This is a genomic window from Actinomyces stomatis, assembly GCF_031292835.1.
Taxonomy (GTDB): domain Bacteria; phylum Actinomycetota; class Actinomycetes; order Actinomycetales; family Actinomycetaceae; genus Actinomyces; species Actinomyces stomatis.
Map to the genome: position 1 here is coordinate 1 of NZ_JASPEP010000020.1, position 54,080 is coordinate 54,080.

Below are 54,080 nucleotides of genomic sequence, written 5' to 3' on the forward strand. Positions count from 1 at the left end.
GCGCGCCGGAACCGGCGTGAGCGGTGTCAACAGCGCCGACGCCGCCGCGGGGGCCTGCCCCTATCGTGACGCCCACGCCGAGCCCGGCTTCGAGGCCGCCGACGAGATCGACGGCGAACCGATGGTGCCTCTGGCGCAGGCCGAGCGCGCCCTCCACCACCTGGCGGCCCGACTCCTCCACCAGCCCACCGTCATGGCCCGCCGCGCCGGCCAGGAGGGCCGCGAGGACGCCTACCGTCAGGCCCTTGAGCTCGTCTGGGGCCTGGAGAGTGCAGGAGAGGACCATGACTGATACCGCTGCGCCCGTGCCCGGCCCCACCGAGGCGTTGCCCGCCCGCCCGGCCGCCGACCCGCTGGCCCCCTACGACGCCGTCCTCCTGCTGTCCTACGGCGGGCCCCGCCGCCCCGAGGACGTCCTGCCCTTCATGCGCAACGCCACTGCCGGCCGCGGCGTGCCCGACTCGCGCCTCCTGGAGGTCTCGGGCCACTACCAGGGCTTCGGCGGCGCCTCCCCGATCAACGCGTGCAACGCCGAGCTGCGCGACGCCCTCCAGGCCCGCCTGGCCCGGCGCGGCTCGTCGTTGCCGATCATCGTCGGCAACCGCAACTGGCACCCCTTCGTCAGCCAGGCCCTGCGTGAGTTGGCCGACGCCGGGGCCCGCCGCGTCCTGGCCCTGCCCACCGCGGCCTTCGGCTCCTACTCCGGGTGCCGCCAGTACCGCGAGGACCTGGCCGGCGCCGTCGTCCTGCTCGCCGCCGGCGCGGACGGCTCCACCGGTGACGGGTTCGAGGCCGACGCCGCCGCCCGGGTCGGTGGGGACGGGGGCGGCCCCGTCGACCTCACCGTGGACAAGGCGCGCCCCTACTACAACACCCCAGGCCTGCTGCAGGCCAACGTCGACGCCATCGTCGAGGCCTACGGCGCTCTCGCCGAGCAGGGGGTGGCGGCCGCAGACGCCCGCCTCGTGCTCGTCACCCACTCCATCCCCCTGGGCATGGAGGCCGGCTCCGCCCCGGGGACGGGCCCCGAGAACGCTCCCGGCACCTCCGGGACACATGACGCCTCCGGCGTCGACTGCCCGACCGGAAACGGGCGGCGAGAGCCGGGCGTGGCCGCCGACCTGTCCACGGAGGTCTCCTACGTCGCCCAGCACGAGGCGCTGGCCGCCATCCTCGTGCCCGAGGTCGCCCGTCGGCTCGGCCTGGAGACGGTGGAGGCCGACCTCGTCTACTGCTCGCGCTCGGGCCCGCCGCAGGCCCGCTGGCTTGAACCGGATGTCAACGACCACCTCGAGGCCCTGGCCGCCGGACACCTGACCGACGGCAGCCCCGCGGACAGGCCCGGGGGCGTCGTCGTGGCCCCCTTCGGCTTCATCTCCGACCACATGGAGGTCGTCTTCGACCTCGACACCGAGGCCGCCCAGACCGCCCGCGACCTGGGGATGCCGTATGCGCGCGCCGCCACCGTCGGTACTCACCCGGCCTTCGTCGACTCCCTCGTCGACATCCTCTTCGAGCGGGCCGCCGCCGCCCGCGGGGAGGACGTCCGGCCCGGCTCGACCACCGGCGTCGGCCCCTTCCACACGGTGTGCCCGGACTCGTGCTGCCGCCCCGGGACCCGCCACCCCGGCCCGCCCAGCCAGCGCAGTCACCAGGGGACCGACGGCGACGGACCCCGATAGCCCCAGCCCAGCGGCTCCGAAAGAACCAGGAGAAGAAATGAGCACCGACACCCACGGTCAGCACGGCCACCCCGGCGGCCACCCCGGTGAGGGCGGCCTGCACCGCTTCGAGGACGAGGAGCGCCGCCCCCACCGCGACCCGCGCGACGCCACCGACGTCGACCTCGAGGCCATCAACAACCAGTACCACTACACCCTGTACGGCGTCTTCCGCCTGACCCGCCCGCTGCCCGCCTCCCAGCCCGAGCGCGAGCAGCTCCTGGGGGAGAGCGCCAACTTCATCGAGGCCGGCGGTGTGACGACGCGCGGCTGGTACGACGTCGGGGGCCTGCGCGCCGATGCCGACCTGCTCGTGTGGTGGCTCGACGACGACCCCGAGGTCCTTCAGGACGCCTACCACCGCCTGCGCGGCAGCGCGCTGGGCCGCTACCTGGAGCCGGTGTGGTCCTGCATGGGGCTGCACACGCCCGCCGAGTTCAACCCCCGTCATGTGCCGGCCTGCCTGGCCGGGGTGGCGCCGCGCGACTGGGTCATGGTCTACCCGTTCGTGCGCTCCTACGAGTGGTACCTGCTCGATCCCGAGGAGCGCTCGCGCATGATGGCCCAGCACGGGCGCCACGGCTTCTCCAAGTACCCCGACGTCAAGGGGTCGACGCTGTCGACCTTCGGCCTGAGCGACTACGAGTGGATCCTCGGCTTCGAGGCCGACAGCCTCGACCGGCTCGAGGGGGTCCTGCACCACCAGCGCTACACGGAGGCACGCATGCACGTGCGCGTGGACACGCCCTTCTACACCGGGCGGCGCGTCAGCCCGCAGGAGTGGGCCCAGCGTCAGCCCTGGGCCTGACCGGGCCGGGGACATTTCTCTGCAAGCGGGGACTGTTGACGCGTTGGGGGACAGGAATCCTGCCCCCCAACGCGTCAACAGTCCCCGTCGGCGGCCGGCCGGGCGCGGTGCGTGCGTTTCTCTCTCAGCGACAGGCCGGCTCCGGAAGAAACGGCGTAGGATGGGGTGCATGAGTGCAGAGACTGCAGCAACACCGTCCGTATCATTCGCCTTCACTGCCTCCGCCGCCCTGAGCGACAGCCTCCAGCGCGTCCTGGTCGACCTCATCGCCCTGGGGGTGGCCACCAAGCAGGCCCACTGGAACATCGTGGGTGAGAACTTCCGCGACCTTCACCTGAACTTCGACGACGTCGTCGACATCGCCCGCGAGGGCTCCGACGAGGTCGCCGAGCGCATGCGCGCCATCAACGCCGTCCCCGACGGCCGCCCGGCCACCGTCGCCGCCGACGCCACCGTCCCGACCCTGCCCAAGGATGAGATCACCGTCTCCGAGGGCGTCGCCTACGTCGTCTCCGCCATCGAGGCCGTCGTGTCCACGCTTCGGGGCGTGCACGACGCCGTCGACGACGAGGACCCGACGTCGGTCGGCATCCTGGAGGACCTGACCGGCAAGCTCGAGCAGCAGGCCTGGTTCATCTCCTCTGAGGACCGCAAGCCCGTGCGCTGAGTACAGCTGTCCATGTCCGACGCCGGCGGGCGGCTCCGGGGTTGCCGGGGTCGCCCGCCGTCGTCGGGTCGACAGGTGGAGCGCGGTCGACGAAGGTCGAGACACGTTCGTGACCTTCGCGGTAGTGTCGATGGGTTGGTTTCCGCCGGGTTGAATCCGGCCGACAGTGAGGAGCCCCCGTGGCACGTGCCGAGAACCGCCCCGCGAGTCGAGCCGGGGCCCGCCGCCGAGCCGCCGCACTGGGCTGCTTGCTGCTTACCGGCTCGCTGGCCCTGACCGGCTGCTCCTCCAACGACTCCAAACCCGGTGGCAAGGCGCCCGCAACGAACAGGGCCGGCTCCGCGGCGCCCTCAGCGTCGGCCCCCTCCGCTGCCGCCACGGCGTCGGGCACTGCCGGCACCGTCACGGCCGCCTCCCTGTCCGACACCCAGCTCGGGTACACCATCACCGCGATCCCCGCCGGTCTCGACACCAAGCGGGTCGCGATCCTCGAGGACTTCGTGGCCTACGACCACATGTCCTGGAAGCTGTGGGTCGGCGGCGGGCAGGACACCAGCAAGGTCCCCACCGTCACCACCGGCAACCTCCAGCAGCAGCTCATCAGCGACGCCGACAACCTGAAGAACAAGGGCCAGAAGGTCAAGACTCCCGTCAAGGTGGCGATCTCCGAGGTCGCCATGAGCGCCGACGGCCAGAGCGCCACCGTCTCCTACTGCGTGGACCTGACACAGGTGACCTACGTCGACGCGCAGGGCAAGGACGTCACTGACCCCTCCAACAAGGCGCGGATCCCGGCGAAGAACACCATGGTGCCCGGCAGTGACGGGCACTGGCTCGCCTCTGAGGAGGAGGAGACCGGTGAGCCGAACACCTGCAAGGTCGGCTGACAAGGAAACGGTCTGGAGGGTGAGCGAACTGTTAGCCGCATCGTCCCATCGACGGGCGGGGCTGGTTGTCCACCGTCGCCGTCCCACCAGTGAAGCCTATCCTGGCAGGTGAGCCTTGGTTTCAGATGAGGTATGGCTTGCCTGTGAATCATAAGTAACACCCACAGAGGTTCGCGATGTAGTAAAGTGATGGCCATGAACGCAGACACCATGACCACGCCGTCCATCAACCTCGCCTTCACCGCCTCCGCAGCCCTGAGCGACAACCTCCAGCGCGTCCTGACCGACCTCATCGCCCTCGAGCTCGTCGGCAAGCAGATCCACTGGAACATCGTCGGCCCGAACTTCCGCGACGTCCACCTCAACCTGGACGACGTCGTCGACATCGCCCGCGAGGGCTCCGACGAGGTCGCCGAGCGCATGCGCGCCATCAACGCCGTCCCCGACGGTCGCCCGGCCACCGTCTCCGCCGCCACCACCGTCCCGGCCGCCCCCGAGGGCGAGATCCTCACCGGTGAGGGCGTCGCCTACATCGTCTCCGCCATCGAGGCCGTTGTCGCCACCCTGCGCGGTGTGGACGAGGACGTCGACTCCGAGGACCCCACCTCCTCCGGCATCGTCGAGGACCTCATCGGCAAGCTCGAGCAGCAGGCCTGGTTCCTCTCCGCCGAGGTCCGCAAGCCCGTGCGCTGAGACGGATCAAGGAGCGGCGCAGCCGCAGCTGACGACGGTGGGCGACCCCGAGCACTTCGGGGTCGCCCACCGTCGTTTATTCAGGCGTCGGCCCGACTCGTGCCGGCCCCGGTCGCGACGATGAAAACAGCCGAATAGGCATGGGGGTCAATCCCCATGGGGCGATAGTGACGGGGCGATATACGGGCGGGTATGGTCAATTTGCTCACGAATATGTGGGGGTTGATCGTTCTGGCTTGTGGAGGTAGCTCATGTTCCGCCGTCGTCGCTTATGCCTGTGGGGCGGGCTGGTCCTGGTCTCCTCATGCGCGCTGGCGGGATGCTCGCCAAGCAGCGCCAAGCCGGGGGGTGTTGTTCCGCCTTTGAGGACTGCCGGCGCGGACGCCTCCGCCGCGGCCAGTGCCTCAGGCGGCGACGCTCCCGTGACGGAGAGGTCGCTGTCGGATCCGACGACGTCGTACACCGTGGCGTCGATCCCGAAAGACCTGGATGCGGAGCAGTCCCAGGTGATCAAGGCCTATGTCGACTACGACCGGGCGACCTGGGATGCCTACCGGGACATGAACGGAACGACCGCGGTCGAGTCCGTCACCACCGGGGATCAGTACCAGGCCTTCAAAAAGGTCTACGACGAGCGGGCCGCCGCCGGGCAGCACGTTGAGGGCGAGGCCAGCACCGCCATCACCTCGGTTCAGATCAATCCCGATCGCTATTCATCAACGGTGACGGTGTGTGCCGATGAGACAAAGGTCCGTCTGGTTTCTCAAGACGGGGCACAGGTCCCCTCAGACGACCTCGGCCACAAGATCTCCCTCGCGGTGAGCCTGATCAAAAATGATCAAGGCTGGGTTGTCAACTACTCCTCAGTGGAAAGCGTGGATCAATGCTGAAGACAATGGTGAGGCGCGTCGGCTTGGCGACGGCGACGTGCGCGGTGATCGCTCCTCTCGGTATGCTTCCGTCGACCCAGGCTTTTGCGGAGGGGGGAGGCGTCTCGGGGCACTCCTCCCAGGGCTCCGATGGCGGCGTCAATATCTCCGTGTCAGTGTCCTACAACTCCGCCACCTCCGGATCGAAGGGGGGCGGTGGAACAACGACGTCCAGTCGTCAGGTTTCGACACAGGTGCAGCCTGTGTGCCGTTATCAGAAGGGGCAAAGTGGTGCTGAAGCGGCCGCTTTCTTCAAAGATTCCAAGAGGACTAGGTTTATAGATTCTTATAATTCCACTCATCCAAACTGGCGAGATCACGAGAATGATCAAGAGGGACACTGGTATTACCCGTTGTGTGTCCCTTCGGCTGGAATGAGCACCGAGGAGTACGGTAGATTATCTGAGGAATTTCACGCGAAGAACGGCCTCGTGTATGTTCCTGCCGGCGGCCAGCCGCCTGCGCCAGTCATTGACGGGGGGACATTGGCTAAGGCGGCTTGGAAGGCGGTGGAGATTCCGCCTCCGTCAGTGGAGATGAATCCACAGATGGGTGATGACGTGCAGACCTTGGTCGGTGTGGAGAACTGGGTGTGGGCGAGTGCGGATACGCCTCAGTCGGTGACGGCGACGGCGACTGCTGGGCCGGTGACGGCGACCGTCACGGCAACGTCATCTGGTTTGACGCTGTCGGCTCCGGATAGCAAGGTCTCATGCCAGGGATTCGGCACTCCGTGGCGGCCGGGGATGCCGGAGGGGGGCAGCTCGTGCACGATGACCTTCACGCGCAGCTCGGAGCATCTGGGCGGGATCACGTCGGTGAAGACGGGGGTTTCCTACAGCGCCTCGTACACGGCCACCGATGGTGCTCAGGGGAGTCTGCCGTCGGTGTCGACCTCTGGGAGCCTGTCGCTGAGGGTGGGGGAGGCGCAGAGCCTCAACACCGGCCCCCAGAACTGACCGACCCCACCGCACCGCCAACCAGCGGAGGAATCCGGCTGCGGGAGGAAGATCATTCCTCCCGCAGTCCTTTATTATTTCTCGCCTCTTGTCTCCTCCTACTGGATAGTGTGCGGCATCCGGGAAGCAAAAAGGTGGTCTGGGAACAGTCGTGTTCCCAGACCACCTTTTTGCTGTAGGTGCAGTATCCGCCGAGACTCAGGCGATGGGGGAGACGGGGGAAAGGTGCTCCACGCTCTCCCCGCCGGAGATGGCGAGGTTGTTGTGGTTCTGCGCCACGTCGGTGCCGGCCTTGGCGAGCGCGTCCTCCAAAGCCTTCAGTGCCGGCTTGAACTTCGTCGTCCACTGCTCGCGGAACTCGGTGGCGTTCGTGCTCTCCCACACCGCGCTGTTCACCGATCCGTCAACCTGTGTCTGAATGGTGTTGGTGGTCTCCACGTTGGTCTTCAGGGTCCTGTACAGCTCCGAGAGCGTGTCGAGGTCTGCCTTAATTGCGGCCACGGTGATCTCCTTCTTCTGAATGGGTTTTGTCTCCGCATGGGTTGTGCGGATTCAGGTCGCCCGTGGTGGTGCGCCTGCCCACTACTTTCTGCGACGAGGGAGGGTGAGTCAAGAGGAAAACCCTCCTTTTTGTTGATGTGGGGATGGATCCCCATGGGCCTTTATTCAGGCATGGGGATGGATCCCCATCTTTATAGCATGTGGGGGTAGATCCCCATGGGCGGGGTGTTGGGGATTGCCTACGATGTGTCTATTCAATTCCGCAGATGTGCTCATGGCGTGTTCTATTGAATTCCCTATGCACATTCTTGATTCGCGTGAGGTTTTCCCTGATGGCATCCCGTTTATCTGGACGCGTGTCCGAGCGTCACGATCGTCATTCCGGCAAGGAGAAGCATGTCCGCCCTCGTGAGGGTGTGGACAGTGCTCGCTTGCCATCGGCTCCGCGTGAGAGGCGTCCCCTGCTGGCCGCGCTTGCCGTGCTCCTGATCGTCGGGGGCGCCCTGCTTGCGGGCCTGCTGGCGATGCAGATGGACAAGCGGGTCCAGATGCTCGCTGCGGCGGACACGATCCAGGCCGGAGAGACCATCGCGAAGGAGGACCTGGTCTCCGCCTCGGTCTCCTCGGACCTGAGGACGTTGATCCCCGCGGACCAGATCGATCAGGTGATCGGGCGCACGGCACGGGTCGAGGTCGCCAAGGGCCAGCTCCTGGACGCCTCCCAGATCGCCACGGCCCCCGTGCCCGGAGGGGATCAGCAGGTTGTTGGCGTCTCAGTCGCCTCCGGCCGCTTCCCCGCGGGGGGCCTGGGTGCCGGGGACATGGTCGACGTCGTGGACGTCGGTAACCAGTCGGTCTCCATCGAAGGCGCACAGGTTCTCAAGGCCACTCCTTCCTCCGGCACGGACAACGACTGGACCTCCGGTGCCGTCATCTCCCTCGTTGTGAACCGGAATGACGCCGCCAAGCTGGCCAGCGCCTCAGCCAACGGAACCATCGCCGTCGTCCAGACCGCGACCAACCAGCCGATCAAGGACAGCTGATGCTCATCTCCATCGCCTCCGCCAAAGGTGCCCCTGGGGCCTCGACGAGCGCACACGTGCTCGCCGCCGTCTGGCCACGACCCGTTGTCCTGGCCGAGCTCGACCCGGTCGGCTCCGACCTGGTCTACCGCACTCGCAGTCGTGAGGGGACGCCCCTGGACAGCGACCGGGGCGTTGTCTCCCTGGCCGCCGCGACCCGCCGCGACCCGGCCGCACCGCTGCAGGACCATCTCACCGTCATCGAGGGGGACCTGTCGGTCCTCGTGGGCCTGTCCCGCCCCGACCAGGCCACGGCCATCGGATCGGGCTGGGCGGGACTGGCCGCCAGTCTCCGTCAGCGCAGGGACGTCGTCGCCGACGTCGGCCGTCTGTCTCCCGGCGCCCCGAGCCTGGGCGTGGCTCTGGCCTCCGATATCACGCTGGTCGCCGTGCGCCCCGGCGTTGAGAACTACGGCCACCTGCGTGAGCGCCTGTCCTGGATCACCGCGGAGATCTCCCGCCGTTCCGAGCAGGTCCGCCTCGGTGTTCTGCTCATCGCTCCCTGGAAGGCCCGCCACGAGGCCGGTGACCTCACCCGCCTGCTGCGCGGCAGCGGCCTGGAGATCCCCGTCGTCGGCGTCCTGGCCTTCGACCAGAGCGCCGCCGACTCCCTCGCGGGCCGCCGTGCCCGCCCACTGGGGCAGACCCTCCTCGTACGCTCTGCCCGAAGCGTGGCCACCGCCCTCGCCGGCGTCGGCGTCACCGGAGGTGTCGCATGAGCGTCGACCAGGGACTCGTCCGCGACATGCGCGAGGAGGTCGCCGACCTCCTGGCCCAGCAGCGCCGTGACGACGCCACCTCCGGCATCCCGCCGATGTCCGCCGAGGACGAGCGTCAGTTCGCCCGCGCCCTCATCGGGCGTGTGCTCGAGCGGCACGCCCGCGCTGAGATCGCCGCCGGCCGCAACCCGCTCAACGCCCAGGAGGAGGAAGAGATCTCCCAGGGCATCCATGCGGCGCTCTTCGGCGTCGGACGCCTCCAGCCCCTGCTGGACAACAAGGATGTCGAGAACGTCGACATCAACGGCTGCGACAACGTCTTCATCCAGTACGCCGACGGACGCGAGGAGCGCGGCGAACCCGTGGCCGAGACCGACGAGGAGCTCATCGAGCTCGTTCAGGTCCTCGGCTCATACTCCGGCCTGGCCTCGCGCCCCTTCGACTCGGCCAACCCCCAGCTGGACCTGCGCCTGCCGGACGGCTCGCGCCTGTCCGCCGTCATGGAGGTCTGCTCGCGTCCCTCGATCTCGGTGCGTCGCGCCCGCCTGGACCGGGTGGGCCTGGACGACCTGGTCAGGCTCGGATCCCTCACCCCGCGGCTGGCCGCCTTCTGCTCGGCGGCCGTGCGCGCCCGCAAGAACATCATGATCGCCGGCGCCACGAACGCCGGGAAGACCACCTTCCTGCGCGCCCTGGCCAACGAAATCCCGTCCGACGAGCGCCTCATCACGGTGGAGCGCGCCCTGGAGCTGGGGCTGGGCGAGTTCGCCGATCTGCACCCCAACGTCGTCGCCTTCGAGGAGCGCCTGCCCAACTCCGAGGGCTCCGGCGCGATCTCCATGGCGGACCTGGTGCGGCGCTCGCTGCGCATGAACCCCTCGCGCGTCATCGTCGGCGAGGTCCTGGGCGACGAGATCGTCACCATGCTCAACGCCATGAGCCAGGGCAACGACGGCTCGCTGTCCACCATCCACGCGAACTCCTCCTCCGAGGTGTTCAACCGCATCGCCACCTACGCCATCCAGTCCGCCGAGCACCTGCCCCAGGAGGCCACCAACCTCCTCATCGCCGGAGCCGTCGACTTCGTCATCTTCCTGACCCGGGAGAACCGCTTCTCCCAGGGCGGGGGGCTGCGCCGCTACGTCGCCTCCGTGCGCGAGGTCAACGGCGTCGACGGACGAGTCCTGTCCAGCGAGGTCTTCGCCGACGACGGGACCGGGACCGCCCAGCCGGCCGCGCCGATCGCCTGCGTCAACGACCTCATGTCGGCCGGTTACGACCCCGCCGCCTCCTACAGGGGAGGCGTCGCATGAACCAGGGAACCGCCACCGTTGCCATCCTCGCCGGCGCGTTCGTCGGGGGAGGAGTCTTCCTCCTGGTCGGCTTCTTCATGGGGGTCGACATGATCCCCAAGCGCTCCGGCTCCTCGAGGGCCCTGCGCGACAGCCTCAAGGGGTTCTCCGGCCGGCTCGTCGCTGGCCTCGCCGTCGGGCTGGCCCTGCTGATCCTCACACGGTGGGTCGTGATGGCCGCCGCCGGCGGCGTGCTCGTCATCGTCTGGCCGATGCTGTTCGGTGGGGCCAAGGAGGAGAAGCACTCGTCGGCCAAGGTCGAGGCCCTGGCCACCTGGGCCGAGTCCCTGCGGGACACGATCGCCGGCGCGGTGGGCCTGGAGCAGGCGATCCCCGCCACCGTCCACGCCTCCGCCCCGGTGATCCGCGAGGATCTGGCCCTCCTGGCCGACCGCATGCGCGTACGCGTCCCCCTGTCGACGGCGCTACGCCAGTTCGCCGACAGCCTGGGCGACCCCACGGCGGACCTCATCGTCTCCGCCCTCATCATGAATGCCCGCCTGCGCGGCCCCGGCCTGCGCCAGCTGCTCGGCGCCCTGGCGGACACCGCGCGCTCCGAGCTCGACATGCGTCAACGCGTCTCCGCCTCCCGCGCCGGTACCCGGCGCTCGGCCCAGATCGTCGTCGTCTTCTCGATCGTCATCATGTTGGGCCTGGCGGTCTTCAACCGCAGCTTCGTGGCCCCCTACTCCAGTGTGCAGGGCCAGCTGGTGCTGGTTGTCGTGGTCGCCCTCTTCGCGATGGGCATGCTCTGGATGCGGCGCCTGGCCGGCGTGCGCCTGCCCCGACGCTTCCTGACCGTCACCGCGCAGGCCGGGGGTGAGGAGGCATGATGGCCTTGATCCTGACCGGCGGGATGATCAGTGGAGTGGGCGTCCTGCTCCTCGGACTCATCCTCGCCCCGCCCGTCACCCAGCCCGCCGCGGCGCTGGCCGAGCTGGACACCCGCCGCAACGAGGGGCGCATGCGTGAGGACGTGCGGCGCCTCAACCCCTCAGAGGCCGTGATGCCCCCGTGGATGGACCTCTTCAGCCTCCGGATCACCTCCCTGGCCCGACGCACGGGGGCCGACCTCACCTTCCTGACCACTGACCTGTCCGTGGTGGGGCGCTCCCTCGAACGGCACCTGGTCACCTCCCTGTTCGCCGGACTGGGGGCCTTCATGGTCCCGATAGCCGTCGTCGGGCTGATGCAGGTCATGGGAGCGCCCTTGGGATGGTCGGTGCCCCTCCTGCTGAGCCTCGTTATGGGGATGGTCGGCCTGCTGCTGCCCACGGCCCGTCTGCGCCGGGAGGCCGAGGAGGCCCGCCGGGACTTCCGCCACGTCGTCGGTTCCTACCTGGACCTTGTGGCCATGTCGCTGTCGGCCGGCCGGGGTGTCCCCGAGGCCCTCGACGCCGCCTCCAGCCTCTCCGACGACCCCGCCATGGTGCGTATCCGTAACGCCCTCGACGTCGCCCGGTTGCGCGGGGACACGCCCTGGGAGGCCCTGGGCCGGCTGGGCACCCAGCTGCGTATCGACGAGCTGCGCGACCTGTCCGCCGCCCTGGCCCTCGTCGCTGAGGACGGCGCCAAGATCCGCGAGTCCCTCGGCGCCCGGGCCTCCAGCATGCGCCGCCGCGACCTGTCCGACGCCGAGGGCAAGGCCGGGGAGAACTCCGAGTCCATGCTCGTGGCCCAGCTCGTCGTCGCCATGGGATTCATCGTCTTCCTCGTCTACCCGGCCCTGACCGGAATCATGGGCTCCTTTTAGGCCCTGCAGTCATCCGTATCCCGTACAGATTTCACTCTCCCGAACAGAAAGAAGGAACACCATGCTGTCTTTCCTCATCACCCTTCAGACCATCGCCGGCGACGTGCGCGACAAGGTGGAGCGGCGCCTCCTCGCTGAGGAGAAGGGAGCCTCCACCGTTGAGTGGGTCATCATCACCGGCTTCCTCATCGTCCTGGCCGCGCTTGTCGGCCGCGCCATCTACAGCCTGGTGTCCAACGCCTCCAACGGTCTTCAGGTTCCCTCGATCGGCGGCAACTGATCAAGCAGGGTCGATGCCCCAATGAGGAATTGGAGAGAACGCGTGATGAGCCGCTTGAGTCAGGAGACGGGCGCCTCCAGCGTCGAGCTGATCATTTTCTTCCCGCTGCTTCTGCTGGTCGTTCTGATCACGGTGCAGGTGGCCCTGGTCTGGTATGGCAACGAGGTCGCCATCGCCACTGCCCGCGAGGTGGCTCGAGAGGCGCGCGTGAGCTCCGAGGCGGGCGACCGCACCTCGGTGGCCAAGGCCAACGGTGTCGCCTACGCCCGCAAGGTCGGCGGCCGCGCGCTCTCCGACATCACGATCGATGTCTCCACCACGTCAGACCAGGTCACGGTACGTGTCTCCGGGAAGGCCATGGACGTCGTCGCCGGAATGTCACCGCGGGTGAAGACCTCGGTGACCTCAGAGCGGGAAACCTTCCGGAGCGACCGATGAAACATGTCAGAAAGAAGCAGATCCGGCGTCGCACTATCGAGGCCGCCGGCTCGGAGAGGGGAACCATGTCCATCGAGGTGGTGGTCCTCGTCCCGGTGCTGCTGCTCATCACCATGGTGGCCGTCGCCGGGGGGCGCATCGTCTCCGCGCAGGGGATGGTCGAGGCAGCGTCCCGCGACGCCGCCCGAGCAGCCTCCATGGAGCGCTCCGTGGGCGCCGCCAGCGCGGCCGCCAACCGGAGCCTGGCCCAGGCGGACACGTCCCGCGCCAGCTGCTCGGCCGGCGTCGACGTCGGAGGCTTCCGCCAGGGCGGGGCCGTGAGGGTCGCAGTCAGCTGCCGCGTCAAGCTCTCCGATCTGGGACTGGTCTTCCTGCCCGGGGCCACCGTGGTCAGGGCCGAGTCGAGCGCTCCGGTGGACCAGTGGAGGGGGACACGATGAACGGGATCCGGATTGCCAAGGAGCTGCGTCAGCACCCGGAGCGGGGATCGGTGTCCGTCTACGTCGTCATCATCGCCTCAGCCCTCATGCTGATGGCCGGACTGTGCGTCGAAGGCGGGCGCGTTCTCAACGCACGCTCCACGATGGCGGACCAGGCCGAGCAGGCGGCCCGGGTCGGAGTCCAGCAGCTGAGCATGGACAAGCTGCGCGGCTCCGGAGTGGCCGCGACGGACCCCTCGGCGGCCACGTCGGTGGCTCGGAGCTACCTGGCCCGCACTGGCGACGCCCAGACCTCGACGGTCAAGGCCTCCACCGACCGGGTCTCGGTCACGGTCGAACGCGACGTCCCCACCACGATGCTGCGACTGGTCGGCATCCCCTCCATCCACGTCTCCGTGACCGGAGAGGCCCGCAACGACTTCGGCCCCAAGGAACAGCCCAAGCCCGGCCTGCCGAAGACCGGCGACGACGGCGGCCCCAAGGAGCGGCCCAAGCCACAACGTCCCAAGCCGCAACAGCCCAAGCCGCAACGGCCCAAGCCCGCCCCGCCCAAGGTCGACGACGGCGGACCCAAGGAGCAGCCCAAGCCCGAACCGCCCCAGGGGGGCGACGAGGAAAGCCCCAAGGAAAGACAGAAGCCCGGACTGCCGAAGGCGGGCAACGCCATCGGCCTGGAGTGGAGGCAGAAGCCATGACCACCGCATCGAGACGGCGCCGTGCCCAGGCCGCCGGCCCCCAGCGGTTCCGGGCGCCCGCGCGCAGTACCCGGCCGCCGGTGTGGCGCTCCGTGGTAGCCGGCCTCACGCTCGCCGCCATCATCATCGGCCTGCCCGTGGCCGTGCTGACCACCGTCGGGCCCCCGCCGCTGCCAACCAGTCTGGACATGAGCGCCCTGCTCGTTCAGACCGTGTCCCTCGACGTCGTCGTGGGCGTCCTCATCTGGGTACTCGCTCTGGCCTGGCTGCAGTTCACGGTGTGCACCCTGGTGGAGGTCGTCTCCGCTCTCAAGGGTCACGGCGTGCCCGGGCACGTCCCGCTCTCGGGCGGCGTGCAGTCGCTGGTGCGCCGACTCGTGGCCTCCGTCCTGCTCCTGGGGGCCGTCAGCGGCCCGGTTGCCGCGGCCGCCGCCCCCCTCACCGAGGACCCGGCCCCAGCGGTCTCGGTGAGCCAGGGGGTCGTCTCGCAGGAGCCCGCCGGCGACGCCTCGTCGGCCGGCGGCACCGCTGCGGCCTCGCAGAGCGACGAGCACGGCCAGCAGTACACGCGCTACGTGGTGGACGGAGTCGAGCTCGATCCGCAGATCGGTTCCCAGCTCGTGGGAAAGCGCGTCTACATCGTCCAGCCGCCCGAGGGCCGCTACCACGACAACCTGTGGGACATCGCCGAGCGCAACCTGGGCGACGGGCGCGCCTACGCCCAGATCTACGACCTCAACGCGGGCCGTGTTCAGCCCGACGGCGGCTGCCTGGAACTGGCCCGGCTCATCCAGCCCGGCTGGCTCATGGTCATGCCGGAGGAGGCCGTCTCCGTTGGCCGGGTCGAGGCCATCCCCACCGATCCGGCTCCTCCCGCCCCGGCCCCGCAGACCCCGACGCCGCAGCAGGGCGGCACCCGGCTTCCGGTCGGGCTCGGGCACGAGCTGCGGGACGTCACCCCGGTCCAGCTGCCGGCGATCGGCTCCCTGCTGGCCGCCTCCCTCGTCTCGGTACTCGTCACCAGGCGTCGGCGGCTGATGGGCGCCTTCAACGAGGACTCCGCCGAGCTCGAGCGTCTCCTGCGAGTAGGGGCCGACGAGAGCCGTTCGCGGCGGCTGAACGCGGTCCTGCGCTCCCTTGATGACCTGCCCGGGAGTCCCCGCCCCTACGCCGTCGCCATCGACGACGATGCCTGCTACCTGCGCATGGCGCGTCCCCTGACCGATGCCCCCTCCCCATGGCGGGCCCAGGACGAGGGGATGATCTGGGCGCTGCCCGCGGGCCACGAGCCGCCGCTGAGCGACCGGCCCTGCCCCCTGCCCGGACTGGTCTCGGTGGGCCGCACGCCCACAGGCGCGGACATCCTCATCGACCTGGCCTTCGCCGACGGGGACGTGACCGTCACCGGGGACCCGGCCATGGCCGCCGAGGTTGTCTCCGCCTTCGCCCTGGAGCTGTGCACCAACCCCTGGTCGCGCGACGCCGTGGTCGTCGGGAGCGGCCTGTCCGCCACCCTGCACCGGGTCGCGGGCGAGCGCATGCAGCCCCTGGACAGTCTCCGGGGACAGACTGCCCTGCCCGGCGTCGGCGGGGTCCTGACCGGCCGCCGCCCTGAGACGCAGACGACCTTCATGTTCGTCGGCGACGGGGTGACGCCCCCGTCCCTGCCGCCGGGACGCAGCTACGCCCTGGTGCGCACCGGAAGCGACCGGCCGGGGCGCTGGACGATCGAGATCGACGCCTCCGGCACCGCCCGGATCGCCCCTTTGGGCATCGTGGTCACGGCCTCGCGCGCCACCGAGGCGGAAATCGCCGCGTTGGAGGGCCTGTTCGCCCCGTCCGAGGAGACCGGCGTCGACGACGGCCGCCCGCCGGTGCCTGACCCGCCCACGCCGCCTCTGGCCACCGCCGCCCTGCGCGCCGCCTCCGTACGGATCCAGGTCCTGGGGACGACGCAGGTGGAGACGGCCGGTGCGGTGGACGAGGCGCGCCGTTCCATCCTCACCGAGGCCGCGATCTGCGTGGCCCTCCACCCCGAGGGGATCCGCCCCTCCGTCCTGGGCGCCATGCTCTGGCCCCTGGGGGCCACCGCGGACGTGGTGGGGGCGACCGTGGAGCGGCTGCGCAGCTGGCTCGGCGAGGACTCCCAGGGGGTTCCCTACCTGCGGGAGGACACCGAGGGACGGCTGCTGCTGGGGCCGGGGGTCGTCATGGACTGGGACGTGCTGCGCTCCCTGCTGGCCGCTTCCCGCCGCTGCCCGCCCCAGCAGGAGGTCGAGCTGCTGACCGAGGCCCTGCGCCTGGTGCGAGGACCGATGGCCCTCGACGCCCCCGAGGGCCACTACTCCTGGCTGGCCCGGGTCCGTGCCGCCCGGCAGTTCGAGGCCCTCGTCGTGGACGCCGCTCACCGCATGGTTGAGCTCATCGGGGATACCGATCCCGACGGCGCCGCCGCAGCGATCACCACGGGCCTGCAGGTGGTCGACCTCGACCAGGGGTTGTGGCGCGATCGCCTGCGCCTGGCCTCGCGCCGCGGCGTGGGTGAGCTGGAGCGGGAGATCCGCGTCCTGCTGAACTCCGCCGGCGCCGATGACCTTCACCAGATCGACCCCGCCACCGCGGCGCTCGTCGAGGACCTCTCCCCGGGGCTCTCGGTGGGGCGGCTGCCCGCCTGAGGAGACCACCATGCAGCTGTTCATCAGTGTCCTGCGTCCCCTGGAGGAGGCCCACGAGGCCCGCGACCTCATCGTCGTCGTCCCGGAGGACGCCACGGTCGGCGACCTCGCCGCCGCCCTGGACCGCACCGTGCCCACCACCGCGCCGGGGGAGTCCCTGCGCCTGGTGGTCAACGCCGGGGAACCGGTCAGTGCTCCGCCGTCGTCGCTGTGGCACGGTTCGCGGCGCCTCGACCCGCGGGCGTCCCTGGGGTCGGGCTCCGTCCGCAACGGCATGCTGCTGGGGCTCGGTGCGGCCGTCCTCGACGACGTCGAACCGGTCGGGGTCGTCGAGGTGCGTGTTGTCGGCGGGCGCGGGGCCGGAGCGGTCCACCGCTTGAGCCTGGGCGAGTACACCCTGGGCGGGCCCGACCAGGACATCACCCTGGAGGGCGAGGCGGGACAGGAGAAGGTCGCCGATCTGACGGTCTCCCAGGGCGGACGGGTGCTCCTGAGCCCGGCGCCGGGCGTGGCCGAGCGCACGGTGCCGCTTGCGCTGCCTCGCCGCCGCCCCCTGCCGGGGCCACTCGTCCTGGCGGCGAAGGAGGATGAGGCGCCCTCCGAGCGCCGTCGTCGCCGCAAGAAGCGGCGCGCCAAGCGCAAGCGCAAGAACAAGGGCGCGGAGCGGATCCTCAGTGGGCGCGAGGTCCTGGAACCCGACGGTGAGCGCCACTTCCTGGAGCTGGACCGACGCCCGCTCAAGGGGGCGACCCCCTGGTCGGAGAAGGCGATTCTCACGGTGGGGGAGAGCCTGCTGGTGCTCGAGTACGTGCCCGCCGCCGACGCCGTGACCTCCCCGACCCCGGGGGCGCCGACGATCAACTTCAACCGGCCCCCGCGCCTGGCCCGCCCGATCCGGGTCACCAAGTTCACGCTGCCGCGCGAGCCCTCGCAGGCGCCCAAGCCGCCCTTCCCGTTCGCCATGATGCTCTCCCCGCTGGTCATGGGGGGTGGAATGTACCTGGTCACTGGGCGCGTCTACTCCCTCATGTTCATGCTGTTCTCCCCGGTCATGATGATCGCCAACCTGATCCAGGGGCGCTCCAACAACCGGAAGCACTACCGGGAGGACCTGCGCAAGTACGAGGAGCAGCGCGACCAGACCGAGGACGCGGCCTTCAAGGCGCTGACCGAGGAGCGCGGGCTGCGGCGCACGGACGCCCCGGACCCGGCCGAGCTGCTGCTGCGCGCCACCGGGCCGCGGGCCCAGCTGTGGGAGCGGCGCCCCTCGGACCCGGACTGGCTGGACCTGCGGGTGGGGGTCGCGGACCTGCCCAGCGACGTCGAGGTCGACGACCCCGCCCGCGCCAAGCACGAGGAGCCGCTGCGCTGGACGGCCCCGGACGTTCCCGTGACCGTGCCCCTGGGTGGCATCGGCGTGGTCGGCGTGTGCGGGGAGCGGTGCCATGAGGTGGCGACCTGGCTGACGGCCCAGGCCGCGGTGCTGCACTCGCCGGCCGAGCTGCAGATGGTGCTCCTGGTGGAGCCGGTGCGCGGCGAGCGGCCCGAGGAGCGCTGGTCCTGGGCGAGGTGGCTGCCCCACCTGCGCAACGCGGAGGGCATGGGTGCCCGGGCGCGGATCGGCGTCGACGATGAGACGGTGAGCCGGCGCATCAGCGAGCTGGCGGACCTGGTGCAGCGGCGCCTGGAGGCCTCCGACAGCCGCGGCCGCGGGAGCACCGACGGCGAGCAGATCCTGGTGGTGCTCGACGGCGGGCACGCCCTGCGGCTGCGCCCGGGCCTCATCTCGGTGCTGCGCCGCGGCCCCGAGGTGGGGGTGCGGCTGATCTGCATCGACAGGGAGCGCACGGCCCTGCCCGAGGAGTGCCGGGCCGTGGTGTCCACCGGGCCGGGTGCGCCGTCGGTCTCCCAGACGGACAAGGATGAGGTTGAGCGGGTCACCCTGGACCTGGTGCTGGACGGTTGGTGCGAGCGGGTGTCCCGGGCGCTGGCGCCGGTCCACGACGTCTCCGCCGCCGGGGCGGACTCCACGATCCCCACGGCCTCGCGGCTGCTGGACGTGCTGCCCCTGCCCGAGCCCGGTGCCGACGCCGTCCTGGAGGCCTGGCAGCGGTGCAGCCGCACGACGAGGGCGGTCATCGGGGAGGACGCCGAGGGGCAGTTCTGGCTGGATGTGCGCGCCGACGGGCCGCATGCCCTGGTGGCCGGGACGACTGGTTCGGGTAAGTCCGAGCTGCTGCAGACCCTCATCGCCTCCCTGTGCATGGGCAACACGCCCGAGGCCATGACCTTCGTGCTCGTGGACTACAAGGGCGGGGCGGCCTTCAAGGACTGCGCGCGCCTGCCGCACACGGTGGGGATGGTCACCGACCTCGACGGGCACCTGACCTCCCGGGCCCTGGAGTCCCTGGGCGCCGAGCTGCGCCGGCGCGAGCACCAGCTGGCCGGGGCCGACGCCAAGGACATCGAGGACTACGTGGCCGCCATGGCCCCGGGGGACGAGCCGATGCCGCGGCTGATGATCATCATCGACGAGTTCGCGGCGCTGGTCTCCGAGCTGCCGGACTTCGTGACCGGCCTGGTGGACATCGCCCGGCGCGGGCGCTCGCTGGGGGTGCACCTGGTGCTGGCCACGCAGCGGCCCGCCGGCGTGGTCTCCGCGGAGATCAAGTCGAACACGAACCTGCGCATCGCCCTGCGGGTCACCGACGAGAACGACTCCCAGGACGTCATTGAGGCCGCCGCCTCCGCCTTCATCCCGCCGTCGATCCCGGGGCGCGCCTACGCCCGGCTGGGGCACGCGAGCCTGCGTCAGTTCCAGTCCTCCCGGGTAGGGGGACGGCCGCGGGGCGCCCTGCCCCGGGCGGCGCTGCGCTCGGCGACCCTGAGCCTGGACGAGCTCTCCCGGCCGGAGGAGGCGCCCCCGGAGGTGGAGGAGGACGCCACGATCCCCACGGACCTGGCCACGCTCGTGGACGCCATGGGGGACGCCTACCGGGCGATGGGCAAGGAGAAGCCGCACAGCCCGTGGCTGCCGCCGCTGCCCGAGCTGCTGACCCTGGACGCCGTGGAGCAGCGGATGGGGGAGCCCGAAGGAGGGGAGACCGGAGGAGGGGAGCGCGCCGAGGGCTTCCTGCCGGCTCTGCCCCTGGGACTGGAGGACCTGCCGGCTCAGCAGGAGCAGCGGCCCATGACCTGGGACTTCACGCGCGCCGGGCACCTGGGGATTGCCGGGGCCCCCCGGACGGGGCGCTCCAGCGTCCTGCGGGGGATCGCGGTGGCGGTGGCCCGCTCGGCGTCGGCCGCGGAGGTCCACATGTACGGGATCGACGCCGGTAACGGGGCTCTGCTGCCGTGCCTGGCGCTGCCGCACGTGGGGGCGGTGGTGACCCGCGACCAGCCGGACCGGGTGCGGCGCGTTCTGACCCTGCTGGGCCGGGAGGTGGCGCGACGTCAGCAGCTGCTGGCCACGGAGGGCTTCGCCTCACTGTCCGAGCAGCGGGCCAAGACGCCCGAGCCGGGGCGGCTGCCCTACCTGGTGCTGCTGATTGACAGGTGGGACAACTTCGTGGCCACCTTCGAGAACGTCGACGGCGGGGCCATCATCGAGAGCATCGAGAGCCTCATGCGTGAGGGGGCCGCGGTGGGCCTGCGCGTGGTGGTCGCCGGGGACCGGACGGTGTTCCGCAGCCGGTTCGGGATGCTGCTGGAGGACCGCCTGCTGCTGCGGATGCCGTCCCCGGACGACTTCGACCTGGTGGGCATGCGGGCGCGCGAGGTGCCGTTGACCATGCCGCAGGGACGGGCCTTCCGCAGCGGGCCCAAGCCGCGTGAGGTGCAGCTGGCGTTGCTCACGGCCGACGTTGACGGCACCGCCCAAGTGGAGGCGATCCACGAGGCGGGCCGGCTCAGCCGCGAGAAGTGGGGGGAGATTCCTCGGGAGCTGTCCGCCGGCCACGTGGACGAGCTGCCGGTGGCGATCTCTGCGGAGAAGGCCCTTGAGATGGGGCCGCCTCTGGCGCCGGGGAGCATCTCCCTGGCCGTGGGCGGCGACGACCTGGGGCTCATCCCGGTGTCCATGGACGAGATCGGCAACGGGGTGCTGGTGGCCGGGCCTCGGCGCTCCGGGCGCTCGACGGCGCTCATGTTCGGGGCCCAGCGGGCGCTGGACGGTGGGACTCGCGTGGTGCTGGTGCTGCCGCGGCGCTCGCCGCTGATCGCCCTGGAGGGGCGCGACGGCGTTCTGGGACGGCTGGGCCTGGAGTCCAAGCCCGATGACCTCAAGGAGCTTTTGCGGCAGGAGCCTGAGAACACACTCATTGTTATTGACGATTTCGAGATTATGGGAGGCGATCATGCGCTCGGGCCCGTGATTGAAGAGCACTTGAGGACGTGCCGGGACGCGAATGGCGGTGTCCTGGTGGGGTGCGGGATCGATGAGATCTCCGGAATGTACCGGGGTGTGGTGGCGCAGGTGCGCAAGACCCGCACGGGTCTGGTCCTGGCGCCCAGGTCCTCCGAGGACGGGACTCATCTTTCGGCGAGGCTACCGCGCTCCATCGGCGGCCCGGTCCCCAAGGGCCGGGGCGTCATGGTGACGACCGCCGGCTGGTCCTGGGTACAGGTCCCAAAGGCCGACTGAAGGAAAAAAAGACGGGAGAAGATGCGACGAGTCGATGACGTGAAATAGTCAATGGAAATCAAAGGAAAACGTGTAGTGAGGAGATGAGATGCCTGGCGGAGGACTGCCTCAGGATGAGCAGGACAAAAAGCTGCCTGAAGACGGGCAGGATAAAAAGGAGTTTCCGAACCTTAGATTGGAGGCGCTGAAAGACATTCGATCATACGCGGAGCAAAAACTCACTTTCATAAGGGGCTATGATAATATGTTGAAAGATATCATGTCACATAACAGCGGGGTGGATGCTCCGGATACATGGGTATGTAGGGCGGCGAATGACGAGGGGTCTGAGCTGAGAAACGCCGCGGGAAAAGTTGCGTCTGCTTGCAATCAGGTGTTTGAAGTTATCGATTCGGAGATCGGTAACATTCACGCAAGTGGCCTGGATAAGGTTCCTGAAGGCCACCCTGATGCCACGTGGAAGCTGTGAAGAAAGGAATTACATAATGACGAAAGTGTACTTAAATCCTAGTAAGTTGGATGAGAAGCTCTCCACCGTCGATCTGTTTCGCAGCTCAGTGGAGAGTGCATGTAGTCTCATTCGTAACCACTACACTCAAGATCCAATACGAGAAGAGCTCAGTTCATGTCTGGATAATTTCTCTAAAGCGGGTCAGGGTTTACTTCTACGGACGGACGAAATTAGAAGGATCAAAAAAAACGTTGAACAACTCAACAGCACTGGAGTAGCTACTTTTGATAGTGCTACTGGACAAATTACTTTTGAGGTCCCTGATGGCGTGGACGTGGACACCCCTAAGAATCTTGAAATGTGGTCTCAAGGTACCTTGGACGCCAACGACCTAAGGAGCGGAGAGAGTAAACTTCCTAGTGGCCGAAGCTTCGACGAGGTCATGGAGTCGATGAAGGCGAATAAGGGTGACACCACCTATGCGAATAGTTTCATCGATCGTGTAGGCCCCGAAAATCTTACCAAGCTAGGCGCCGACCCGGATGTGCTCAAGAATAGGGAGGCGCCTGTTGTCGGTGAGATACTTGCTACTGCGTCACAGACCTGGGATAAAGAAAAGTCTAAAAGAAATGCGGACCTTATTATTGGTTCCGTTGACGACGAAAGTGAGTGGGATAGGATCCCCGTTCTCAATGAAATGATAGGAGGTCACGATGCAGATAATGATGGCATCAGTGACCTGAAATTCGGTGCGAACTTTCTTGCATTTATGGGGGCTGCTGCCGAACAACTTCCCTATAAGGATATTAGAAATGAGAAGAATCCGAACGTCGGCCCTCCTGGTAAACATAAAAAGGGCTCTCCTTCTTCTTCCTACCTTGATAGATTTGACCCTCTTTTAGGTATCGTTGACGCCATGACCAACAACGGCGAAGCAGCAGCCATGTTCTTCGGGACAAAGGGAGTAGACGCCAGCGAGAATGACATTGAAAGAACTCGCAGGCTTGCGCAACGATACTCGTTTGGCGATAATAAGTGGACCAACAATCTTGCCATCATATCGGACAAAATGTCCGAGTTCGGGTTAATTAATACCACAGAGGCTAGCCCTGAGCGAATTAAGCTCGCGGACCAGGCTGCTCTGGGAACAAGTGTGATTCTCAATACCATAGGAGAGAGTAACATCGATCTAAGCGGCACGTCTATAAGTCATATAGGTAACGCGCTGAAGAATTATGCTGCAGGCGTTGATCATTCAATCAACAATGCAGGAAATGTTAATGGAGACACGGCGGTGACCTATCTTTCAGGGAAAATACCCAATGGTAGCGACGGTTTTACCACCAGTTACACTGAAAACTACTGGGGTAACGGTTTGGCTACACAACCGAATTTTTCAGATGCAACATTGTCGAATCTTACCGGTCAGCTCGGATTGACTGAGCACGGGCTTGACGGCCTTCAGGCACGACTAGGTTATATTGCCGATAGACGTATTAGTTATGCCGCTAATCCCGATGAATCTGAGGGGAACAAAAAATCCGCGTTAACGACAGCGATTAGTAATTACCGGAGAACTCAAGGTTTTATCGCTGGTGCTATTTCGAATGAGGGAGTGGAACGTGGAATCCAAGCCGATGATAAGGTAAACAAATGGATCAACGGAATTTCGGGGGTGACTGGATTTATTCCGGTTCCAGGTATCCCTGGGGTTAGTAAATCCCTTGAACATGTATTCAAGACTGGAGTGAGTTATGTAGCAGGGGTGGCGGAAAAGGAAGCAATGAATGAGCTAGAAGAGCGGTATGCTAAAAATGAGCGCGAGGCAGAGGTCAAGGCTACCGACCTAATTGGGGACAATAAACACGTGGTCACGAATGATATTATGAAGAAAATGATGCAAGGTGGAATTATCGAAAAGGACAGGATTGCAGGGTGGTCGGGTAGAGACGAAACTGTTGTAGCCCCTGACGGAAGTCTAAATTACGAGAACTTGCGTAAGGCAGAAGAAGGAGGAGATGGAAAACAGATTAGAGAAGCTACTCGAAACGCCTTTAACAATATGGGTTCACGCATTTCTGAGTATACGGATAGTTGGGTTGCGGAGTCTTATAATACTGGTGAAACGGCATATGAAGGTGGTGTGGACCGCGCTCGAGACCATGAAGACCGTCATGGCAATCGTATTCCTCCAAAGAAATTTAAAGAGTAAAAAGGTTTATTTATAGAATTATTTAAGGGTTTTAAGGGGGTGTGTCGCTAGTCGATAACGTAGCGGTTTGCTCTTGAGAGAGTTTTGGTGCGGATGTAGGGCCTGTTCCTGCGTCTTTCCCTCACTTTGACCTACCTGACACACAGTACGTCCCAGGTGTCAAGTCCCGAGTTTTGTGGGGCTGGTTTGTCCGGTGCCGGTGGTGGTTGGTTGTGGTTGTTCCTGGTGGTGGGTGTCGGGTGCTCAGGCGGCTTCGAGCTCGGTGGGGGTGCCAGGGGGCCGGCAAAGTCGGTGGGTGGGCTGGTTTGACCGGGGTGGTGTGTCGCTGAGACGGGGGCGCGAGCCCCGTAGGGACGATGAGTGGTGTCTAGTCATCCCCTCGTCCTGGGAGCCTGCGCCAATGTCACCCTTCATCACGACCGCCTTGTCGCGCCAGCCCCGGCTGCCGCCGACCACTTCGGCCAGGGCCGCCACCTCCGCCTCTCGCGCCTGCCGTCTCACCCGGGCGGCCTCGTCGCCCGGGTCGTGTCCGGCCAACGCTTGGTAAGTCACCCAGCCGGGGGAGCGTTCAGCGATGAAGTCCAGGTGGGTCAGCACCGAGGTCCGCACCCGGTCCCGGGCCGACGACCCCTCCGGCAGGGCGTCGTCGGCTCGCCGGGCGCGCTCGGTGAGTTCGTCAACCGTGCGCAGCAGCAGTCTGGCGTTAGGGCAAGGCAGCGCCGCCGAGGTCGGTTCTCGACCGTGAGGTTCGACCACCGCCGTGGCGGGGCTGGATGTTTGTGGCGGGCCGTCCTGCCTGTGCATCGCAGTCAATGCTGTGGCACTGGCGGTGCGCCAGCCATCCGTCGCCCCCCTGCGATGTGGGTGGCCGGCGTCGTTGCTGCGGGGTGAGGCGGTGGGCGCTGAGGCAGACAGTCCGATTCTGGGCTCGTCCGCTTTCATTTCCTCCAGTCGCCCAGGGCTCCTTCCAGGCAGCCCAGCGCCGCGTCAACCAGGCTGTGGCGCTGGTCGTCGGGGCAGCCTGCGCGCACCCAGCGCAGGCAGGCGTCGTCGAGGAAGCCCAGGTAGCCCCACAGGGCGAAGTCGTCGCGGTGGCCCCGGCTGCCGCCGACCACCTCGGCCAGGGCCGCCACCGCCGCCTCTCGCGCCTGCCGCCTCACCCGGGCCGCCTCCTCGCCCGGATCGTGGCCGGCCAGCGCCTGGTAGGTCACCCAGCCGGGGGAGCGTTCAGCGATGAAGTCCAGGTAGGTCAGCACCGAGGTCCGCACCCGGTCTCGGGCCGACGACCCCTCCGGCAGGGCGTCGTCGGCCCGCCGGGTGCGCTCGGCCAGCTCGTCAGCGGCACGCCGGAGCACCTCGGTGTAAAGGCCCGCCTTCCCGGCGAAGTACTTGTGCACCAGCGCCTCGGAGGCCTGAGCCTCAGCCGCGACCTCGACCAGAGAGACCTCCTCATACGGGCGGCTCGCGAAGGCCCGCCTCGCCGCGGACAGGATCAGTTCGCGGCGCTCGGCAGGATCCATGCGCAGGCGGGGACGCTTGTCAGTACGGGACGGCACCTTGACATGCTAACGGGCACGGCGCACCCTGGAAGACATGACTAGTGAGTCGTCTGGAATAAGCCGTCCCGCAACCCCCGCCTGGGTCGACCACGCCATCTGGTGGCAGGTCTATCCCCTCGGCGCTACCGGAGCCCCCATCCGCCCCGAACCGGGCACGCCCCTGACCGAACCCGGCGCCCCCGCGCGCCTGGACCGTCTGGAGCCCTGGCTCGACTACGCCGTCGAGCTCGGCGCCAACGGCCTGTCGCTCGGCCCCATCTTCGCCTCCTCCACCCACGGCTACGACACCACCGACCACCTGCGCATCGACCCCCGCCTGGGTGACGACGCCGCCTTCGACCGCCTCGCCGAGGCCTGTCGCACCCGGGGCCTGGCCCTCATGCTCGACGGCGTCCTCGGGCACGTCGGCACCGAGCACCCCCTCTTCCGGGCCGCCCGCGCCGGGGGAGAGGAACGCGGCCTCTTCCGCTTCGACACCGCCACCCGCGGGAACGATGCCGGACCGACCGGCCCCGGCTACGCCACCTTCGAGGGTCACGAGTCCCTGGCAGCCCTCAACCACGACTCCACCGAAGTGCGCGACCTGGCCGTGCGGGTGCTCACCCACTGGCTCGACCGCGGCGCGAGCGCCTGGCGCCTGGACGCCGCCTACGCCGTCGACTCCGCCTTCTGGGCGAGCGTCCTGCCCGCAGTGCGCGAGCGACACCCCGACGCCTGGTTCATGGGCGAAGTCATCCACGGCGACTACGCCGGCTTCGTGGAGGCCTCCACCGTGGACACCGTCACCCAGTACGAGCTGTGGAAGGCCACCTGGAGCTCACTGGCCGACGTCAACTTCTACGAGCTCGACTGGTGCCTCAAGCGCCACAACGACCTGCTGGACCGGTTCGTCCCGGCCACCTTCGTCGGCAACCACGACGTCACCCGCATCGCCAGCAAGGTCGGGGCCGGCGGGGCGGCGCTTGCCGTCGTCCTGCTCATGACCGTGGGTGGCGTGCCCAGCGTCTACTACGGGGACGAGCAGGCCTTCCGCGGGGTGAAGACCGAGACCCTCGGCGGCGACGACGAGGTCCGCCCCGTCCTGCCGGCCACGCCGTCCGGGCTCGCGCCGCAGGGAGCCTGGATGCTGCGGCTCCACCAGGACCTCATCGGACTGCGACGACGCCACCCCTGGCTCGTGCGCGCCCGCACCGAGGTCACCGAGCTGGACAACCCGCGACTGTCCTACGACGCCGTCGGCGAGCAGGGGCAGCGGCTGCACGTGAGCCTGGCCCTGGAACCGGCGCCCCGCGCCGAGGTGCGCGCTCCCGGTGAGGCGCCGCTCGTCGTTGAGCCGCCCGCGGAGTGACGGTCCCTCGCGCTGGCGGGGACGGCCGCGCCGGCGTCCTGGCCGGTCGAGGAGCAGGCGGCCCCTCGCACTGATGGGGGCGTTCGACGCCGTCGGGGACACTTTGCCGCCGACGGGTGCCATCGACGCGTACGGGGACAGCAATCCTGTTCCCGTACGCGCAGGATGTCCCCGGCCGAAAGAGACGGCACCCCGCCGCGCAGGATGTCCCCGTCGATGTCGCCGGCCAGGATGTGCGACGCTCGTCTAGACCGTGATGAGTGGGAGGCCGGGGTAGACGGCGCTCAGGTCTTCAGGGTCGGAGGTCACCACGGTGTGCCCCTGCTCCTCCGCCAGCAGGGCGACGTGAACGTCGACAATGTCCCGATGGCCGCTGCGTCCGCAAAGCAGTCCGACGGCTCGCGCAGTCGTGTCGTCCAGCGGCGCCACGTGCACGCTGGGATCCGCCAGCAGTCGTGCGACTCGGGCCTGCCGAGGGCCACCCTGCCAGGCCTGCGCCACGACTCCAGCCGGCACGCTCAGGGGCAGGCCCGTCTCCAGAGCCCGGCGAAGAAGCGCGCGGACCCGCGAGTCCCCGCGCTCAAGTGCGAGTAGCGCGCCGGTGTCGAGGGTCAGGCCCTTGACGTCCCTCCTGCCGGTGGCGGTCACGCCAGTCCCAGCGCCTTGTCCGCCCAAGCCAGGTCCGCGTCGTCGACGGGGCCGAGTTCGCGATCAAGGTCGTCCAACAGCTGGGCGAGGTTGTCCTCCCGTTGCGCGCGAGCGACCGCTGCGCTGATGAATCCCGATACCGACGGTGCCCTGCCCTGTGCGACCGCGCGGCGAATTGAGACGACCTGCTCGTCCGGGAGGCTTACCGCGATCTTCTGAGTCATACCCGAATCATACCAAGGGTGGCGCAGACGCCCTGAGCCGAGGTGAGTGCACCCGGTGAGGCGCCGCTCGTCGTTGAGTCGCCCGCGGAGTGACGTTTCCTCGCGCTGGCGGGGGCGGCCGCGCCGGCGTCCTGGCCGGTCGAGGAGCAGGTGGCCCCTCGTAGTGATGGGGACATTCGACGCCGTCGGGGACACTGTGCCGCCGACGGGTGCCATCGACGCGTACGGGGACAGAATTCCCGTTCCCGTACGCGCAGGATGTCCCCGGCCGAAAGAGACGGCACCCCGCCGCGCAGGATGTCCCCGTCGATGTCCCCGGCGGTGCGGCCTCAGAACGTCAGCACGGCCTCAGGCGTCGGCGGGGTCGGGAGAAACGGTGCGGAACCGGCGTCGGTAGGCCGACGGCGTCGTGCTTACTATCCGGGCGAAGGCCTGCCGCATGGTGACAGCGCTGCCGAAGCCGCAGACCGAGGCCACCTGCTCGACCGCCAGGTCCGTGCTCTCCAGGAGACGCTGAGCCTCGCGCACCCGCTGTGCGCGCACCCATGCCGCAGGCGCGGTGCCGGTCGACTCCCGGAAGGCGCGGATGAAGGAGCGGGTGCTCATCTGCGCCTTCCTCGCCAGCCGTTCCACGGGCAGCGGCTCGCTCAGGTGCTCCAGCGCCCAGGCCGCCGTGCTGCCGACCGGGTCGTCGTCGGCGTGCCGCGGCACCGGCCGCTCGATGTACTGTGCCTGCCCGCCTTCGCGATGCGGCGCGATGACGAGCTGACGTGCGACCTCGTTGGCGGCCTGTGCCCCCAGATGCGTGCGCACCAGGTGGAGACAGGCATCCAGGCCCGACGCCGCGCCCGCCGAGGTCAGAACATCGCCGTGGTCCACATACAGGACCGACTCGTCCAGCGCGATCTCTGGGTGCTCGCGCGCCAGCGGCTCGAAGGCCCGCCAGTGCGTCACCGCCCGGCGCCCGCCGATGAGGCCGGCCTCGGCCAGCGGGACCGCCCCCAGGCACAGGCCGACGACGCAGGCGCCCCGTGCATGTGCAGTCTCCAGTAGCGAGCACAGGTCCTCTCCGGCGGGGCGCCCGTCGGCGAACCACGCGGGGACCACGACGATATCGGCCTCGCCCGCGAGCTCCGGCCCGCCCAATCCGCCGAGGATGTAGCCCTCCGAGGTGCGGATGGAGGCGGTGCGCGATGACGGGGTGGAGGGCGCCGGGCCCGCGCCTTCTGCGGGATTCGTGGTGCCCTCCGAGAGTGCTGCCGACTCGGAGGCAGCGGTGAACAGTGAGACCTTCCAGTCCGCAAGCCCCAGTCGGCTCACGGTTTCGAAGACCATCTGGGGGATCGACAGATGGAACATGGTGATGCCGTTGAAGGCGTAGACGGCGATATGCATGCGACCTCCCTGAGTGCTTCCTGCCCTGCGCCGCACTCGGCGTCCCTCAACGCCTGGCGTAAAACCATCGTTACATAGCATATGTGCCACTGGTGGGCGTCGGTCCGATCGCACATCCTGAGTGTCACCACGCAACCGCCGCACCACGGCGCACACGTTTGGAGACACCGTGACTAATCGTGATGAACCGGACCGAACCGCCCCGCGCAGAGCCCTGGTCCTTATCGACGTACAGAATGAATACGCCCGCCTGCCGCTGCGCATCCGCTACCCGCGCCTGCGCGACTGCATGGAGCAGATCGAGCGGGTGCTCGACGCCGCCGAGAGCGCCGGACTCCCGGTGGTCTGCGTGCAGCACGCCGGTCCGCCCGGCGGCGCCATCTTCGCCCACGGAGGGAAGGGCTTCGAGCTCTGCCCGAGCATCGAGCGTCGGCGTACCCCGCAGTGGAAATGCGTCGTCAAGCACCACGGGTCGATCTACGCGGGAACCGACCTCGCTTCATGGCTGCACGAGCAGGGCGTTGACACCGTGACGCTGGTCGGGTTCATGGTGAACAACTGCGTCCTGGCCTCGGCGGCCTGGGGCGAGACGATCGGTCTGACGACGGAGGTGCTTTCCGACGCCGTCGGCGCCATCAACCTGCGCAACCGCGCCGGCAAGGCGGATGCGCGTACGGTTCACACCACGCTCATGGCACTTCTGCACTCCAACTGGGCGGCGGTGGCCACCGCCGACGACTGGTGTCGGGCGCTGGCTCGTGACGAGCCGCTGCCGCGCAGCAACCTCGTCGCCTCAGCGATGGCTCCGTTCTGACAGTGCTGTTGTCGGTGACAAGGGCATTCGACGCCGTCGGGGACACTGTGCCTCCGACGGGTGCCATCGACGCGTACGGGGACGGAATTCCCGTTCCCGTACGCGCAGGATGTCCCCAGCCGGAAGAGACGGCACCCCGTCGCGCGGAATGTCCCCGGCCGCGGGGCCAACAGCAACGCGGATCACCTTGACCCTCACGTAGCGTGAGGGACGAGGCTGCCCCGCATGAGCACCTTCAACGCATTCGAGATGAGCCCTGTGCCCGCGCCTGGCGAGGACGCCCAACCGCCCGAGCCCTTCCGCGGCATCTACGGCATGCCGATGTTCGTCACCGTCCCGACGTCGGATCTGGATGCCTCGGTCGACTTCTGGACTGAGGCGCTGGGCTTCTTCACTCTGTTCAGTATTCCCGGCCAGCTGGTGCACCTGCGCCGCTGGGCCTTCCAGGACGTCCTCCTGGTGCCGACGCCGCAGGAGCCCTCCTCGGCCGCCGGCCCCTCGATGAGCGTCAGCCTCTCCTGCATCCTGTCCCAGATCGATGAGATTGCCAAGGCCTGCGAACAGCACCGGCCGGGCAGTGTCACCGGCCCACGCATCACCCCGTGGAACTCCTGCGAGGTCGAGGTCATCACCCCCCGAGGGCGTGCGCGTCGTCCTCACCGCCGCCAGGCTCCTCGACCCGAACGGCGAGCAGGCCGACGGCCTTCGGCGTATCGGCATCGAGGTTCCCGAGGCCTGACCGCTCCGGTCTCGCCCCTCCACGAGTGGTGCATCCACCACCAGGCCCCACCGACTGCCTCACCCCTCCTGCGGCCGGGGACATTCGACGCCGTCGGGGACACTTTGCCGCGGGTGGGGGCAGTCCGCGCGTGCGGGGACAGAATTCCTGTTCCCGTACGCGCAGGTTGTCCCCGGCCGGAAGAGACGGCACCCCGCCGCTCAGAATGTCCCCGTCGTTGTCCCCGTCCGGATGGCGTCGGCCGGCGTCAGGACGCCGGGTGGAAGCGCGCGCCCGACGTCGGATCGGCCAGCCAGGCCAGGGCCGCCTCGATGCGCCCGGGCGTCGAGCTCAGCAGCGGCTCGGGCAGTGCGTCCGGCGCGAACCAGCCCACCTGCGTGGACTCGTCGTCGGCCGCATGGGCGCGATCCGCGCTGCCGGGCCGCGCCCGCCCCACGAAGTTGATGTCCATGAACACGCAGTTGTCCCCGTTTGGGAAGGCGAAGGGCTCACCCGCGGTTACGCTCGTGAGCGCCAGCACCTCCACGTCGACGCCGGTCTCCTCCAGGCACTCGCGCCTGATCGCCACCGCAGGCTGCTCGCCGGGCTCGGGGATGCCGGAGACCACCGCCCACCGCCCGTTGTCGGCGCGCCGCCCCAGCAGGAGCCTGCCGGCCTCGTCGACGACGACGATGCTCACCCCTGGCAGCCACAGCATGTCGTGCCCGATCTTCTGCCGCAGGGAGACGATGAACTCCGGAGTCGCCATGCCGCGAGCCTAGACGATTGCTTGCCGCGGAGGTGAAGGCGGAGGCGAAGGCAAGAGACAGAGGTACAAGCAGCCGCCAGGTGCTGGCACTCACTCAACACTTCGACCGAATCTTCATAAACGACCCGGAGCCGCGTCGTTTATGAAGATTCGGTCGAAGTGTGTGGGGGTGAGTGGTGTGGGGGCGGGGTGCGTGAGTGTGCGCCGGGGTCGGTGGGAGTGTGCGCCCCCGGCGCCCGCCTACATGAGCATGGCGACGACGACCCTCGTGAGAGCCGCCATGACCCACGCCGTGACGAACATGTAGGTGTAGGCGATGATCGGCCACTTCCAGGTGCCGGTCTCGCGTCGCATCGCCGCAGCCGTGGCCATGCACTGCAGGGCATAGACGAAGAACACGAGGATCGCCGCAATCGTGGCCGGGTTGAACAGCTGGTCGCCGGCCTTGTTGGTGAGCGTGTCCTTCTGGTACGTCATCGTGGCCAGGTGGGCGCTGGGCTCCTCAGGGTCCTCGGCGGCAGCGATCTGCCCGAGGGTCGCCACGAAGGTCTCACGCGCCGCCAGCGATGACAGGATCGCCACGTTGATGCGCCACTCGAAGCCCAGCGGCTCGAACACCGGCTGAACCGTCTTGCCGACGGCGGCCGCCCAGGAGTTGTCCATCGTGTAGGAGGTCTTCTGAGCCTCCAGCAGCTTGCCGAGCTCCTCGGGGTCGGTGATGACCTCGCCGTCATCCCCCTTGACGGTCGACGACGCCGGGTCCTCCACCGCCGCGGACACGGCCGCGCACTCGGTGCTGGCGGAGCAGTGGGCGTTGAACTGCTCATCGGAGCGCATCGGCATATTGAGCAGCACCCACAGGATGAGCGTGGTCAGGGCGATGACGGTCCCAGCCTTCTTCACGAAGCCCTTGCAGGCGTCCCACACCATGATGAGGACCGTGCGCGGCCGCGGCAGCCGGTAGGGCGGCATCTCCATGTAGAAGGGCAGCAGCACCCCGCCACGGTCAGTGAGGCGCTTGACCACCCAGGCGGCCACCATCGCGGAGACCGCCCCCAGCAGGTAGAGGGCGAACATGACGGTGCCGCGCGCGTTCAGCGGCCCGATCTTCGCGTCGGCGGGCACCATGATGGAGGTGAGCAGGACGTAGACGGGCAACCGTGCCGAGCAGGTCATGAGCGGGGCGGCCAGCATCGTGGCCACCCGGTCCTTGGCGCTGGGCAGCGTGCGAGTGGCCATGATCCCGGGGATCGCGCAGGCGAAGGACGACAGCAGTGCCACGAAGGCCCGCCCCTCCAGTCCGGCCCGACTCATGATCCGGTCCATGAGGAAGGCGGCACGCGACATGTACCCCACGCCTTCGAGGAAGGCGATGATGAGGAACATGATGATGATCTGGGGCACGAAGGTGAGCACCGAGCCCACACCCCCGATGAGCCCGTCACCCAGGAGCCCGGCCAGCAGCGGGTGGGACTCGTCGAGCCAGCCGTGCACCAGCTCCCCCAGGGCACTGAACCCGCCCTCGACGGCGTCCTGGAAAGGTGCCGCCCAGGTGAAGATCGCCTGGAAGAAGATGTACATGATGGCGAAGAACACCAGGGACCCCAGGACGGGGTTGAGCAGGACCCGGTCAACGGCGGTCGTGATGCGGTCCTGCTGGGGCGCCTGGTAGTCGGCGGCCTCCAGGATGGAGTCGGCCCAGGAGGCCACCTCGGTGGGCTCCGTCGGCGCGGGCAGCGGTGGGCGCTGCCAGGCGGAGATCTCGGTGAGGCGCTCGCGCAGCTCGGGGATCCCGATGCCGCGGTTGCCGACCACCCGCACGGCGGGGATCCCCAGGGCCTGCCCGAGGGCCGCCACGTCCAGGCGCCCGGCGCGCCGCGTGAGCTCGTCGGTCATGGTGACCACCAGGCAGGTGGGCAGCTCCAGGGCGAGGGCCTCGGCGACGAAGTTCAGCCCGCGCCGTAGCGTCGTGGCGTCGACGACGACCACGAGGGCGTCGGGCACGGTGATGCTCTGTGAGGCGTCGGTGAGGACGTCACGCACCACCTGCTCGTCGGGACTGATCGGGTTCAGGGAGTAGGCGCCCGGCAGGTCCTCGATGGTCAGGCTGGTCTCGCCGATCCGGCAGGTCCCCAGCGACCGCGCCACGGTGACGCCGGGGTAGTTGCCGGTCTTGGCGTGCAGACCGGTCAGGGCGTTGTAGATGGAGGTCTTGCCGGCGTTGGGGGCGCCGGCCAGGGCGACCCTCAGGGCGCCGGACACCAGGGTCTTGGAGCTGGAGGACCCGCAGTGGCAGTCGGGGGCGCCGGGGACCTCGGAGGCTACGCAGTGGTCACTCATGGGCGCTGCTCCTCACGGTCGGTAGTGTCGGCCCACTGCCCGGTGAGGGGCTCGACGATGTCGGCCTCGGTGAGGACCTCGACGTGAACCATGCGGGCCTCGTGGCGGCGCAGGCACAGCTCGTAGTCGGCGACGCGGTAGACCACCGGGTCACCCAGCGGGGCGCGGCGCAGGGGCGTCACGGTCCGGCCGGGCACGAAGCCCAGGTTGCTCAGTCGCTTGGAGATGGGGTCCTCGGCCGTGTCCTCCTGCAGCCCGATGACCCGGGCGCTGGTCCCCAGACGCAGATCGGACAGGGACGTGTGGGTGGAAGGCGGGGTGCCGCCGGTGCCGGCCGGCGTCGTCGTGCCGTGGTGTGAGACTGCAGTCGCCATGTTGCCCTCGGAGCTCCTCGGATCCTTAAGTCTGTGCTCGGTCGTGATGCGGGCTCGCGCACCGACCATGACAGTCTAAGGTGAGGCTTAGTTATCGTCAGGTTTTTGGGGTGTCACCGACACAGATCAGGGGTGGGATGCCCACGCCGCACAACGCGCCGAGCCGGGCACTTCTCGCGCAGCCGGGCGGAAAAAGGTGGGGCTGCGCGACAATTACCCGGCTCGGTGACGGATTGCTCGGAGAAGGACTACTCGTCGACCCGGCGGACCTCGACCAGCCAGGGGCAACGGCGCCGCAGCAGGTGCTCGAAGCGCGCGTGCATCGTGATCTCCGCGGCCGGGCAGTGGTCGCAGGCGCCCTCCATGGCGATCTCGACGACGCCGTCGCGCACCGACTGCACCACGAGTGCGCCGCCGTGGCTGTTGACGAAGGTCCCCAGTGAGCCGCCGGCGATCTGTCGGGCGGCGGCCTCCAGGGCGTCGTCGGGGCCGGAGGCATGGGCGCTGGAGGCGCCCTTCCACGACTTCGGGGCGCCCAGGGCGTCTACCAGCGCGGATCGCACCCGGGCCCCCTCCGTGCGCCAGTCGTGGCCGGCCCCCAGGAGGGTGAGCACCCCACCGCCGTCGACCCTCACGGAGCGCAGGGTGCCGTCGTCCATGAGCTTCTGGAGAAGCGTCGGGGCCTGGGCGACCTCCCCGGTGAAGGGCAGCAGGCCGTCGGGAATGACCCACCGCAGCACGTCGGGGTCCGGCGTGGTTGTCGGGTGCGTGGGGACGACGGGCACTACTGCCTCACCTCTCCTGCTGTCCTGGGCGCCCCCGCCACCGACGGGGGCGCCGTGCTGGTCATTGGTCCGTGCTGCTCTCCACCTACATGAAGGCGGCCACGAGTGCGCGGCTGATTGCCGCCATGACCCAGGCCATGACGAACATGTAGGTGAAGGCGATGATCGGCCACTTCCAGGTGCCGGTCTCGCGGCGCATCGCACCGGCCGTGGCCATGCACTGCAGGGCGTAGACGAAGAACACGAGGACCGCGATGACGGTGGCCGGGTTGAACAACTGGTCGCCTGCCTTGTTGGTCAGGGTGTCCTTCTGGTAGGTCATCGTGGCCAGGTGGGCGCCGGGGTCCTCGGGGTCCTCGGCGGCGGCGATCTGCCCGAGGGTGGCCACGAAGGTCTCGCGCGCCGCCAGCGAGGACAGGGTGGCGACGTTGATGCGCCAGTCGAAGCCCAGCGGCTCGAAGACCGGCTGGACCACCTTGCCTCCCTTGGCCGCCCAGGAGTTGTCCATCGTGTAGGAGGTCTTCTGAGCCTCCAGCAGCTTGCCGAGCTCCTCGGGGTCGGTGATGACCTCGCCGTCATCCCCCTTGACGGTGGACGACTCCGGGTTCTCCACGGCCGCCGAGATGGCGGCGCACTGGGTGTCGGAGGCGCAGAAGGCCTCGAACTGGGCGTCCGAGCGCATGGGGACGTTGAGCAGCACCCACAGGATGACGGTGGTCAGGGTGATGATCGTGCCGGCCTTCTTCAGGAAGCCCTTGCAGGCGTCCCACACCATGATGAGGACCGTGCGCACGCGGGGCATGCGGTAGGGCGGCATCTCCATGTAGAAGGGCAGCAGGACGCTGCCGCGGTCGGTGAGCTGCTTGACCACCCAGGCGGCCGCCATCGCGGAGACCGCGCCCAGCAGGTAGAGGGCGAACATGACCACGCCGCGGGTTCCGAAGGGGCCGACCTTGGCGTTGCCGTCGACCGTCAAGGAGATCATGATGACGTAGACGGGCAGGCGGGCCGAGCAGGTCATGAGTGGTGCGGCCAGCATCGTGGCCACCCGGTCCTTCGTGGACGGCAGCGTGCGGGTGGCCATGATCCCGGGGATCGCGCAGGCCAGTGAGGACAGCAGCGCCACGAAGGCCCGTCCCTCCAGCCCGGCGATACTCATGACCTTGTCCATGAGGAAGGCGGCTCGGGACATGTACCCCACGCCCTCCAGGACGGCGATGATGAGGAACATGATGATGATCTGGGGGATGAAGGTGAGCACCGAGCCCACACCCCCGATGATTCCGTCTCCCAGGAGCCCGGCGATGAGCGGGTGGGACTCGTCGAGCCAGCTGTGCACCAGCCCGCCCAGATACCCGAAGCCGCCCTCGACGGCGTCCTGGAAGGGCGCCGCCCAGGTGAAGATCGCCTGGAAGAAGAGGAACATGATCGTGAAGAACACGATGGTGCCGGGGACGGGCCGCAGCAGGACCTTGTCGACCGCGGAGGTGATCTGGTCGCTCTGGGGCGCCTGGTAGTCCGCGGCGGCCAGCACCGAGTCGGCCCAGGAGGTGATCTCGTCGGGGTCGGTGGGCGGCGGCAGCGGGGTGCGCTGCCAGTTCTCGACCTGGGCCAGCTGGGCGCGCAGGTCGGGCATGCCGACGCCGCGGTGACCGATGACTCGCACGGCGGGGATGCCCAGGGCGTGTCCGAGGGCCGCGACGTTGAGTCGGCCCGTGCGGCGGCTGAGCTCGTCGGTCATGGTGACCACCAGGCAGGTGGGCAGCTCCAGGGCGAGGGCCTCGGCGATGAAGTTCATGCCGCGCTGCAGCGTCGTGGCGTCGACGACGATGACCAGGGCATCCGGGGCACTGACCGTGGTCGAGGTCCCGGTGAGGACGTCGTGGACGATCTGCTCGTCGGGGCTGATCGGGTCCAGGGAGTAAGCGCCCGGCAGGTCCTCGATGGTCAGGGTCTTACCACCGACCTTGCAGGTACCCAGCGATCGCTGGACGGTGACGCCGGGGTAGTTGCCGGTCTTGGCGTGCAGGCCGGTCAGGGCGTTGTAGATGGAGGTCTTGCCGGCATTGGGGGCACCCGCCAGGGCGACGCGCGGGGCGCCGGTCACCAGGGTCTTGGAGCTTCCCGAGCCGCAGTGACAGTCGGCGCCGTCGTAGGGCTGCTCGCAACTCTGCGAATGCCCGGGGGCGTGCTGCGTAGTGTCGTGGGTGCTCACAGAGTCTCTCCCGTGTTCGGTGCTGCGGGGTCATCGGCCGCGTGCCGTCCGGCCGGCCTGGGTTGGAGGATGATGCGGTTCTCGGCCTCCACTGCGGTGACCTGGATGAGTCGGGCCTCCTGGCGACGCAGGCACAGCTCGTAGTCGGAGACGCGGTAGACCACTGGATCCCCCATGGGGGCGCGGCGCAGCGGCGTGGCGATCCGACCGGGGACGAAGCCCAGGTTGCGCAGGCGCTTGACGAGGACCCCGCCGACGCCGTCGTCAAGCAGGCCGGTGATGCGCCCGCTGGTGCCGGGGCTCAGGTCCGACAGTGCGAAGGTGGCGGCGCCTGGTTCGGGAAGGTAGGCGGTGCCGTCGGGGGCGCGGTGTCGTGGAACAGCAAAATCCATGGTGTCCTCGGGTCGACATTGAAGGAGGCTTCGTCGATGTGAGTCTAAGGCAATGCTTCTCTATCCCGCAGCAGGTCAGGAGGCGTTCTGCTTCAGCGTAGTGCGTCTATCCGGAGGCGTGGCGGGGAAGGGGTTCGATTCCTTGGTGAAGCCTGAGAGCGGGGGCCTGCGCGTGTTCCGGGCAAGAGATGACAACGGTGTCGATCCGTAAAAATATAGTGAGATCACTTCCTACTTCCGCAAGGTTCTTCTCGCGGAAGTAGGAAGTGGGTGGTTGGCAATATGTCGGGATGGTTGTTCGGGGATGTTTCTACCTGAGGCCGGGAACTGCTTCCCCGCATTATGCGACCCTCAAGGGCTGTGAGGGCGCTAAGGCTGTCTGGCGAGGTGGTGGTGGGTTAGCGGGCGGAGGGGGCGGGCATGTTCTGGGCGCCCAGGTAGTAGACGTAGCCGAGCGGCACGACGAAGAGGAAGAAGGCGATGCGAACCACCCAGGCGTTGACGTTCCATTTGTTGGCGAGGCCTCCGCAGACGCCGAGCCAGATCTTGTCGGCGGAACGGGCGGGCCAATCGAAACCGGAAGAATTCTGTGCTGTCATGGCAGATATTCTGCAATGCCCGACGCACTGATGTCACGCCGTGGTCTCGGCCGGAATAAATCAGTGTCCAACAGCGGGTGACCGGATGGTGAATATATCTAATATGAGACTTCAATGCCTTTTAGGGGCATGGTGTTGGTCGGTTTCCTTCCGGTTCCATGGGACGAACCTTGGAAAATACTTGGTATCCAATAAGAGTGACATGAATCTCTTCACTCTTCTCGTCTATTAGATCCGAAATGAGTTGTGAAAATAAGGGGGTGTGACGACGGACCTGTGTGATGGAAGGGCGCGCCGCCCTCTGCCGGCCCCGCCTCGGTGCCGAGGTCAGCGGGGCCGGGACATGGCCACGGCGCGGGCGCGCTCGGCCCATGCGTCGTCGAGCGGCTCGGGCTCCCAGGCGGCGCCGGCGTGCTCGGCGGCGCGGGCCAGCAGCCAGTCGGCCACGGTCGGGTTCTTGGGCAGCAGGGAACCGTGCAGGTAGGTGCCGATGACGTGGTGGACGCGGCCGCCCTCGGTGGAGTCCTTGCCGTTGTTGCCGTCGCCCATGCGCACGGTGCCGAAGGGACGCGCGCCCGGCCCCAAGGTGGTCAGGCCGGAGTGGTTCTCGTAGCCGACCACCGCGCCGAAGTCCTCGGTATCCAGGGTGATGTTGCCGATGAGGCGGGTGTCGCCGGCCACCGTGTGGGCGTCCATGAGGCTGATGCCGGGGATCTCCTGGCCCTTGGCGGTGGTGAAGCCGTGCCCGAAGAGCTGGTAGAGGCCGCAGATCGCCAGCATCGGGACGCCGTCGCCCGCCCACGCCTTGAGGGTGGGGCCGACCTTGACCAGATCCTCCTTGATGCGGTCCTGACCGGAGTCCTGGCCGCCGCCGCCCACGAGGATGTCGATGTCGCCTGGCAGCTCGTCGCCCGGGTCGTAGGAGAGGAGCTCGACGTCGTAGCCCTGCCACTGGGCGCGCCGCGCCAGCACGAGCGTATTGCCCCAGTCGCCGTAGATGTTCATGTCCCGCGGGTAGAGCTGGAGCAGGCGCAGGCTGCCACGGGCGGGGCCGTCGGTGGTGTGCTCGTAACGCGCGGTCATGACATGACCTCCTCAACGTCCGTCATCTCGCCCAGGATCGAGCGCAGGGCCAGCATCGCGGTGTAGGTGGTGAAGATTCGCATGGGGCGGTCGGTGTCGGCGGCAGCCCTGCGCATGAGGGCCACGGCCCGGCGCAGGTCGGGTTCGACGTCGGCGACATCGACGTCGTCGTAGTGCAGCCGCAGCGCCATGTCCCAGGCCCGCACCCCGGTGACGACGGTGACCCCGCCGGCGCGCAGGGCCGAGAAGTCGACGTCCCACAGCCAGGACATGTCCCGGCCGTCGGCGTACTCGTCGTTGATGGCCACGACCACGACCTCGCCGTCCTGCGCCTGGGAGGCCGCCGAGAGCAGCCCCATGCGGAAGCCGGCCGGGTTCTTGACCAGGGAGAGCTGGACGGGGCGGCCGTCCAGGGTGAGGACCTCGCCGCGGCCGAAGGCGGCCTGCACGGAGCCCAGGGTGGTGAGCAGCCCGGGCAGGTCGGCGTCCTCGCCCAGCACCTCCAGGACCACCCCGAGGGCGGCGCAGGCATTGAGCAGGTTGTGGACGCCCGGGATGGCGAAGTCGACCTCGTGGGAGGTCCCGTCGACGCTCACGGTGGCGCGCTGGCCGTTAATGGCCTCCAGGGTGACGCGTGGGCCGGGGGCCTGGCCGTCCTCCCGGGGGCTCACCAGGCCGGTGCGCAGGTCGTCGTCGGACAGGAACAGGGAGCGCAGGTCCTCGCCGGCGCCGAAGGAGACGACGCGGGCGGTGACGTCCTCGAGGAAGGCGGGGGCGGCCAGGCGCGGGTCGTCGCCGTTGAGGACGACGACGTCGCTGGTGGCCTTGGCGATGGAGTGCAGGAGGGAGGCGGTGTAGTCGATCTCGCCGAAGCGGTCGAGCTGGTCGCGCATGACGTTGAGCAGGAGGCAGGCGCGCGGGCGGACCCGGGCCACGAAGTGCACGGCGTGCGCCTCGTCGAGCTCGAGGACCGCGATGTCGGCGTCCAGGTTGCCTGCGGCGTCGACCTCGGTGAGCAGGGAGGCGAGCACGCCGCGCACGAAGTTCGAGCCGGTCCGGTTGGTGAAGACCTTGAGGCCCTGCTCGCGCAGGAGCTGGACGACCATCTTGGTGGTCGTGGTCTTGCCGTTGGTGCCCGAGACCACGATGACGCCGCGGGGCAGGCGGCTGAGGGTGCGCTCCAGGAAACCGGGGTCGGTGCGCTCCATGACCAGGCCGGGGAAGGCGGTGCCGCCGCTGCCGCCGCCGCGCATGCGGGCGGCCAGGCGCGCTGTGCGGCCGAGGGCGACCGTAAGACGAGAACGCATGGAACTCCTGCTGGCTAAAGAGAGGGTCGCACCGACGATGCGATCGGGGCGCGGGTACCCATATGGGTGACGTTGTTGCCCATTTGGGCAACAACTGGGCGTCAGTCTAGGGCAGCGGGGGCGGTCACGGATGCGTCACGATGCTCACGTGAGAGGTATGGGTCGTGGGGTGGGACAGGGGGCTCGTCGGGGGTGGTGGCTCACTGGGGGACGACGACGTGCAGGGCGCCGTCCTCGACCTCGGCGTGCAGGGTGCGGGTGGAGCCGGCCGTGTCGCCGTCGAGCTCGAAGGGGACGGGGCGGTCGGCCTCGATGAGGACCTTCCGGGCGCGGGTGAGGGTGAAGCCCTCCATCTCCTGGCCGGTGAGGATCTGCGCCCCCAGGCGGGCCCAGTCCACGACCTTGCCGGGGCTGGCCAGGAGCAGGTCGACCAGGCCGTCGGAGGGGGTGGCTCGCGGGAAGAGCGTCATACCGCCGGTGATGGTGCCGACGTTGCCCATGAGGGCCATCACCATCTGGCGACGCACCGGGGGCTCGTCGTCGAGCGTGATGGTGGCGGTGAAGGGGTCGGGGACCGCGTTCTGCACGGCGGCCACCGCGTAGGCGCCCGAGCGGATGACCTTCTTCAGGCCCGAGTCGGTGGACTCCATGATCTGGGCGTCCAGGCCCATGCCGGCCATGACGACGAAACGCTCCTGGCCGTCGTCGAAGGTGCAGGTGACCATGTCGATGGCCTTGAGGTGGCCGCGCAGAGCCAGGCGGATGGCGGCGTCGGTGTCCAAGGGGATGGAGAGGTTGCGGGCCAGCAGGTTGCCGGTGCCGGCGGGGATGAGGGCCATGGGCATCTCGGTGCCGGCCAGCTGGGAGGAGACGGCGCGCACGGTGCCGTCCCCGCCGGCCACCATGACCAGGTCGACGCCGGCCTCCAGGGCGCGATCGGCCATGGAGCGGCCGGGGTCGTCGGGGGTGGTCTCCAGCCAGACGGTGGGCAGCCAGCCGGCGGCACGCACCTCGGCGGCGACCCGACGGCGCAGGAGTGAGAGGTCGTCGAACTTGGTGGGGTTGTAGATGACGGCGGCGCGCTTCTCGCTGCTGGCGCGCGAGAGGCGACGGTTGACCCAGCTGGTGAGGATTGCGTCGATGCCGCCGACCCACAGGGCCAGGTTCGCGAAGGCGGCGCCCAGGAGGAAGCCGCCGATGAGGTCGCTGAGTGAGGCCAGGCCCATGTACCACTGTCCGACGGCGGTCACGGCGACGGCCGCGTAGCCCAGGACGGTGCCGGCTGCGACCATGGTGCTGCGATGGTGGGCGCGCGCGAGGGTCACCAGGACCCAGGAGGCCAGGGTCATCGCTGTGATGTGCGCATTGGGGTAGGAGTAGGTGAAGGCGGCGATGGAGTCGGAGAAGGCGGAGCCCGGGTCGGGGTGAGCCAGGTACAGGGCGATGAGGAACTGGGTGGGGATGCCGGCGGCGGCGATGGCCAGCGAGACGCTCAGGCGGCGCATGCGGGCCGTGTAGGCGTAGATGACCCAGGTCGCGATGAGCCCGAGGATGAGGGCGGGGTGGGTGAAGGTGGCGAAGGCCTCGGCGAGCTGTCCGGCGACTGACCTGGGCTGGGTGTCGGGGGTCGGCAGGAGGGCGTCGATGGCCGGAGGGTGCTGCTTGGTGTGTGGGGCGAGAGGGCCCGGGGCGCTCAGGTAGGTCCAGACGATGAAGGCCAGGGCGAAGCCGATGCACAGGAGCGCCTCGACGTACTTCAGACGCCGTGGGGCTCGAGGAGAGGGAGAGGCGGCGGAGTCGCGTGGGGACTTGTTCACGCTCGCTCGTCCTTTCCTCCGGCTGGGTGACCGGGAGCCAGCCTAACCGGTGCGCCTGTGGGTGGCATATGTCCCGGCTGTGGGGCGGGCCGGCGGGGCGGGCCGGGACCGGCCGGTCCCGCCGGCGGTGCAGGGGAGTGGCCGTACGGGGTGAGAGACCGGGTGGGATGAGAGGGGCACCGTGCCCGGAGACCGCTATCGGGTCCTGTCTGCTCCTGTGAGTGGACAGGACCCGCGTCACGGACGCGTCCATGACGCGGGGGAGCGACGGTCGGGCGCCTGAGGTCTACGGGATGACGGTCATGACACGGCAGAAGGCCCACGAGCGAACTCGTGGGCCTTCTCATCGTCGGGGTATTCGGCCTGGCGGCCTCCTACCCCCTCCTCTTCGAAGACCTCATGAGCAAGTTCATGGGTCTTCTCATCGTCGGGGTATTCGGCCTGACGGCCTCCTACCCCTTCCTCCTCGGACGTCTCACGAGCAAGCTCGCGGACGTCCTCGTCGTCGGGGTGGCGGGATTTGAACCCACGACCTCTTCGTCCCGAACGAAGCGCGCTACCAAACTGCGCCACACCCCGTGTGCAGCAGGCGACAGCATAGCCTCCACCCACCGCAGGGAGGAAATCAGAGCCACTGAGTCCTCCGTCACGTCGGTGTTCGCTCCCTGTCGGAACCCGGTTGGCCCGAGGTGCCCACCGTGACAGGGTGCTGACGACCGGTCCTCCTACTGACTCACCCCGGAGGGCCCTCACCAGTCCAGGACCCGTCATCCTCGGGTCCATGGGTCCACCCGAAGAGACGCGCGGGTCGAGCGGGGCTTGAGAAGGCGCCCGCAGAGCCACCCGCTGCAGACAAGGAGCCCCTATGCGCATTGAGGCCGTCGTCGGCGACATCACCACCGAGAAGGTCGACGCCATCGTCAACGCCGCCAACAGCACCCTCCTAGGCGGAGGGGGAGTCGACGGCGCCATTCACCGCGCCGCCGGCCCCCGCCTGCTTGACGCCTGCCAGAAGGTGCGCGACACCGAGCTGCCCGACGGCCTGCCGGTCGGCCGCGCCGTGGCCACCCCCGGCTTCGACCTGCCCGCCACCTGGGTCATCCACACCGTGGGCCCCAACCGTCACGCCGGAGAGGACGATCCCGCCCTGCTGCGCGCCTGCTTCGACAACTCCCTGGAGCTCGCCATCCAGCTCGGCTGCACCGACATCGCCCTGCCGGCCGTCTCCGCCGGCGTCTACGGCTGGCCGATCGCCAAGGTCGCCGAGATCGCCGTGGCCCGGGCCCGCGCCGTCGAACAGCGCTCCCACACCGATCCCGACGCCGTCGGCCGCCTTGACCTCATCCGCTTCGTCCTGTCCTCGCAGACCAACCACGAGGCCTTCGCCCGCGAGCTCGCGCACGTCGAGGACTGACGCGGCCCCCACCAGCCTCCTCTCGCTCCCTCGCCCCTCGAACCGGCGGGGGCAATCGACGCCGTCGGGGACATTTCATCGCGGCCGGGGACGTCTCGCGCGTGCGGGGACAGGAAGACGGTCCCCGCACGCGCAGAATGCCCCCGGCGGAAAGAAAACGCCCCCGTACGCGCGGAAGGCCCCTCTACGCTTGCCGGTATGACCACTGATGCTCACTGCGGACACCCCACCGCCGCTCCTGCCCGCCCCGGCGGACGCGATCCCCTGCCTTTGGCGGGGCGCACCGTCCTGGTCACGGGGGTCAGCCGCCGCGTCGGCATCGGCCACGCCATCGCCTGCCGCGCCGCCGACTACGGGGCGAGCGTCGTCGCCCACCACTACCGCCCGCACGACGCCTCCCAGCCCTGGGGCGCTGACGACATCGACGCCGTCATGACCTCCATCCGCACCCACCTGGTCGGCTCGGCCCGGCTCGTCGACATCCCCGTCGACCTGGCCGCCCCCGGGGAGCCGGTCCGCGTCGTCGAGCAGGCCGCAGCCGCCGCCGGCCACCTCGACGCCCTCGTGTGCAACCAGGCCATGAGCAGCCCCGACGGTCCGCTCAGCGAGATGACCGAGGCCGTCCTGGACGCCCACTGGGCCGTCGACGCCCGCGCCTCCATCCTCCTGGCGCAGGCCTTCGCCGCCCAGAAGGGTTTCGCCTCGCCCGCTCCCGCCCGCTCCGGAGGTCTGGGCAGTCGATCGGTCGACAACCACCGCGGCGCCATCGTCTTCCTCACTTCGGGCCAGGGCCTGGGCCCTCTGCCCGGGGAGATCGCCTATGCCGCCGCCAAGGCCGCCATCGCCGGCCTCACCCCGACGATCTCCGAGGAGCTCATTGACGCCGGCATCACCGTCAACACGGTCAACCCCGGCCCCGTCGACACCGGCTACGTCACCGACGCGGACCGCGAGGCGATCGCCGCCATGTTCCCCCAGGGGCGTTGGGGCGAGCCCGACGACGCCGCGCGCCTCATCACCTGGCTGCTCACCGATGAGGCCCGCTGGATCACCGGGCAGGTCATCAACTCCGAGGGCGGCTTCGCTCGCTGGCGTCACTGACTGCCACACCCAGGCCCCCTGAGTGCCCAGGCCCCACAAATCGACCAAAACTTCATAGAAGACACGGCTCCGCGTCATTTATGAAGATTCTGTCGAAGTGTTGGTGGGGGAAGCGCGGGCTGAGGTGCCGGGGGCGTGCTGGACGATGTGCTGGGGCGGTGCGCCGCCCCTCAGGCCGGCAGCAGCCGCAGCAGCGTGGCCTCGGGCCGGCAGGCCAGGCGCACGGGCGTGTAGGGGCTTGTGCCCAGCCCGGCGGAGACGTGCAGGTACATGTGGTCGGCGGCCCGCGGGTCCCCGAGACGGCCCGGCCACTGCGACAGGCCCGAGGCGCGCCCCCGGTCCAGGTCGCAGTTGGTCACCAGTGCCCCTACCCCGGGCACGCACAGCTGCCCGCCGTGGGTGTGTCCGGCCAGGACCAGGTCGACGTCGTCGGCCGACATCGCCTCCAGGACCCGCCGGTAGGGGGCGTGGGTGAGCCCCAGTCGCAGAGCCCGGCCCTCGTGGTCGCGGATCGCCGGCAGGGAAGTGGCCGACTCCACTGAGTCGGCGGCCTCGGGGACGGGGAGGACGTCACGGTTGGCGTGCGGGTCGTCGACGCCGACCAGCTCGATGCGCCGCCCGCGCACGGTCAGTGAGCCGCGCCGGTTGGTCAGGTCCACCCAGCCGCCGGCGGCCTGCAGGTCGCGGATCTCCTCCCAGGGCAGGGCCTCAATGTCCTCGTCGCGCACGCGGCTGGAGGCCTTGCGCGGGTCCCGGTGCAGGTAGCGCGTCGGCAGGCGGAAGACGGTGGAGCGGTAGTCGTGGTCGCCCATGACGAAGGCCCCGGGCAGACCCGTCAGCGGTTCGAGCGCCCGCCGCAGCGGCTCCAGCCCGGATTCCAGGGAGAGGTTGTCGCCGGTGTTGACGACGACGTCGGGCTGCAGCTGCGCCAGCTGCCGCACCCAGGCGACCCGCGCCTCGGTGTGACCCGTCAGGTGAAGGTCGGCCAGGTGCAGCACCGTGAGGGGCTCCTCGTCGGCGGCGAGCACCGGCACGTCGATGCGCCGCAGTACGGGGCACCTGGCCTCGATGAGGCTGTAGGCCAGCGTGGCCGCCCCCAGGGCGGCGGTGGCGCCGATGACGGACAGGGCGGCGCGGCCGACAGGGCAGGGCGTCATGGGGAGTCGGGTCCTCTTCTGTGCAGTTGTCATTCTCGCGGGGAGCGGCGCTCACCCGTGGGAGGGAATGGGCAGGACAGGGTCGTTCGCCACGGCCTGGGACATGTAGTCGCGCCACATCGGCACGGCCAGGTCACTGCCGTAAATCTTCGGGAAGTACACTCCTCCGATCGTCCTGCCTACAAGGCTCCTGCCGCTCTCCGTGGCGTCACCGATCCAGACCGCGGTGGACAGCTGCGGGGTGAATCCCACGAACCAGGTGTTCTCGGCCTCGTCCGTGGTTCCGGTCTTGCCCGCGATCGGTCGGCCGAAGACGGCGTCCTTAGCGGTACCTCCTGGTTCGGATGTGGCCCGGAGCGTTCTTGCTGTCTCGTCTGCGGCACCCTGGTCCATGGCCTGGGTGCAGTCGGCGCCGGGCACGGCCATGGAGGTCCCGCTGGCGTCCAGGATCTGGTCGATGGCGATGGGTTTGCAGTACTTGCCGCCGGAGGCGAAGGTTGCATAGGCATTGGCCATGCTGATCGGTGGTACGGGTGTGCCTCCCAAGGCGATGGAGGGGTCAGGATCCAGTGGGCTCCCGTCCGCTTTGGTGATGCCTATGGAGGCGGCGAGCTTCGTGACCTCACAGACATCGAGGTCCCTGAGCATCTCGGTGAAGCCCGCATTGATGGACTGCTTCGTGGCTTCTCTGACGGTCATGACGCCGGCGTTGGTCCCGGCGACGTTGTTGACGGGCCAGGAACCGGCCGCGCGCGCGGGATCACAGGAAACTGTGAACGTATTGGGCGAGTAGTTCTTCGGTGCGGACGCGTTCACCATTTGACCGGCTGTGTGGCCAGTCTTGAGCCATTCGGCCAGGACGATTGCCTTGAACGTCGAACCGGGCTGGAAGCCGACGTTTCCGTCGGGGAGCTCGATTCCACCGTGCTTGGCGTCCGCTGCGAAGACGAGCTGGGAATCCTCATAGTTGGTGTTCTGAGCCAGAGCCTGGATTCTTCCTGTGCCGGGCTCGATCGACACGATGGTGGAATTGGCTCCGTCGGAGTCCCCGATCGGAGTTCTGGCCTGAATGACGGAATCGGCGGCACTCTGGCGCGCGCGGTCCAGGGTGGTGGTGATCTTCAGGCCGCCGCGCGTCAGGAGCTGACGGCGTGCGGAGACATTAGGCCCGAAGTTCTCCGAGCCGAGGATCTCGTTGACCACATAGGTGCAGAAGTAGGCGTAGCTGCCCGCAGCCCCACAACCTGCAGGCGAGTCCCGAACATTGAGCTTGATCTCGGAGTTGACGGCCTCATCGTACTGCTGCTTGGTGATGAACTTCTCCTCCAGCATCTTGGAGAGCACCCAGTTCCTGCGGCTCTTGGCCAGCTCCGGATGGGTGACGGGATCGTAGGCGCTGGGGGCGTTCGTGGCACCGGCCATGAGAGCGGCCTCGGCCACTGTCAGGTCCTTGGCCGACTTACTGAAGTAGTGCTGGGCGGAGGCCTCGACCCCGTAGGTGGAGGGGCTGAAGGCCGCGATGTTGAGGTAGCCCTCGAGGATCTGCTGCTTGGAGTACTTCTGCTCCAGGCTGAGGGCGAACTTCATCTCCCGCAGCTTGCGGGCCACGGTGCTCTCGGTGGCGTCGCGGATGATCTTGTGGTCATCGTTCTTCAGGCCGGTCTCGATGAGCGTGTTGCGCACGTACTGCTGAGTCAGGGTCGAGGCACCCTGACGCGAGCCGCCGGCGTTGTTGGACACCAGGGCTCGCACCATGCCGGTGGGGTCGACGCCCTGGTGCTGGTAGAAGCGCTGGTCCTCCACGGCCACGATGGCGTTCTGCATGTTGACCGAGATCGAGTTCAGGGGCACCACGATGCGGTTCTCCGCGTAGAACTTGGTGATCTCGGAGCCGTCGGACGCCAGGAGGGTGGAGATCTGGCTGGGCTGCTGGACGTTGAAGTCACTGGGGAGCTCCTCGAAGAGCTCTGCGGATGCCTTGGTCAGCGCTGCCGTGACACCCACGAAGGGAGTGGCGAAGCCTGCGGACAGGACCCCGCCGACGCACGAGAGAGTCAGGAAGACCACGAGCATCGAGACGACCTGGGGTGGTGTCAGTGAGCGCCCGCGCGCAGAGGATTTCGCCATGGCGCCAGCCTACGTGGAATCGCTTGGAGGATGCAGTGGCGTAGACCCTCTTCGCGCTGGGAAGACCCTAGGAGGTCAGCCCCAATGCCTTCTGGTTGGTGGGGAGGCGAGGTGATTCGACGGCGTTGACGGTCGCAGGGAACGGGACGGTGCGGCCACATAGCGAGACAGTGTCGCCATACAGGTAATTCCTAAGAAATATTCAGGTGAGGGTCACGGTGATATCACGATCCATGCTGGGAGGCTGCGGTTCGGGTGCACCCTTCCGGCCGTGAGAACTGGAATCCTCGGCCGTGTGAAAGGCGAGGGGGTGATGGGGGACCGATGCCCGGCAATTGGCTCGCTATCAGAGAACTCTCCTTGAACGCGCTGGTCCGCGGCGCGCTGTCGGGGATCTGCGGCGGTCGGATTGCCCAGGTCACGGGGGGAGGATTTGGTGTGCGGTGCCCGGTTGCCATACGGTAACGACTGTGACGTGACCGACAACGGCGTCGGCCGTTGAATGAATCGGGAGTGAGCATGATTCAAGACGACCAGACCTGGGCGGCCAGAGCGGCCTGCGCCGCCGTTGAGCCTGACCAGCTCTTCGGCAAGGGGGCTGAGCAGCGCGACGCGAGATCACTGTGCTTCGCATGTCCGGTTCGTATGGAGTGCCTGGCCGAGGCCCTCAACTCCGAGTCCAGCTTCGGCGTGTGGGGTGGCCTGACCGAGCGGGAGAGGCGGGCGCTGCTGCGACGCTTCCCCGAGGTCGACGACTGGGGCCTGTGGCTCGAGCGCGAGGACGACGAGCTCGTCGCCGAGATTCACGCCCGTCGCGCCCCTCGTATCCTGGCCCGGGTGCGCTGCGCCTCCTGAGGCCGCCCCCGTGTTCCTGACTTCCGGCGCCTCGCGGCGGGCTCTAGGCTGAGGCCCATGACTGCATCTTCTGAGCCTGTATCCGCCGCGCCGACCACCTGGGAGTACGTCACCGTCCCCCTCATCACTCACGCCACCAAGCAGATCCTCGATCAGTGGGGCGCTGACGGCTGGGAGCTCGTCCAGGTCGTGCCCGGCCCGTCCGGCACGGACAACCTCATCGCCTACCTCAAGCGCCCACGCTCCTGACGAGCCGTTCGGCGACCCCACCAAGCATGACGCCGCGCCCGCGGTCCGGTATCTCCCGGCCGCAGGCGCGGCGTCATATGCGTCGTTGATGCGGGTGCCAGCGCCCGGCGGCTCATCCGGTGCGCTGTGCTGAGGGCTCGCGACCCGAGACGGGACCTCAGCGGGCGCGACGGCGCAGGCGGTCGACGTCGAGCAGCGTGACGGCCCGGCCCTCCAGGCGGATCCAGCCGCGGGAGACGAACTCGGCCAGCGACTTGTTGACCGTCTCGCGCGAGGCGCCCACCAGCTGGGCGAGCTCCTCCTGCGTGAGGTCGTGGGGGACGTGGACGCCGTCGTCGGTGGGCGATCCGAAGCGGTCGGCCAGGTCCAGCAGGGCCTTGGCCACGCGGCCGGGCACGTCGGAGAAGACGAGGTCCGCCAGCGCGGTGTTCGTGCGGCGCAGGCGCTGGGCCAGGGCGCGCAGCATGTCCTTGGCCAGCTGCGGGTGGGACTCCACGAAGGTCATGAGCTGGTTGTGGTCCAGCGTCAGGAGCTCGGTGGGGGCCACGGCGGTGGCGGTGGTGGAGCGCGGGCCCGGGTCGAACAGGGTCAGCTCGCCGACGATCTCGCCGGGGCCGAGCACCGCGAGCAGGTTCTCGCGGCCGTCGGCGCTGGCGTGGCCGAGCTTCACCTTCCCGGAGAGGAGAATGTAGAGGCGGTCGCCTGAGTCGCCCTCGTTGAAGAGGGTCTCGCCACGGCGCAGAGTCGTCTGCGTCATCATGGCGCGCAGTTCCTCCTGCTCCTCCGGGCTCAGGCCCTCGAAGAGCGGGATCCTGGAGATAATGCTGTCTTCCACGGAGATCCTCCTGGTGGTTAGGGGGCTGGCATCCCGCATGCGGGAGCCCTCGGGTCTATCCTGCCACGGCTTGTGACCTGTGGCACGCCGTCGAGCATTGTAGCCTCCGTGTGTTGCAGGTCAAAGAGAGGTGAGCAAAATCGGGTGCGTCGTGTGACACGGTCCCATCGGTGAGGTTGCGGGTCGGCGGTGGGATCGACTGCAATGGCGGTCTGCGGAGGAAGACCCGCTCTGAGGCGGGCCGAGGCTCGGAGGAGTGCCCCGGTGGTGCTGGTGGCGCCGCCGGCGAGATCGCGGAGAGAGGACACAGTGCGCAGGGCAGTGAGCAGTGAGGCCGGGACGGCGGCTGAGGCGGCCCCCGAGGTCCCAGAGGTCCCTGAGGTGTCGGCGGTGGCGGATCCGGGCCGGCGCGCGGGCGCCGTCGACGACGAGCTCATGGCCCTCTACCCCGACGCCGCCTGCGCCCTCGATCACGACGGCCCCTTTCAGCTGCTCGTGGCCACCGTCCTGTCGGCCCAGACCACTGACGCACGCGTTAACACGGTCACCCCCGAGCTCTTCGGGCGCTACCCCGACGCCGCCGCCCTGGGAGTGGCCCGGCGCGAGGACCTCGAGGCGATCCTGCGGCCCCTGGGCTTCCAGCGCGCCAAGGCCGGGCACCTGCTCGGCATCGGGCAGGTGCTCACCGAGCGCTTCGAGGGGCGGGTGCCGCGTAGCCGCGAGGAGCTCGTCTCCTTGCCGGGAGTGGGGCGCAAGACCGCCAACGTCGTGCTCGGTAACGCCTTCGGGCAGCCCGCCATCACCGTGGACACCCACGTGGGGAGGCTCTCGCGCCGCCTGGGGTGGACGACGTCGAAGGACCCGCTGCGTGTGGAGAAGGACATTGCGGCCCTGTGGGAGCCGTGGCGCTGGACCGACGGCTGCCACCGGCTCATCGAGCACGGGCGGCGGGTGTGCTCGGCCCGCTCTCCCCGCTGCGGCGAGTGCGTGCTGCTCGAGGCCGGCCTGTGCCCCCAGGTGGGTGTCTGAGGGCGGAGCCCGCGGAGCCGACGCCGAGCCGGGCGGATGCCGTGTCGCCCCACCGCGGTTCTGTAGGGCTAGGCGAAGAAGGCCCGGCTCGAGGATGCCAGACGTCGGGCGGAGGCGGCCCGGGCCGGTGTCGGGCTAGCCCCACCCCGCTTCCGCCAGATGGCCGGATGGGATGAGAGGGGCGACGCCGTCAGGCTGGAGGCATGACTGCTCACCCGCCCCTGGCCCCCTCCGATCCGACCGCCGCCTCCGCCACATCCCAGCCATCGACCACGCCGCCTCCCGGGCCGGACTCGTCGTCGCCCGTCGCCATCCGGCTGCGCGGCCTCACCCGTGTCTACGAGGTCCCCGGACGCCAGGACGCCCGCGTCACCGCCCTGGACCACGTCGACGCCGACCTGCCCGAGGGCAGCTTCACCGCCGTCGTGGGAGCCTCCGGATCGGGCAAGTCGACGCTGCTGCACTGCGTGGCCGGCCTCGATGAGCCCACCAGCGGACAGGTGACCATGCTCGGCGCCCTCACCTCCGGGATGCGGGCCGCCGAGCGGGCCCGGTTTCGCGCCCGCCACGTCGGCTTCGTCTTCCAGGAGTACAACCTCATTGCCTCCCTGAGCGCCGCCGACAATGTCTCCATGCCCTCGCGCCTGGCCGGGCGTCCCCTGAGCGGCGCCCAGACCCGGGAGGCCCTCGACGCCGTTGGGCTCGCTCACCGCGCCGGCCTCAAGCCCCACCAGCTCTCCGGTGGGGAGCGCCAGCGCGTGGCCATCGCCCGTGTCATGGCCAGCCGGCCCCGGATCGTCTTCGCCGACGAGCCCACCGGCGCCCTCGACCTGGACTCCGCCGCCCTCGTCCTGGACTGGCTGCGCCGGCTCACCGAGCAGGGCACCACCGTGGTCATGGTGACCCACGACGTCGAGGCCGCCGCCAGAGCTGACGCGGTCGCCGTCATGAGTCAGGGGCACCTGGTGCAGTGGACCGGCTGCCGTGACGCCCGCCAGATCGCTGAGCTCGTCCACTCGGCGCGAGCCACGCGCGCCGCCTGACCGGAACAGGATCAGGAGAGGATCGGAGAAGATCATGGTCACACTCATCTGGAACGACCTGCGCCACCACGCCCGCCAGTGGCTGTGGTCGCTGCTCGTCGCCACGGTCGGCGGCGCCATCATCGGCGTCATCATCACCGCCTGGTACAGCGCCCTGAGCTGGGCCCACGCCCAGGGCTCGGCTGAGCTCATCAACGCCGCCCACATCATCGGCTCCAGCCTTGTCTCCTACGCGGGGCTGGCCACCGCCGTCATCCTGTCCACGACGCTGGGCCTGACCGTCTCGGCCCAGCAGCGCTCCCACGCGCTGTGGAAGGTCCTGGGCATCCCCGGCAGCCGCATCCGCCGCATCATCCTGGCGCAGGTCGGGGTGATCGGGCTGCTCGGAGGCGTCATGGGAGCGGTGGCCAGCCTGCCGCTGGTTCGCGTCTACCTGCTCACCTGGCGGGAGTTCGACGTGTTTCCTCAGAATCTACCCATCATCATGCCGGGCTTCGGGGTGCCGTTGACCATCGCCGTGACGATGCTGTTCTGCGTCCTGGGCGCGATGGGGCCGGCCCGGCGGGCGGCGTCGGTCCCCGAGATGCAGGCGCTGCGGGAGGCCACGGCTCCGCAGACCCGGACCCGGTGGTGGCAGTGGGTGGTCGTCGACATCATGCTCCTGGGGCTGGTCATGACCCCCTTCGAGAGCTCTCTACCCATGAGTGATGCGGAGAGGGCGGAGATGGCCACGTCCGGTATGAACCTCAACGACCCGGGGGATCGCGCGATGGCCGGCGCCTCCATGGGGCTCCTCGCCGCGATCGCCGCCCTGAGCGTGCCGAACTGGACGCTGCGGCCACTGCTGACCTGGTGGACCGCCCTCATCCCGGGCCGTAGCCCCGCCTGGTTCGCCGCCCGCGCCAACGCCCGCCACCGCGCCTCCCTGTCGATGACGACGATCGTCCCCTTCGCCATTGCCGTGGCCCTGACCGGCACCGTCTACGCCGCCGTCGGGGCCGGCCAGGCCACCGGCGCGCAGGGCTCGGTCAGCGGGTTCCTCTCTGTCGGGGTTCCAACCTTCTTCATTTCCGGCGTCGGCGGGATCGCCAACATCGCCATGGTGGGGCGGGCCCGGCGCCAGGAGGGGGCGCTGCTGGGGGTCATCGGGGCGCGCACCTGCACGGTTCTGGCCTCCACGGCGTTGGAGGGTGTCATCTACGCCGTCACCGGCATCCTCTTCGGGCTGGTGGCCACCGCCTTCAGCGCCGTCTACGCCGCGCTGTACTCCGGGGGCGGGATGGCGGTCCTGGTCGCCTCGGTCCCGGTGGGGCTGCTGGCCCTCGTCAGCGGGATCTCGCTGGCGCTCGCGGTGGCAACCACCTGGCTGCCCGCCCAGCTCGACCGGCGCTCCCTCATGGACAACCTGCGCCAGCCGGTGTGAGCCGGGGTGAGGCGGCGCCGGGCGCTCCTGCCCAGCCGTACCGCAGCCGAGCCGGGCTTTTCTCGCGCAGCCCTACCGTTACTCCGTAGGGCTGCGCGAGACGTGCCCGGCTCGAGGTGTCAGGCAGAAGTGGGCGGGGCGACGTCGGCCAGGAAGGGCAGCAGCGCCCGGACGAACCCCGCAGGGGTCTCCTCCTGGGGGAAGTGGCCGGAGCGATGGATCGTCACCTGGCGCAGGTCGCCTGCCACGTGGTGGGTGTCGCGCGCATAGGCCTGGGCGGGCTGGACCGGGTCGAGCTCGCCCTGCACCGACAGAACGGGCACCGTCACCGGCTTGTCCAGAGCCGCCGTCTCCGCCCGGGACAGCACGAGGTTGCGCAACGGTTCCAGGGCGCTGTGGGCGGCACCGGGCCGGGACAGGAGCTCGGCGTAGTAGAGGGCCTCCTCGGCCACCGCCTCGCGCGTGTGCGGCCCGGCCCAGGAGCGCAGCAGGCCCTCCAGGGCACTGCGGCTGCGCAGGCGGCGCTCGGCCAGGCCCGGGATCCGCAGGCTCGCGT

Annotated in this window: 49 protein-coding genes, 1 tRNA gene and 2 pseudogenes; 31 read left to right on the plus strand and 21 right to left on the minus strand. The window is 68.7% G+C overall.

The window, feature by feature from the left end; all coding sequences use genetic code 11:
- From RIV12_RS10010 to RIV12_RS10045, 8 genes and pseudogenes are all read left to right on the plus strand, one after another.
- Positions 1–292 (plus strand): annotated as a pseudogene (locus RIV12_RS10010) (glutamyl-tRNA reductase); the annotation flags it as partial.
- Positions 285–1,682: a ferrochelatase gene (locus tag RIV12_RS10015; protein ID WP_309323550.1), complete on the plus strand. Its 1,398-nt coding sequence runs from the start codon at positions 285–287 to the stop codon at positions 1,680–1,682. The pseudogene RIV12_RS10010 and the gene RIV12_RS10015, both read left to right, overlap by 8 nt.
- 37 nt (positions 1,683–1,719) lie before the next feature.
- The gene (gene hemQ / locus RIV12_RS10020; protein WP_309323552.1) at positions 1,720–2,529 is read left to right on the plus strand and encodes a hydrogen peroxide-dependent heme synthase; all 810 of its coding nucleotides are present in this window, start codon (positions 1,720–1,722) and stop codon (positions 2,527–2,529) included.
- 169 nt (positions 2,530–2,698) lie between these two features.
- Positions 2,699–3,196 carry a Dps family protein gene (locus RIV12_RS10025; RefSeq protein ID WP_309323554.1) on the plus strand — a complete coding sequence of 166 codons (498 nt, stop codon included), beginning with the start codon at positions 2,699–2,701 and terminating at the stop codon, positions 3,194–3,196.
- 179 nt (positions 3,197–3,375) lie between these two features.
- The gene (locus RIV12_RS10030; protein ID WP_309323555.1) at positions 3,376–4,083 is read left to right on the plus strand and encodes a hypothetical protein; all 708 of its coding nucleotides are present in this window, start codon (positions 3,376–3,378) and stop codon (positions 4,081–4,083) included.
- Positions 4,084–4,278: 195 nt separating this feature from the next.
- Positions 4,279–4,776, plus strand: a complete 498-nt coding sequence (locus tag RIV12_RS10035) for a Dps family protein (protein WP_309323557.1) — start codon at positions 4,279–4,281, stop codon at positions 4,774–4,776.
- A 251-nt stretch (positions 4,777–5,027) separates the two neighbouring features.
- Positions 5,028–5,666 carry a hypothetical protein gene (locus RIV12_RS10040; protein WP_309323559.1) on the plus strand — a complete coding sequence of 213 codons (639 nt, stop codon included), beginning with the start codon at positions 5,028–5,030 and terminating at the stop codon, positions 5,664–5,666.
- Between the two features lie 413 nt (positions 5,667–6,079).
- Complete coding sequence (locus RIV12_RS10045; protein ID WP_309323560.1) at positions 6,080–6,664, plus strand: hypothetical protein; 585 nt, start codon at positions 6,080–6,082, stop codon at positions 6,662–6,664.
- A gap of 198 nt (positions 6,665–6,862) precedes the next feature.
- Here RIV12_RS10045 and RIV12_RS10050 read toward each other — a convergent pair whose 3' ends face one another.
- Complete coding sequence (locus RIV12_RS10050; protein WP_075417710.1) at positions 6,863–7,165, minus strand: hypothetical protein; 303 nt, start codon at positions 7,163–7,165, stop codon at positions 6,863–6,865.
- 431 nt (positions 7,166–7,596) lie between these two features.
- On the opposite strand from RIV12_RS10050, the gene RIV12_RS10055 reads away from it, so the two are divergent.
- The 13 genes from RIV12_RS10055 (at position 7,597) to RIV12_RS10115 (ending at position 23,904) form a co-directional block, all read left to right on the plus strand.
- The gene (locus RIV12_RS10055) at positions 7,597–8,208 is read left to right on the plus strand and encodes an SAF domain-containing protein (protein WP_256695486.1); all 612 of its coding nucleotides are present in this window, start codon (positions 7,597–7,599) and stop codon (positions 8,206–8,208) included.
- Positions 8,208–8,966 (plus strand): CpaE/TadZ family protein, encoded by a 759-nt coding sequence (locus RIV12_RS10060; protein WP_075417708.1) that lies wholly within the window; start codon positions 8,208–8,210, stop codon positions 8,964–8,966. Before RIV12_RS10055 ends, RIV12_RS10060 begins: the two co-directional genes overlap by 1 nt.
- Positions 8,963–10,279: a TadA family conjugal transfer-associated ATPase gene (locus RIV12_RS10065; RefSeq protein WP_309323562.1), complete on the plus strand. Its 1,317-nt coding sequence runs from the start codon at positions 8,963–8,965 to the stop codon at positions 10,277–10,279. Before RIV12_RS10060 ends, RIV12_RS10065 begins: the two co-directional genes overlap by 4 nt.
- The gene (locus RIV12_RS10070) at positions 10,276–11,151 is read left to right on the plus strand and encodes a type II secretion system F family protein (protein ID WP_309323564.1); all 876 of its coding nucleotides are present in this window, start codon (positions 10,276–10,278) and stop codon (positions 11,149–11,151) included. The genes RIV12_RS10065 and RIV12_RS10070 overlap by 4 nt, the downstream gene beginning before the upstream one ends.
- Positions 11,148–12,071, plus strand: coding sequence for a type II secretion system F family protein (locus RIV12_RS10075; protein WP_309323566.1), 924 nt, complete (start codon positions 11,148–11,150; stop codon positions 12,069–12,071). Before RIV12_RS10070 ends, RIV12_RS10075 begins: the two co-directional genes overlap by 4 nt.
- A gap of 61 nt (positions 12,072–12,132) precedes the next feature.
- Positions 12,133–12,351 carry a hypothetical protein gene (locus RIV12_RS10080; protein WP_075417704.1) on the plus strand — a complete coding sequence of 73 codons (219 nt, stop codon included), beginning with the start codon at positions 12,133–12,135 and terminating at the stop codon, positions 12,349–12,351.
- 45 nt (positions 12,352–12,396) lie between these two features.
- Positions 12,397–12,789 carry a TadE/TadG family type IV pilus assembly protein gene (locus tag RIV12_RS10085; protein WP_081380039.1) on the plus strand — a complete coding sequence of 131 codons (393 nt, stop codon included), beginning with the start codon at positions 12,397–12,399 and terminating at the stop codon, positions 12,787–12,789.
- The gene (locus RIV12_RS10090; protein WP_309323567.1) at positions 12,786–13,229 is read left to right on the plus strand and encodes a TadE/TadG family type IV pilus assembly protein; all 444 of its coding nucleotides are present in this window, start codon (positions 12,786–12,788) and stop codon (positions 13,227–13,229) included. The genes RIV12_RS10085 and RIV12_RS10090 overlap by 4 nt, the downstream gene beginning before the upstream one ends.
- A complete protein-coding gene (locus RIV12_RS10095; RefSeq protein ID WP_309323569.1) occupies positions 13,226–13,924 on the plus strand; it encodes a TadE/TadG family type IV pilus assembly protein in 699 nt (232 codons plus the stop codon). Before RIV12_RS10090 ends, RIV12_RS10095 begins: the two co-directional genes overlap by 4 nt.
- Positions 13,921–16,599: an AfsR/SARP family transcriptional regulator gene (locus tag RIV12_RS10100; RefSeq protein WP_309323571.1), complete on the plus strand. Its 2,679-nt coding sequence runs from the start codon at positions 13,921–13,923 to the stop codon at positions 16,597–16,599. Before RIV12_RS10095 ends, RIV12_RS10100 begins: the two co-directional genes overlap by 4 nt.
- 10 nt (positions 16,600–16,609) lie before the next feature.
- Positions 16,610–21,241, plus strand: coding sequence for an FtsK/SpoIIIE domain-containing protein (locus RIV12_RS10105; protein ID WP_309323573.1), 4,632 nt, complete (start codon positions 16,610–16,612; stop codon positions 21,239–21,241).
- Between the two features lie 88 nt (positions 21,242–21,329).
- Positions 21,330–21,710, plus strand: coding sequence for a hypothetical protein (locus tag RIV12_RS10110; protein WP_309323575.1), 381 nt, complete (start codon positions 21,330–21,332; stop codon positions 21,708–21,710).
- A gap of 16 nt (positions 21,711–21,726) precedes the next feature.
- The gene (locus tag RIV12_RS10115) at positions 21,727–23,904 is read left to right on the plus strand and encodes a DUF6571 family protein (protein WP_309323577.1); all 2,178 of its coding nucleotides are present in this window, start codon (positions 21,727–21,729) and stop codon (positions 23,902–23,904) included.
- Between the two features lie 243 nt (positions 23,905–24,147).
- Here RIV12_RS10115 and RIV12_RS10120 read toward each other — a convergent pair whose 3' ends face one another.
- Both RIV12_RS10120 and RIV12_RS10125 read right to left on the minus strand, forming a co-directional pair.
- Positions 24,148–24,708, minus strand: a complete 561-nt coding sequence (locus RIV12_RS10120) for a hypothetical protein (RefSeq protein WP_309323579.1) — start codon at positions 24,706–24,708, stop codon at positions 24,148–24,150.
- 134 nt (positions 24,709–24,842) lie between these two features.
- Positions 24,843–25,460: a TetR/AcrR family transcriptional regulator gene (locus tag RIV12_RS10125; protein ID WP_309323581.1), complete on the minus strand. Its 618-nt coding sequence runs from the start codon at positions 25,458–25,460 to the stop codon at positions 24,843–24,845.
- A gap of 37 nt (positions 25,461–25,497) precedes the next feature.
- Here RIV12_RS10125 and RIV12_RS10130 point away from each other — a divergent pair, with 37 nt between their 5' ends.
- The gene (locus RIV12_RS10130) at positions 25,498–26,811 is read left to right on the plus strand and encodes an alpha-amylase family protein (protein WP_309323583.1); all 1,314 of its coding nucleotides are present in this window, start codon (positions 25,498–25,500) and stop codon (positions 26,809–26,811) included.
- Between the two features lie 246 nt (positions 26,812–27,057).
- Here the strand turns inward: RIV12_RS10130 and RIV12_RS10135 are convergent, their stop codons facing one another.
- The 3 genes from RIV12_RS10135 to RIV12_RS10145 form a co-directional block, all read right to left on the minus strand.
- Positions 27,058–27,459 carry a PIN domain-containing protein gene (locus tag RIV12_RS10135; protein ID WP_309323585.1) on the minus strand — a complete coding sequence of 134 codons (402 nt, stop codon included), beginning with the start codon at positions 27,457–27,459 and terminating at the stop codon, positions 27,058–27,060.
- On the minus strand, positions 27,456–27,683 hold the full coding sequence (locus RIV12_RS10140; RefSeq protein WP_075417694.1) for a ribbon-helix-helix domain-containing protein: 228 nt from the start codon (positions 27,681–27,683) through the stop codon (positions 27,456–27,458). The genes RIV12_RS10135 and RIV12_RS10140 overlap by 4 nt, the downstream gene beginning before the upstream one ends.
- A 348-nt stretch (positions 27,684–28,031) precedes the next feature.
- Positions 28,032–29,078, minus strand: coding sequence for a GlxA family transcriptional regulator (locus RIV12_RS10145; protein WP_309323587.1), 1,047 nt, complete (start codon positions 29,076–29,078; stop codon positions 28,032–28,034).
- A 169-nt stretch (positions 29,079–29,247) separates the two neighbouring features.
- On the opposite strand from RIV12_RS10145, the gene RIV12_RS10150 reads away from it, so the two are divergent.
- Both RIV12_RS10150 and RIV12_RS10155 read left to right on the plus strand, forming a co-directional pair.
- Positions 29,248–29,892, plus strand: a complete 645-nt coding sequence (locus RIV12_RS10150) for an isochorismatase family protein (protein WP_309323589.1) — start codon at positions 29,248–29,250, stop codon at positions 29,890–29,892.
- Positions 29,893–30,117: 225 nt separating this feature from the next.
- Positions 30,118–30,631, plus strand: a pseudogene (locus tag RIV12_RS10155) (VOC family protein).
- A 247-nt stretch (positions 30,632–30,878) separates the two neighbouring features.
- Here RIV12_RS10155 and RIV12_RS10160 read toward each other — a convergent pair.
- The 11 genes from RIV12_RS10160 to RIV12_RS10210 form a co-directional block, all read right to left on the minus strand.
- A complete protein-coding gene (locus tag RIV12_RS10160; RefSeq protein ID WP_309323590.1) occupies positions 30,879–31,379 on the minus strand; it encodes an NUDIX hydrolase in 501 nt (166 codons plus the stop codon).
- Between the two features lie 240 nt (positions 31,380–31,619).
- Positions 31,620–33,719, minus strand: a complete 2,100-nt coding sequence (gene feoB / locus RIV12_RS10165) for a ferrous iron transporter B (RefSeq protein ID WP_309323592.1) — start codon at positions 33,717–33,719, stop codon at positions 31,620–31,622.
- Positions 33,716–34,093 carry a FeoA family protein gene (locus RIV12_RS10170; protein ID WP_309323594.1) on the minus strand — a complete coding sequence of 126 codons (378 nt, stop codon included), beginning with the start codon at positions 34,091–34,093 and terminating at the stop codon, positions 33,716–33,718. The genes feoB (RIV12_RS10165) and RIV12_RS10170 overlap by 4 nt, the downstream gene beginning before the upstream one ends.
- Before the next feature lie 248 nt (positions 34,094–34,341).
- Positions 34,342–34,878, minus strand: a complete 537-nt coding sequence (locus RIV12_RS10175; protein WP_075417689.1) for a NifU family protein — start codon at positions 34,876–34,878, stop codon at positions 34,342–34,344.
- 85 nt (positions 34,879–34,963) lie between these two features.
- Entirely contained in the window at positions 34,964–37,093 is a 2,130-nt protein-coding gene (gene feoB, locus RIV12_RS10180; protein ID WP_309323596.1) for a ferrous iron transporter B, read from the minus strand.
- Positions 37,090–37,485, minus strand: a complete 396-nt coding sequence (locus tag RIV12_RS10185; protein WP_075417687.1) for a FeoA family protein — start codon at positions 37,483–37,485, stop codon at positions 37,090–37,092. Before RIV12_RS10185 ends, feoB (RIV12_RS10180) begins: the two co-directional genes overlap by 4 nt.
- A 398-nt stretch (positions 37,486–37,883) precedes the next feature.
- Positions 37,884–38,084 (minus strand): PspC domain-containing protein, encoded by a 201-nt coding sequence (locus RIV12_RS10190; RefSeq protein ID WP_075417686.1) that lies wholly within the window; start codon positions 38,082–38,084, stop codon positions 37,884–37,886.
- A gap of 327 nt (positions 38,085–38,411) precedes the next feature.
- The gene (locus tag RIV12_RS10195) at positions 38,412–39,167 is read right to left on the minus strand and encodes a type 1 glutamine amidotransferase (protein ID WP_075417685.1); all 756 of its coding nucleotides are present in this window, start codon (positions 39,165–39,167) and stop codon (positions 38,412–38,414) included.
- Positions 39,164–40,474 carry a MurT ligase domain-containing protein gene (locus RIV12_RS10200; protein ID WP_309323598.1) on the minus strand — a complete coding sequence of 437 codons (1,311 nt, stop codon included), beginning with the start codon at positions 40,472–40,474 and terminating at the stop codon, positions 39,164–39,166. Before RIV12_RS10200 ends, RIV12_RS10195 begins: the two co-directional genes overlap by 4 nt.
- Before the next feature lie 200 nt (positions 40,475–40,674).
- Positions 40,675–42,291, minus strand: coding sequence for a bifunctional phosphatase PAP2/diacylglycerol kinase family protein (locus tag RIV12_RS10205; protein ID WP_309323600.1), 1,617 nt, complete (start codon positions 42,289–42,291; stop codon positions 40,675–40,677).
- A 505-nt stretch (positions 42,292–42,796) separates the two neighbouring features.
- Positions 42,797–42,870 (minus strand) — tRNA-Pro (locus tag RIV12_RS10210).
- Between the two features lie 286 nt (positions 42,871–43,156).
- Between RIV12_RS10210 and RIV12_RS10215 the strand changes: the two genes are divergently transcribed.
- Positions 43,157–43,705, plus strand: a complete 549-nt coding sequence (locus tag RIV12_RS10215; RefSeq protein WP_309323601.1) for an O-acetyl-ADP-ribose deacetylase — start codon at positions 43,157–43,159, stop codon at positions 43,703–43,705.
- Between the two features lie 198 nt (positions 43,706–43,903).
- Positions 43,904–44,806, plus strand: coding sequence for an SDR family oxidoreductase (locus RIV12_RS10220; protein WP_309323603.1), 903 nt, complete (start codon positions 43,904–43,906; stop codon positions 44,804–44,806).
- A 170-nt stretch (positions 44,807–44,976) separates the two neighbouring features.
- Here the strand turns inward: RIV12_RS10220 and RIV12_RS10225 are convergent, their stop codons facing one another.
- On the minus strand, positions 44,977–45,963 hold the full coding sequence (locus tag RIV12_RS10225; RefSeq protein ID WP_309323605.1) for a metallophosphoesterase: 987 nt from the start codon (positions 45,961–45,963) through the stop codon (positions 44,977–44,979).
- 51 nt (positions 45,964–46,014) lie between these two features.
- Positions 46,015–48,090 carry a transglycosylase domain-containing protein gene (locus tag RIV12_RS10230; protein WP_309323607.1) on the minus strand — a complete coding sequence of 692 codons (2,076 nt, stop codon included), beginning with the start codon at positions 48,088–48,090 and terminating at the stop codon, positions 46,015–46,017.
- 519 nt (positions 48,091–48,609) lie between these two features.
- On the opposite strand from RIV12_RS10230, the gene RIV12_RS10235 reads away from it, so the two are divergent.
- Positions 48,610–48,945: a WhiB family transcriptional regulator gene (locus tag RIV12_RS10235; RefSeq protein ID WP_075417743.1), complete on the plus strand. Its 336-nt coding sequence runs from the start codon at positions 48,610–48,612 to the stop codon at positions 48,943–48,945.
- 57 nt (positions 48,946–49,002) lie between these two features.
- On the plus strand, positions 49,003–49,194 hold the full coding sequence (sp36, locus tag RIV12_RS10240) for a Sp36 family protein (RefSeq protein WP_003787945.1): 192 nt from the start codon (positions 49,003–49,005) through the stop codon (positions 49,192–49,194).
- 157 nt (positions 49,195–49,351) lie between these two features.
- Here sp36 and RIV12_RS10245 read toward each other — a convergent pair whose 3' ends face one another.
- On the minus strand, positions 49,352–50,029 hold the full coding sequence (locus tag RIV12_RS10245) for a Crp/Fnr family transcriptional regulator (RefSeq protein WP_003787943.1): 678 nt from the start codon (positions 50,027–50,029) through the stop codon (positions 49,352–49,354).
- A gap of 204 nt (positions 50,030–50,233) precedes the next feature.
- Between RIV12_RS10245 and nth the strand changes: the two genes are divergently transcribed.
- The 3 genes from nth to RIV12_RS10260 all read left to right on the plus strand — a co-directional run bounded on the left by nth (position 50,234) and on the right by RIV12_RS10260 (position 53,524).
- Complete coding sequence (gene nth / locus RIV12_RS10250) at positions 50,234–51,058, plus strand: endonuclease III (protein WP_309323614.1); 825 nt, start codon at positions 50,234–50,236, stop codon at positions 51,056–51,058.
- Between the two features lie 203 nt (positions 51,059–51,261).
- Positions 51,262–52,101, plus strand: a complete 840-nt coding sequence (locus RIV12_RS10255) for an ABC transporter ATP-binding protein (protein WP_309323609.1) — start codon at positions 51,262–51,264, stop codon at positions 52,099–52,101.
- 34 nt (positions 52,102–52,135) lie between these two features.
- On the plus strand, positions 52,136–53,524 hold the full coding sequence (locus RIV12_RS10260; RefSeq protein ID WP_309323611.1) for an ABC transporter permease: 1,389 nt from the start codon (positions 52,136–52,138) through the stop codon (positions 53,522–53,524).
- Between the two features lie 119 nt (positions 53,525–53,643).
- Here RIV12_RS10260 and RIV12_RS10265 read toward each other — a convergent pair.
- The coding region (locus RIV12_RS10265) for an alpha/beta fold hydrolase (RefSeq protein WP_309323612.1) at positions 53,644–54,080 on the minus strand (437 nt) is incomplete at its 5' end.

Excerpts from the sequence above, each read along its gene's own strand:
- RIV12_RS10015 (WP_309323550.1), top strand. The coding sequence starts at position 285 with ATGACTGATACCGCTGCGCCCGTGCCCGGCCCCACCGAGGCGTTGCCC.
- hemQ (WP_309323552.1), top strand. The coding sequence starts at position 1,720 with ATGAGCACCGACACCCACGGTCAGCACGGCCACCCCGGCGGCCACCCC.
- RIV12_RS10025 (WP_309323554.1), top strand. The coding sequence starts at position 2,699 with ATGAGTGCAGAGACTGCAGCAACACCGTCCGTATCATTCGCCTTCACT.
- RIV12_RS10035 (WP_309323557.1), top strand. The coding sequence starts at position 4,279 with ATGAACGCAGACACCATGACCACGCCGTCCATCAACCTCGCCTTCACC.
- RIV12_RS10040 (WP_309323559.1), top strand. The coding sequence starts at position 5,028 with ATGTTCCGCCGTCGTCGCTTATGCCTGTGGGGCGGGCTGGTCCTGGTC.
- RIV12_RS10045 (WP_309323560.1), top strand. The coding sequence starts at position 6,080 with ATGAGCACCGAGGAGTACGGTAGATTATCTGAGGAATTTCACGCGAAG.
- RIV12_RS10060 (WP_075417708.1), top strand. The coding sequence starts at position 8,208 with ATGCTCATCTCCATCGCCTCCGCCAAAGGTGCCCCTGGGGCCTCGACG.
- RIV12_RS10065 (WP_309323562.1), top strand. The coding sequence starts at position 8,963 with ATGAGCGTCGACCAGGGACTCGTCCGCGACATGCGCGAGGAGGTCGCC.
- RIV12_RS10070 (WP_309323564.1), top strand. The coding sequence starts at position 10,276 with ATGAACCAGGGAACCGCCACCGTTGCCATCCTCGCCGGCGCGTTCGTC.
- RIV12_RS10075 (WP_309323566.1), top strand. The coding sequence starts at position 11,148 with ATGATGGCCTTGATCCTGACCGGCGGGATGATCAGTGGAGTGGGCGTC.
- RIV12_RS10080 (WP_075417704.1), top strand. The coding sequence starts at position 12,133 with ATGCTGTCTTTCCTCATCACCCTTCAGACCATCGCCGGCGACGTGCGC.
- RIV12_RS10085 (WP_081380039.1), top strand. The coding sequence starts at position 12,397 with ATGAGCCGCTTGAGTCAGGAGACGGGCGCCTCCAGCGTCGAGCTGATC.
- RIV12_RS10090 (WP_309323567.1), top strand. The coding sequence starts at position 12,786 with ATGAAACATGTCAGAAAGAAGCAGATCCGGCGTCGCACTATCGAGGCC.
- RIV12_RS10095 (WP_309323569.1), top strand. The coding sequence starts at position 13,226 with ATGAACGGGATCCGGATTGCCAAGGAGCTGCGTCAGCACCCGGAGCGG.
- RIV12_RS10100 (WP_309323571.1), top strand. The coding sequence starts at position 13,921 with ATGACCACCGCATCGAGACGGCGCCGTGCCCAGGCCGCCGGCCCCCAG.
- RIV12_RS10105 (WP_309323573.1), top strand. The coding sequence starts at position 16,610 with ATGCAGCTGTTCATCAGTGTCCTGCGTCCCCTGGAGGAGGCCCACGAG.
- RIV12_RS10110 (WP_309323575.1), top strand. The coding sequence starts at position 21,330 with ATGCCTGGCGGAGGACTGCCTCAGGATGAGCAGGACAAAAAGCTGCCT.
- RIV12_RS10115 (WP_309323577.1), top strand. The coding sequence starts at position 21,727 with ATGACGAAAGTGTACTTAAATCCTAGTAAGTTGGATGAGAAGCTCTCC.
- RIV12_RS10120 (WP_309323579.1), bottom strand. The coding sequence starts at position 24,708 with ATGCACAGGCAGGACGGCCCGCCACAAACATCCAGCCCCGCCACGGCG.
- RIV12_RS10130 (WP_309323583.1), top strand. The coding sequence starts at position 25,498 with ATGACTAGTGAGTCGTCTGGAATAAGCCGTCCCGCAACCCCCGCCTGG.
- RIV12_RS10140 (WP_075417694.1), bottom strand. The coding sequence starts at position 27,683 with ATGACTCAGAAGATCGCGGTAAGCCTCCCGGACGAGCAGGTCGTCTCA.
- RIV12_RS10145 (WP_309323587.1), bottom strand. The coding sequence starts at position 29,078 with ATGCATATCGCCGTCTACGCCTTCAACGGCATCACCATGTTCCATCTG.
- RIV12_RS10160 (WP_309323590.1), bottom strand. The coding sequence starts at position 31,379 with ATGGCGACTCCGGAGTTCATCGTCTCCCTGCGGCAGAAGATCGGGCAC.
- feoB (WP_309323592.1), bottom strand. The coding sequence starts at position 33,719 with ATGAGTGACCACTGCGTAGCCTCCGAGGTCCCCGGCGCCCCCGACTGC.
- RIV12_RS10170 (WP_309323594.1), bottom strand. The coding sequence starts at position 34,093 with ATGGCGACTGCAGTCTCACACCACGGCACGACGACGCCGGCCGGCACC.
- RIV12_RS10185 (WP_075417687.1), bottom strand. The coding sequence starts at position 37,485 with ATGGATTTTGCTGTTCCACGACACCGCGCCCCCGACGGCACCGCCTAC.
- RIV12_RS10190 (WP_075417686.1), bottom strand. The coding sequence starts at position 38,084 with ATGACAGCACAGAATTCTTCCGGTTTCGATTGGCCCGCCCGTTCCGCC.
- RIV12_RS10195 (WP_075417685.1), bottom strand. The coding sequence starts at position 39,167 with ATGACCGCGCGTTACGAGCACACCACCGACGGCCCCGCCCGTGGCAGC.
- RIV12_RS10200 (WP_309323598.1), bottom strand. The coding sequence starts at position 40,474 with ATGCGTTCTCGTCTTACGGTCGCCCTCGGCCGCACAGCGCGCCTGGCC.
- RIV12_RS10215 (WP_309323601.1), top strand. The coding sequence starts at position 43,157 with ATGCGCATTGAGGCCGTCGTCGGCGACATCACCACCGAGAAGGTCGAC.
- RIV12_RS10220 (WP_309323603.1), top strand. The coding sequence starts at position 43,904 with ATGACCACTGATGCTCACTGCGGACACCCCACCGCCGCTCCTGCCCGC.
- RIV12_RS10225 (WP_309323605.1), bottom strand. The coding sequence starts at position 45,963 with ATGACGCCCTGCCCTGTCGGCCGCGCCGCCCTGTCCGTCATCGGCGCC.
- RIV12_RS10230 (WP_309323607.1), bottom strand. The coding sequence starts at position 48,090 with ATGGCGAAATCCTCTGCGCGCGGGCGCTCACTGACACCACCCCAGGTC.
- RIV12_RS10235 (WP_075417743.1), top strand. The coding sequence starts at position 48,610 with ATGATTCAAGACGACCAGACCTGGGCGGCCAGAGCGGCCTGCGCCGCC.
- sp36 (WP_003787945.1), top strand. The coding sequence starts at position 49,003 with ATGACTGCATCTTCTGAGCCTGTATCCGCCGCGCCGACCACCTGGGAG.
- nth (WP_309323614.1), top strand. The coding sequence starts at position 50,234 with ATGGCGGTCTGCGGAGGAAGACCCGCTCTGAGGCGGGCCGAGGCTCGG.
- RIV12_RS10255 (WP_309323609.1), top strand. The coding sequence starts at position 51,262 with ATGACTGCTCACCCGCCCCTGGCCCCCTCCGATCCGACCGCCGCCTCC.
- RIV12_RS10260 (WP_309323611.1), top strand. The coding sequence starts at position 52,136 with ATGGTCACACTCATCTGGAACGACCTGCGCCACCACGCCCGCCAGTGG.